The 57,671-nt window shown below is 46.4% G+C and carries 55 protein-coding genes and 1 tRNA gene (2 of these 56 running past the window's edge); 26 read left to right on the forward strand and 30 right to left on the reverse strand.

The genetic code is table 11. The annotated features are described in order from the left end of the window. Together BKB51_RS08820 and BKB51_RS08825 are read right to left on the reverse strand one after the other, a co-directional pair. Positions 1–178, reverse strand: the 5' portion of a protein-coding gene (locus BKB51_RS08820; protein ID WP_085900716.1) for an outer membrane protein assembly factor BamB family protein. Its footprint begins 1,151 nt before the window's first position; 178 of the gene's 1,329 nt are visible here — the first part of the coding sequence; its start codon is at positions 176–178; its stop codon lies off the left edge, out of view. Between the two features lie 5 nt (positions 179–183). Beyond that, positions 184–825 carry a tetratricopeptide repeat protein gene (locus tag BKB51_RS08825; protein WP_085900717.1) on the reverse strand — a complete coding sequence of 214 codons (642 nt, stop codon included), beginning with the start codon at positions 823–825 and terminating at the stop codon, positions 184–186. 263 nt (positions 826–1,088) lie between these two features. Here BKB51_RS08825 and BKB51_RS08830 point away from each other — a divergent pair, with 263 nt between their 5' ends. From BKB51_RS08830 to BKB51_RS08845, 4 genes are all read left to right on the forward strand, one after another. Further along, positions 1,089–1,466, forward strand: coding sequence for a hypothetical protein (locus BKB51_RS08830; RefSeq protein WP_085900718.1), 378 nt, complete (start codon positions 1,089–1,091; stop codon positions 1,464–1,466). Positions 1,467–1,584: 118 nt separating this feature from the next. Further along, complete coding sequence (locus BKB51_RS08835) at positions 1,585–1,923, forward strand: DUF2794 domain-containing protein (RefSeq protein ID WP_085900719.1); 339 nt, start codon at positions 1,585–1,587, stop codon at positions 1,921–1,923. Positions 1,924–2,075: 152 nt separating this feature from the next. Then, on the forward strand, positions 2,076–3,107 hold the full coding sequence (locus BKB51_RS08840; protein WP_085900720.1) for a GGDEF domain-containing protein: 1,032 nt from the start codon (positions 2,076–2,078) through the stop codon (positions 3,105–3,107). A 38-nt stretch (positions 3,108–3,145) separates the two neighbouring features. Next, a complete protein-coding gene (locus tag BKB51_RS08845) occupies positions 3,146–3,601 on the forward strand; it encodes a GNAT family N-acetyltransferase (protein ID WP_085900721.1) in 456 nt (151 codons plus the stop codon). Between the two features lie 42 nt (positions 3,602–3,643). Here the strand turns inward: BKB51_RS08845 and BKB51_RS08850 are convergent, their stop codons facing one another. Continuing rightward, the gene (locus BKB51_RS08850) at positions 3,644–3,850 is read right to left on the reverse strand and encodes a SlyX family protein (RefSeq protein ID WP_085900870.1); all 207 of its coding nucleotides are present in this window, start codon (positions 3,848–3,850) and stop codon (positions 3,644–3,646) included. A gap of 157 nt (positions 3,851–4,007) precedes the next feature. On the opposite strand from BKB51_RS08850, the gene BKB51_RS08855 reads away from it, so the two are divergent. Further along, positions 4,008–4,343, forward strand: a complete 336-nt coding sequence (locus BKB51_RS08855) for an ArsR/SmtB family transcription factor (RefSeq protein ID WP_085900722.1) — start codon at positions 4,008–4,010, stop codon at positions 4,341–4,343. A gap of 60 nt (positions 4,344–4,403) precedes the next feature. After that, positions 4,404–4,571: a hypothetical protein gene (locus BKB51_RS20740; RefSeq protein WP_158090185.1), complete on the forward strand. Its 168-nt coding sequence runs from the start codon at positions 4,404–4,406 to the stop codon at positions 4,569–4,571. 124 nt (positions 4,572–4,695) lie between these two features. Here the strand turns inward: BKB51_RS20740 and guaA are convergent, their stop codons facing one another. The 6 genes from guaA to BKB51_RS08885 form a co-directional block, all read right to left on the reverse strand. After that, positions 4,696–6,249 (reverse strand): glutamine-hydrolyzing GMP synthase, encoded by a 1,554-nt coding sequence (gene guaA, locus BKB51_RS08860; protein ID WP_085900723.1) that lies wholly within the window; start codon positions 6,247–6,249, stop codon positions 4,696–4,698. Between the two features lie 206 nt (positions 6,250–6,455). After that, positions 6,456–7,265 carry a TSUP family transporter gene (locus tag BKB51_RS08865; protein WP_085900724.1) on the reverse strand — a complete coding sequence of 270 codons (810 nt, stop codon included), beginning with the start codon at positions 7,263–7,265 and terminating at the stop codon, positions 6,456–6,458. 178 nt (positions 7,266–7,443) lie between these two features. Further along, positions 7,444–8,757 carry an RsmB/NOP family class I SAM-dependent RNA methyltransferase gene (locus BKB51_RS08870; RefSeq protein WP_085900725.1) on the reverse strand — a complete coding sequence of 438 codons (1,314 nt, stop codon included), beginning with the start codon at positions 8,755–8,757 and terminating at the stop codon, positions 7,444–7,446. A gap of 128 nt (positions 8,758–8,885) precedes the next feature. Further along, entirely contained in the window at positions 8,886–10,349 is a 1,464-nt protein-coding gene (guaB, locus tag BKB51_RS08875) for an IMP dehydrogenase (protein ID WP_085900726.1), read from the reverse strand. Positions 10,350–10,589: 240 nt separating this feature from the next. Next, a complete protein-coding gene (locus BKB51_RS08880) occupies positions 10,590–11,300 on the reverse strand; it encodes an RlmE family RNA methyltransferase (RefSeq protein ID WP_047764780.1) in 711 nt (236 codons plus the stop codon). A 366-nt stretch (positions 11,301–11,666) separates the two neighbouring features. Beyond that, complete coding sequence (locus BKB51_RS08885) at positions 11,667–13,322, reverse strand: BCCT family transporter (RefSeq protein WP_085900727.1); 1,656 nt, start codon at positions 13,320–13,322, stop codon at positions 11,667–11,669. 181 nt (positions 13,323–13,503) lie between these two features. On the opposite strand from BKB51_RS08885, the gene BKB51_RS08890 reads away from it, so the two are divergent. Beyond that, on the forward strand, positions 13,504–14,439 hold the full coding sequence (locus BKB51_RS08890) for a LysR family transcriptional regulator (RefSeq protein ID WP_085900728.1): 936 nt from the start codon (positions 13,504–13,506) through the stop codon (positions 14,437–14,439). Here the strand turns inward: BKB51_RS08890 and BKB51_RS08895 are convergent. Further along, positions 14,426–15,532: a Ppx/GppA phosphatase family protein gene (locus tag BKB51_RS08895; RefSeq protein WP_085900729.1), complete on the reverse strand. Its 1,107-nt coding sequence runs from the start codon at positions 15,530–15,532 to the stop codon at positions 14,426–14,428. The two genes, BKB51_RS08890 and BKB51_RS08895, sit on opposite strands and share 14 nt — an antisense overlap. A 266-nt stretch (positions 15,533–15,798) precedes the next feature. On the opposite strand from BKB51_RS08895, the gene BKB51_RS08900 reads away from it, so the two are divergent. The 3 genes from BKB51_RS08900 to BKB51_RS08910 all read left to right on the forward strand — a co-directional run bounded on the left by BKB51_RS08900 (position 15,799) and on the right by BKB51_RS08910 (position 17,184). Then, positions 15,799–15,872: transfer RNA gene (locus BKB51_RS08900), tRNA-Gln, on the forward strand. Between the two features lie 169 nt (positions 15,873–16,041). Continuing rightward, complete coding sequence (locus tag BKB51_RS08905) at positions 16,042–16,629, forward strand: YceI family protein (RefSeq protein WP_085900730.1); 588 nt, start codon at positions 16,042–16,044, stop codon at positions 16,627–16,629. Between the two features lie 18 nt (positions 16,630–16,647). Continuing rightward, the gene (locus BKB51_RS08910) at positions 16,648–17,184 is read left to right on the forward strand and encodes a cytochrome b (RefSeq protein WP_085900731.1); all 537 of its coding nucleotides are present in this window, start codon (positions 16,648–16,650) and stop codon (positions 17,182–17,184) included. 129 nt (positions 17,185–17,313) lie between these two features. Here BKB51_RS08910 and BKB51_RS08915 read toward each other — a convergent pair whose 3' ends face one another. Further along, positions 17,314–18,372: a phospholipase D-like domain-containing protein gene (locus BKB51_RS08915; protein WP_085900732.1), complete on the reverse strand. Its 1,059-nt coding sequence runs from the start codon at positions 18,370–18,372 to the stop codon at positions 17,314–17,316. 225 nt (positions 18,373–18,597) lie between these two features. On the opposite strand from BKB51_RS08915, the gene BKB51_RS08920 reads away from it, so the two are divergent. After that, positions 18,598–19,416 (forward strand): tellurite resistance TerB family protein, encoded by an 819-nt coding sequence (locus tag BKB51_RS08920; RefSeq protein WP_085900733.1) that lies wholly within the window; start codon positions 18,598–18,600, stop codon positions 19,414–19,416. An 88-nt stretch (positions 19,417–19,504) separates the two neighbouring features. Here BKB51_RS08920 and BKB51_RS08925 read toward each other — a convergent pair whose 3' ends face one another. From BKB51_RS08925 to argE, 6 genes are all read right to left on the reverse strand, one after another. Then, positions 19,505–21,235 carry a dipeptide ABC transporter ATP-binding protein gene (locus BKB51_RS08925; protein WP_085900734.1) on the reverse strand — a complete coding sequence of 577 codons (1,731 nt, stop codon included), beginning with the start codon at positions 21,233–21,235 and terminating at the stop codon, positions 19,505–19,507. Positions 21,236–21,249: 14 nt separating this feature from the next. Next, positions 21,250–22,185, reverse strand: coding sequence for an ABC transporter permease (locus BKB51_RS08930; RefSeq protein WP_085900735.1), 936 nt, complete (start codon positions 22,183–22,185; stop codon positions 21,250–21,252). Further along, positions 22,185–23,153, reverse strand: coding sequence for an ABC transporter permease (locus tag BKB51_RS08935; protein WP_085900736.1), 969 nt, complete (start codon positions 23,151–23,153; stop codon positions 22,185–22,187). Before BKB51_RS08935 ends, BKB51_RS08930 begins: the two co-directional genes overlap by 1 nt. Positions 23,154–23,248: 95 nt before the next feature. Beyond that, positions 23,249–24,844, reverse strand: a complete 1,596-nt coding sequence (locus tag BKB51_RS08940; protein ID WP_085900737.1) for an ABC transporter substrate-binding protein — start codon at positions 24,842–24,844, stop codon at positions 23,249–23,251. A gap of 66 nt (positions 24,845–24,910) precedes the next feature. Beyond that, positions 24,911–26,083, reverse strand: a complete 1,173-nt coding sequence (locus BKB51_RS08945; RefSeq protein ID WP_085900738.1) for a M20 aminoacylase family protein — start codon at positions 26,081–26,083, stop codon at positions 24,911–24,913. Between the two features lie 65 nt (positions 26,084–26,148). After that, a complete protein-coding gene (argE, locus tag BKB51_RS08950; RefSeq protein WP_085900739.1) occupies positions 26,149–27,312 on the reverse strand; it encodes an acetylornithine deacetylase in 1,164 nt (387 codons plus the stop codon). A 280-nt stretch (positions 27,313–27,592) separates the two neighbouring features. On the opposite strand from argE, the gene BKB51_RS08955 reads away from it, so the two are divergent. Next, entirely contained in the window at positions 27,593–28,501 is a 909-nt protein-coding gene (locus BKB51_RS08955; RefSeq protein ID WP_158090186.1) for a LysR family transcriptional regulator, read from the forward strand. 48 nt (positions 28,502–28,549) lie between these two features. Here BKB51_RS08955 and BKB51_RS08960 read toward each other — a convergent pair whose 3' ends face one another. Continuing rightward, entirely contained in the window at positions 28,550–29,779 is a 1,230-nt protein-coding gene (locus BKB51_RS08960) for an ROK family transcriptional regulator (protein ID WP_085900741.1), read from the reverse strand. Between the two features lie 141 nt (positions 29,780–29,920). Between BKB51_RS08960 and BKB51_RS08965 the strand changes: the two genes are divergently transcribed. Genes BKB51_RS08965 through BKB51_RS08985 form a run of 5 tightly spaced genes read left to right on the forward strand, consistent with a single transcriptional unit; the run spans position 29,921 to position 35,013 of the window. Continuing rightward, positions 29,921–31,165 carry an extracellular solute-binding protein gene (locus tag BKB51_RS08965; RefSeq protein WP_085900742.1) on the forward strand — a complete coding sequence of 415 codons (1,245 nt, stop codon included), beginning with the start codon at positions 29,921–29,923 and terminating at the stop codon, positions 31,163–31,165. A 14-nt stretch (positions 31,166–31,179) separates the two neighbouring features. Further along, a complete protein-coding gene (locus BKB51_RS08970; RefSeq protein WP_218043988.1) occupies positions 31,180–32,067 on the forward strand; it encodes a carbohydrate ABC transporter permease in 888 nt (295 codons plus the stop codon). After that, positions 32,064–32,915, forward strand: a complete 852-nt coding sequence (locus tag BKB51_RS08975) for a carbohydrate ABC transporter permease (protein ID WP_085900743.1) — start codon at positions 32,064–32,066, stop codon at positions 32,913–32,915. The genes BKB51_RS08970 and BKB51_RS08975 overlap by 4 nt, the downstream gene beginning before the upstream one ends. Then, positions 32,912–33,946: a carbohydrate kinase family protein gene (locus BKB51_RS08980; RefSeq protein ID WP_085900744.1), complete on the forward strand. Its 1,035-nt coding sequence runs from the start codon at positions 32,912–32,914 to the stop codon at positions 33,944–33,946. The genes BKB51_RS08975 and BKB51_RS08980 overlap by 4 nt, the downstream gene beginning before the upstream one ends. After that, entirely contained in the window at positions 33,943–35,013 is a 1,071-nt protein-coding gene (locus BKB51_RS08985; protein WP_085900745.1) for an ABC transporter ATP-binding protein, read from the forward strand. Before BKB51_RS08980 ends, BKB51_RS08985 begins: the two co-directional genes overlap by 4 nt. 25 nt (positions 35,014–35,038) lie before the next feature. On the opposite strand, the gene BKB51_RS08990 is transcribed toward BKB51_RS08985, so the two are convergent. The 8 genes from BKB51_RS08990 to BKB51_RS09025 form a co-directional block, all read right to left on the reverse strand. After that, positions 35,039–35,638 (reverse strand): PAS domain-containing protein, encoded by a 600-nt coding sequence (locus BKB51_RS08990; protein ID WP_085900746.1) that lies wholly within the window; start codon positions 35,636–35,638, stop codon positions 35,039–35,041. Positions 35,639–35,832: 194 nt separating this feature from the next. Continuing rightward, a complete protein-coding gene (locus BKB51_RS08995; protein WP_085900747.1) occupies positions 35,833–36,813 on the reverse strand; it encodes a dipeptide ABC transporter ATP-binding protein in 981 nt (326 codons plus the stop codon). Then, positions 36,813–37,826: an ABC transporter ATP-binding protein gene (locus BKB51_RS09000; protein WP_085900748.1), complete on the reverse strand. Its 1,014-nt coding sequence runs from the start codon at positions 37,824–37,826 to the stop codon at positions 36,813–36,815. The genes BKB51_RS08995 and BKB51_RS09000 overlap by 1 nt, the downstream gene beginning before the upstream one ends. Before the next feature lie 4 nt (positions 37,827–37,830). Then, the gene (locus BKB51_RS09005) at positions 37,831–38,751 is read right to left on the reverse strand and encodes an ABC transporter permease subunit (RefSeq protein ID WP_085900749.1); all 921 of its coding nucleotides are present in this window, start codon (positions 38,749–38,751) and stop codon (positions 37,831–37,833) included. A gap of 2 nt (positions 38,752–38,753) precedes the next feature. Next, positions 38,754–39,770, reverse strand: a complete 1,017-nt coding sequence (locus BKB51_RS09010; protein WP_085900750.1) for an ABC transporter permease subunit — start codon at positions 39,768–39,770, stop codon at positions 38,754–38,756. Between the two features lie 81 nt (positions 39,771–39,851). Next, positions 39,852–41,408: an ABC transporter substrate-binding protein gene (locus BKB51_RS09015; RefSeq protein ID WP_179188001.1), complete on the reverse strand. Its 1,557-nt coding sequence runs from the start codon at positions 41,406–41,408 to the stop codon at positions 39,852–39,854. A 619-nt stretch (positions 41,409–42,027) separates the two neighbouring features. Next, a complete protein-coding gene (locus tag BKB51_RS09020; protein WP_085900751.1) occupies positions 42,028–42,387 on the reverse strand; it encodes a PilZ domain-containing protein in 360 nt (119 codons plus the stop codon). Positions 42,388–42,623: 236 nt separating this feature from the next. Then, a complete protein-coding gene (locus BKB51_RS09025; protein ID WP_085900752.1) occupies positions 42,624–43,001 on the reverse strand; it encodes a flagellar basal body rod protein FlgC in 378 nt (125 codons plus the stop codon). Between the two features lie 275 nt (positions 43,002–43,276). Between BKB51_RS09025 and BKB51_RS09030 the strand changes: the two genes are divergently transcribed. The 3 genes from BKB51_RS09030 to BKB51_RS09040 are packed head-to-tail and all read left to right on the forward strand — an operon-like array spanning position 43,277 to position 48,242. Then, entirely contained in the window at positions 43,277–43,885 is a 609-nt protein-coding gene (locus BKB51_RS09030; protein ID WP_085900753.1) for a PadR family transcriptional regulator, read from the forward strand. Further along, the gene (locus BKB51_RS09035; protein WP_085900754.1) at positions 43,882–45,039 is read left to right on the forward strand and encodes an efflux RND transporter periplasmic adaptor subunit; all 1,158 of its coding nucleotides are present in this window, start codon (positions 43,882–43,884) and stop codon (positions 45,037–45,039) included. Before BKB51_RS09030 ends, BKB51_RS09035 begins: the two co-directional genes overlap by 4 nt. Then, complete coding sequence (locus tag BKB51_RS09040) at positions 45,036–48,242, forward strand: efflux RND transporter permease subunit (protein WP_085900755.1); 3,207 nt, start codon at positions 45,036–45,038, stop codon at positions 48,240–48,242. Before BKB51_RS09035 ends, BKB51_RS09040 begins: the two co-directional genes overlap by 4 nt. Before the next feature lie 55 nt (positions 48,243–48,297). Here BKB51_RS09040 and BKB51_RS09045 read toward each other — a convergent pair whose 3' ends face one another. The 4 genes from BKB51_RS09045 to BKB51_RS09060 form a co-directional block, all read right to left on the reverse strand. Beyond that, a complete protein-coding gene (locus BKB51_RS09045) occupies positions 48,298–48,906 on the reverse strand; it encodes a CDP-alcohol phosphatidyltransferase family protein (protein WP_085900756.1) in 609 nt (202 codons plus the stop codon). A 14-nt stretch (positions 48,907–48,920) separates the two neighbouring features. Further along, positions 48,921–49,745: a CDP-alcohol phosphatidyltransferase family protein gene (locus BKB51_RS09050; RefSeq protein ID WP_085900757.1), complete on the reverse strand. Its 825-nt coding sequence runs from the start codon at positions 49,743–49,745 to the stop codon at positions 48,921–48,923. Further along, a complete protein-coding gene (locus tag BKB51_RS09055; RefSeq protein ID WP_085900758.1) occupies positions 49,746–50,444 on the reverse strand; it encodes a phosphatidylserine decarboxylase in 699 nt (232 codons plus the stop codon). A 138-nt stretch (positions 50,445–50,582) separates the two neighbouring features. Then, positions 50,583–51,779, reverse strand: coding sequence for a LysM peptidoglycan-binding domain-containing protein (locus BKB51_RS09060; RefSeq protein ID WP_085900759.1), 1,197 nt, complete (start codon positions 51,777–51,779; stop codon positions 50,583–50,585). Between the two features lie 313 nt (positions 51,780–52,092). Here BKB51_RS09060 and BKB51_RS09065 point away from each other — a divergent pair, with 313 nt between their 5' ends. The 6 genes from BKB51_RS09065 to BKB51_RS09090 form a co-directional block, all read left to right on the forward strand. Then, the gene (locus BKB51_RS09065; protein WP_085900760.1) at positions 52,093–52,677 is read left to right on the forward strand and encodes an LOG family protein; all 585 of its coding nucleotides are present in this window, start codon (positions 52,093–52,095) and stop codon (positions 52,675–52,677) included. A 106-nt stretch (positions 52,678–52,783) separates the two neighbouring features. Continuing rightward, positions 52,784–53,998, forward strand: coding sequence for an NADP-dependent isocitrate dehydrogenase (locus tag BKB51_RS09070; protein WP_085900761.1), 1,215 nt, complete (start codon positions 52,784–52,786; stop codon positions 53,996–53,998). Positions 53,999–54,003: 5 nt separating this feature from the next. Beyond that, complete coding sequence (locus BKB51_RS09075) at positions 54,004–54,549, forward strand: peptidylprolyl isomerase (protein ID WP_198946681.1); 546 nt, start codon at positions 54,004–54,006, stop codon at positions 54,547–54,549. 192 nt (positions 54,550–54,741) lie between these two features. Beyond that, positions 54,742–55,233: a peptidylprolyl isomerase gene (locus BKB51_RS09080; protein ID WP_085900762.1), complete on the forward strand. Its 492-nt coding sequence runs from the start codon at positions 54,742–54,744 to the stop codon at positions 55,231–55,233. 159 nt (positions 55,234–55,392) lie between these two features. Next, on the forward strand, positions 55,393–56,235 hold the full coding sequence (locus BKB51_RS09085; protein ID WP_218043990.1) for a mechanosensitive ion channel family protein: 843 nt from the start codon (positions 55,393–55,395) through the stop codon (positions 56,233–56,235). Positions 56,236–56,459: 224 nt separating this feature from the next. Beyond that, positions 56,460–57,671, forward strand: partial view of an MFS transporter gene (locus BKB51_RS09090; RefSeq protein ID WP_085900763.1) — the 5' portion only. It continues 3 nt past the right edge of the window; only the first 1,212 of its 1,215 coding nucleotides appear in the window; it begins with the start codon at positions 56,460–56,462; the stop codon falls past the right edge of the window.

A 57,671-nucleotide genomic window follows, 5' to 3' on the forward strand; every position in this document is an offset into this window, starting at 1 on the left:
CAATGCGTTGATCACTGATTGAAGGATCAGCTTGCAACCCCTTATCAACAGACTGAATGGAAATACGTGCACCAGGCAAAGGAGGAGCTTCGTCATCCCCCCACCATTCATCGGCTAAACTACAGCCGGAAAGAACAAAGCCAAGCCCCAGTATCAACAGGCCTTTACGCATCCCCATGTAACTTACTCCGCCAAGCTTTCTAGTATTTGACTGGATCTACTTTTAATCCCATTAGGTGTATCTGCCTCATCAACAAGCTGCTGAAAAAGTGTCTTAGCCGCTGTGATATCTCCTTCGCGTAAAGCCACCATTGCCTGTAATTCAATCGCACTATATCGGAACGCACCATTCGCAACAGCCAAGCCTGCCAAACGTTGTTTTACATCAGTGATATCACCGTTCTCGACGAGATGCATCGCAGCTAATAAAGCAGCAACATCTTTCAACGCTGTCAACGGAGGATTGCTTGCAGCAACTTCATCCCAAATTTCAACAGCGGCAGCAGTCTCACCAGATTCTGCAAGTAAACGTGCCCGTTCAAAACGGGCAAGCGTACCATAACCATCATCTTCTTGTGCCAATGACGTCAATTTTTCTGTCGCTTCATCTGCTTTACCAGCTTGGGTTAGTTCCAAAGCCGATGCAAATGTTGCTGATTTTTCAGCTTGAACAGTGCTTTTGTAGCTTTCCCATCCTTGAAAACCAGCGGTTGCAGCAACCACTAGAACAGCAGCACCTATTGCCCACTTACCATACTTTTTCCAAAGAACTTCAACGCGTTCACGTTTCAGATCTTCTTCAACTTCCTGAAAAATATCAGCCACGAATTAGTTATCCCTCGTTTTGGTGAACCACCATTTGAAAATGCAGCGGCCTTATTAAGCTTACGATCAAATGATCATCACTCGAAATTCGTTGAACTTTATATAGAAACTTTACCCCGACAACAATCGCCAATCATCAAATAAGGAGATCCCGCTCAAAAGATGATCGTAAAATTTACTAATAATTTATTTACTAAAATACCTTAAGCTTTATGCAGAGACATTTCACCGATCTAATAATCGGTATTAATCTAGGCAAAATTATGAAGCGTTTTTTAAGTGCATTACTAATAAGTTTTACGGCTTTAACATCTTTGGGTGGATGTAGCTTGACTGACCCTGTGACTGCAGCGGCCAGCGTGGGAACGCTTGTTCATACAGATAAAACCATAACAGACCATTTCGTAAGCTGGGCAATGGCCAAAGACTGCTCTATTGTTTACACGTCAAAAGGTGAAGCCTATTGCCGAGATGAACAGCTGGAAAATGGATTAGCAAATTCAGGCTATGAAAACCTCTATTGTTATCGGAATATAGGTGGTGTGACTTGTTATGAAAGCCCTTACGATGAAGCCAGTTCACAAACCACTATCTACCACAGCACACAATTTCCACCATCAAATGTTGCTTCTGGGAATTAATCACTAAGAACATTGGCTTACAGCAACTATTTTCTAACAAAATTTCAAGAATAAGTGGACCTTTGTCGAAAAATCAGCCACCCTGTATGCATGGATATTCATTGCGTAAAGGTGCTGAATGACCGCTGTTTATTACCTGAATAAGAGGAAGAAAACCTCTCACCAAATAACGTTCAACAAACAAGAACTTGGGCAGTTGCTCTCCGTTTACAGTCAACGGGTCGCCAAAGGAGAGTGGCGAGATTATGCCATTGATATGTTGGGGGACTGTGCGATTTTTTCCATCTTCCGCCATGCCCACGAAAACCCTTTGTTTGCAGTCGTAAAATCAATGGGACACAAAAATCGATACGAAGAATACACCGTTTTTAATGGCCAAAAGAAGCTCAAGCGAACGCGTAATCTATCCGAAGCTCTCGAAGTTTTTAATAATATTCTTCACCCTGTTAGCCACTGATTAACGCCTGGGATTCTATAAATACTACAAGACATAAAAAATAATTCTGTAATCAAGACATGTCACATGAATGAAAAGAAGCTGGATCAGCTATATGTCAGGTCTGTAAATAATATTTAATCAATATCTTAAGCTTTAAGGAAACACCGCAAATGTTGGTTGCCGATAGTTTCACAAATGCTCAGGCTTATGCAGAGCAAGCTATCACTATCATGGGGCAAAGAGGAATCCCCTCGACACCGCCGAATTACACAATCTGGTACGATTACGTCAGCGGGAAAAATACAGATCTCAAAATCGCCATAGATAAAATTATTCAAGACGATAAGCCCTTTACCCTAGAAACCTGTAATGAGCTCTATAAGCAATTTTATTTAACCGACGCCACCCATGGCGATCACTTACAGGAAGCCGGCGCAAGAATCCAAGAAACTCTGCAACAGGTCATTCAACAAATCAGCGAAGCTGGTAGTGACAATGCAAATTATGGCGAGAAGATTACCAGTATTGCAGATGATATGGCCGGAGAAGACAATTCATCATCTCTCCAGCATTTTGTGCAAGAAATTGTGCGGGAAACCGCTGCCATTACAGAAAAGAACAAAGTCCTTCAAAGCAAGTTACAAAAATCATCCAGCGAAATTGATACACTACAGGAAAACCTAGAAAAGGTGAGGACAGAATCTTTAACCGATGCCCTTACTCAGATTGGAAACAGAAAGCTCTTTGATACAAATCTAATCAAAGAAGCAGAAAAGTCCGAAGAAGAAAAAACTGACCTTTGCCTTCTTTTGATGGATATTGATCACTTTAAAAAATTTAACGATACCTACGGCCACAGAGTTGGCGACGAAGTTCTCAGGGTTGTGGCCGGTCAATTAAAAAGAGCTGTAAAAGGTCAGGATACACCAGCACGATATGGCGGAGAGGAATTCACCTGTATCCTGCCCAATACCAGTCTCCACGATGCGACCAGTCTTGCAAATCAGATCCGAGAGAAAATCGCCAAACAGGTATTACGCAATAAAAAGACCGGGCAAGAATTTGGAAGAATTACCCTTTCAATCGGTGTTTCAAGATATGTAAAAGGTGAATCCCTCGAAGGTTTTATTCAACGAGCTGATGAAGCACTCTACAGAGCAAAAGATCAGGGTCGTAACCGTGTAATACAAGAAATTTCTTAGAACGCCATCACACCTGATCACTTAACATAAAAGATATTATGATGACGCTCTCTTTCAAAACAGCGGCCGCTACAGATTTGGAAAAACTAATCTCAATTCGTATCGCTGCGATGAAAGAGAGCTTAGAAAACATCGGGCGCTTCAACCCTGAACGCGCCCGAGAACGCTTTGCCAGTAACTTCACCCCGGAAAAAACAACGCTTATTTTGAAAGAGAACGAGATTATAGGTTTTTACGTTCTGTTTGCCAAAGATGATTATCTTTGGCTTGACCACCTCTATATAGATCCCACCGTGCAAAGCTGCGGTGTTGGGGCAAAAGCTATGATGCAAATAGTTGCTAAATCCAGCGAAAAGAAACGACCTGTAAAGCTTTGCGCCCTAAAGGAAAGTAGAGCTAACAATTTTTACAAAAAACACGGGTTTAAGCTTACTCACTCAGAGGAATGGGATAACTACTATACACGCCCCTATTTGGAAGAAAGTTTTCCCTGAGAAATCACACCTAAGATTTTTCACTGAATTAGATTGCTGCCGTCAAGGCAAGTGGATGCTTGCTCCGCCACTGTCATCCTGGCCAATTATAATTTCTTCAAGAACCCGCTCTGAACGCTCAAGCCGCTTGCTAAGCTTTTCGATAATCTGCCATTGATCTGCCAGAACATCGCTAAGCTCTTGGATGGTTTTATCCTGTTCTGCGATATAGCCTTCGAGAACATTGATACGTTCACTTAACTCTTCCATTTTGTTTTCTTTCAACTGCAAACCTCGAGATTTCCCCTTCGCCTCGCCTTTGTAACGGTTTTGTGCACCTACGTACAAATAGAATATAAAAGTTTATTTTGATAATTCTAGAAATACAGTTTAATATATACAAAATTCAATCAAAAAGAGTCCCAAGATGAACGTAGAAACTGCCGCATTACAGATGGAAGCTTTGGGTAAACCTAAAAGGCTGGATATTTACCGGGCGCTCATTCGTGCCGGGAAAGAAGGACTGTCCGTCGGCGCGCTACAAGACAAACTGGAAATACCGGGATCAACCCTATCGCACCACCTGAAAACGCTGATGATTGCAGATTTGATCACACAGGAAAGACAGGCAACAACACTGATTTGTCGCGCTAACTACACATCAGTACAGCAGTTGGTCGATTACCTCGTTTGCGAATGCTGTATCGACGCATCCCAAGATAGTGATGGCTGCGAAATCGATGCTTCACTTACATGCCGTTAAGCAAACTTAATTGCCTAACGACACAATTATTCAACACAAAACCCACGAAGGGAAAAGCACATGAAAAGAAAAAAAGAAACATCAAAAGCAACAACACCTGAAAATCAGCAATGCTGCGGTGGAACACCCACTCACAATACTGACGCCTGTTGCAAAGCCGATGAGATTGCCAAAGAAGAAGGGCAAAAAGGGTGTGGCTGTTCGTGTAGCTCCCCCGAAAGTGCTTAACTCACACCTCGCTGATCATCCCATCATAGATCCTCACGATAAAAACGGACACACAAATGAAAAAGGCGAAACACTTGGTTTCGCCCTTAACATAAACTTGTATCGCAATATTATACTTACAGAATTATTCCCACTCGATGGTTCCTGGTGGCTTTGATGTGCAATCATAGACCACCCGGTTAATTCCACGGACTTCATTGATAATCCGGTTGGAAACACGGCCTAAGAATTCGTGATCAAAGTGATAATAATCAGCGGTCATTCCATCGGTTGAAGTAACAGCACGCAGAGCACAGACAAAATCGTAGGTTCTCGCATCACCCATGACACCAACGGTTCTGACGGGAAGCAGAACGGCAAAAGCCTGCCAGATTTCATCGTAAAGTCCTGCCTTGCGGATTTCATCCAGATAGATTGCATCCGCTTTGCGCAGGATATCGCACTTCTCTGGCGTGAGTGGCTGTCCCGGAATACGGATCGCAAGACCAGGCCCCGGGAAGGGATGACGATCAACAAAGGTATCAGGTAGACCCAGTTCACGTCCGAGATCACGAACCTCATCTTTGAACAGTTCTCTTAATGGCTCAACCAGCTTCATGTTCATGCGCGCTGGCAACCCGCCCACGTTGTGATGCGATTTGATCGTTACACTCGGGCCGCCCGTGAAAGAAACGGATTCAATCACATCAGGATATAGCGTTCCCTGTGCGAGGAAGTCTGCGCCGCCAACTTTGTTTGCTTCTTCTTCGAAGATGTCGATAAAGAGGCCGCCAATCGTTTTACGCTTTTTCTCGGGATCAAACTCATCCCCAAGAGCTCCAAAAAACTTCTCCGCAGCATCAACATGGATCAGTTCGATGTTGTAGTGATCCCGGAATAAAGTAACGACCTGTTCAGCTTCGCCCATACGCATAAAGCCGGTATCAACAAACACGCAAGTGAGCTGTTCGCCGATAGCTTCGTGGAGCAGAACAGCAACAACAGAGCTGTCGACACCACCGGAAAGGCCACAGATTACTTTGCCGTCACCAACCTGTTCACGGATCTTGGCAATTTCCTGATCCTTAAAGGCGGCCATGGTCCAGTCACCGGAACAACCGGCAACACCATGGGTAAAGTTCTTTAACAGCTGGGCGCCGTGCGGTGTGTGCACCACTTCGGGATGGAATTGAACAGCATAGAAACGCTTTTCATCGTTTGCCACAGCCGCATAAGGCGCGCCTTCGGACGTTGCCACCACGCGAAAGCCCGGTGCCAGTTTGCCAACGCGGTCGCCGTGGCTCATCCAGACCTGTTCTTGTGTGCCGACATTCCAAACACCGTGGAACAAAGCACAGTCTTCTTTGATATCGACGATGGCGCGACCAAATTCCTGATGATCAGACGTTTCAACTTTACCGCCGAGCTGTTCCATCATGGTCTGCTGCCCATAGCAAATGCCAAGAACCGGAATACCCATTTCAAACACCTTCTTCGGTGCAGACGGGGCATCATCCCAGGTTACAGAGGCCGGACCGCCAGAGAGGATAATACCTTTTGGTGCATAGCTTTCCAAAAGCGCGTCATCAACGGCGTTAAAGGGATGAATTTCGGAATAGACACCGCTTTCACGCACACGACGTGCAATCAGCTGGGTAACCTGAGACCCGAAATCAATAATGAGAATACGATCAGTCATGGATGGAACTCATGCTCCGCTATAAGCCCGACACCATTTTTGGCAAATCCAACCAACGGTATCCAGGGCGCGTTCAGTTTCACGCCCCTTACCTGCCGTAAAGCGTGACAAATGTCAAAGACAGAAACAGCCCTTTTGCCTGTTTTACACTCTTTTTATAACAAGTCATAAAGATGGCGTTTCTCTTTTTGCCGTCATTTTTTGAGCTACGAAAGAAAAACATCCAAAAACGAAACTATCCAGCGCCCGAGAATATGATCCGGGTTTGAGTAGATCAGTTTTACGGTCATAAGAATCGACGTCACGACCAAAAGCGGCCGAATAATCCGCGCCCCGTGTTTCATGGTCATCTGTGCGCCAAGGTAGCCACCGATCACAGACCCGCAGGCCATGATCAGGCCAACGGACCACACCAGACTGTCGCCAAGGATGAAAAACAGCAGCGAAGCAAAATTACTGGTGAAGTTCAACAGCTTCGCATGAGCCGTGGCTTTCAAGATGTTGTACCCAAGCAAGGTCACAATTGCCAAAGTGAAGAACGACCCTGTTCCGGGACCGAAAAACCCATCGTAAAACCCAATGCCAGTTCCAAAAAAGAACGCAAAGACATTACGGCTGATCCGTTGGTGACGATCTTCATCCCCCAGCTTGCGCTGAAACAGGAAATAGACGGCGATTGCAATCAACAAAAAGGGAATGGCATTGACCAGAAAGCTACTATCAACTGACCGTAAAACAAGTACGCCAGCCCCCGCCCCGACAAAAGTCAGGACAATCGGCAGTATCCATGCCTTGATATCCAAATGACCTTTGCGGATAAAATTTAGCGTTGCTGAAAAAGTTCCAAACGATCCCTGTAGCTTGTTTGTTGCAATTGCCTGAACCGGCGACAGCCCAACAGTCAACAAGACAGGTAGCGTAATCAAGCCCCCGCCCCCGGCGATTGCATCAACAAAACCTGCGAAAAGACCCGCAGCAAACATCAGCGCAAGAAGCTCGGGAGAAAAGAAATCCATTCTGGTGACCTGTCGGAAGAAGAAAGCCGAAAAACAAAATCGGGAAAACAGGATTTAGTCCTAGCAAGCTTTTCTTAGCTTTGCATCAAAAGATATTATCCCATCAGGATTGTCAGCGCACAAATTGTCCCGATTACAATCCCAGAGCAATCTTCATCATAATATCCCAGTGCTATACTTACGACTGTCTTTCCAGTACCGCACAAAAGAAGCCGTCAAGGCCGTGTTGCGCGGGGGATACCTTCATTGTTTCGTCGATAAAGGTACAGGGTTCCATGCCCTGCTCGCCCCAAATCTTACTGGCAGGTACGCGTACATAGTTTGGATGCTTTGCAAGGAAGGTATCAATCTGGCCCGTGTTTTCCTCATCAAGAACCGAGCAGGTCGCATAGATCAGTCGGCCACCAATCTTTACACAGGACGCCCCCTGTTCCAGTACTTTAGTCTGCATTTCCTTGTAGTTTGCGAATTTGTCTGACGTAATCCGCAAACGTGCATCCGGTTGCCGCCGCCAAGTGCCGCTTCCTGAACAGGGGGCATCGATCAAGACGCGGTCGAAGCCTTTGCCAACGTCTTTTGCAGACATCTTCTTCAGATTATCCTTGTTCAGCGTCGCATAGCGGATGTTTTCAATCCCGGCCTTTTCAACCCGGGGCTCGGCCCGTTGAAGTCGGCGGGGATCAATATCCATTGCCACCAATTCACCATCGTTTTGCAGCAACGCGCCCAAGGCAAGAGACTTGCCCCCGGCACCCGCGCAGAGATCAAGCACAGACTGACCCGGTGTCACGCCACACAAGAGAGCGATAAGTTGTGATCCTTCGTCCTGAACTTCGACCAGACCATCGCGAAAGGCTTTGCAGTTTCCGAGGGCTGTGCGCCCCTGAACCCGAATACCCCAAGGCGAAAATTCTGTCACGGCCCCTTCGACATTATCTTTGCTGAGTAGCGCAATTGCCTGATCCCGTTCGCCCTTTAGCAGGTTCGCACGCAGATCAAGACTGGCCTGATGTTGTAAACCAGCAGCTTCCGTCTTGGCACCTTCGATACCAAACTGTTTTTCAAACAAAGCGTAGAGCCAGTCTTGTAGTTCCCCCTGAACCGCTGCGGGCATATCCGGATGATTTAGATCCTGTCCCTGTAGTGTTGCCAAAGCTTCGTTTTCAAACTCGCTGAGGGCACGGGGGCTGTAATCCCCACCGTCGCAAATTTCATCCAGTTCAGAAGCTTTCAAACCCTCGATCAAAGTTGCGTAAGATAGAACCAGTGATCGGCACCCGTCCCCAAGGCCTGATTTGATCGTCCACCAATCAAGTCGACACTTTGATCGGATTACGCCATAGACTCGTGCAGAGATATCCTTGCGATCTTTTGAGCCAATAAAGCGCCGCGCCCGCAGGTAGCTGTTGACCACCCGATCCATGGGCAGGGATGAGTCCATAACTTCGGTCAGAAGTTCGATTGAAGTTTGAATACGTCCAGAAGGTCTCACAACAGATCTCGCGTCTAAAGCTGGGAATAAAAAGGGCGACACCCGTTACAGGGGGCCGCCCTTTCTAAATAGTCGATTAGGAAGCAGAAACCAAACCTTGATTACTTACGATCTAATCTTTTGAGTTCTTAACCACCGCTGCGATAGTTCGGGGCTTCGCGGGTGATTGTCACATCGTGAACGTGACTTTCTCGCAGGCCAGCGTTTGTAATTTTACAGAAAACGCAATTCTCACGCATGTGATCAATTGTCGGAGATCCGGTATATCCCATGGATGCTTTCAGACCGCCAACCAACTGGTGAACGATGGCACTTGCCTGGCCTTTGTATGGCACACGACCTTCGATGCCTTCAGGAACCAGTTTCAGGTTGTCTTTGACATCATCCTGGAAATAACGATCAGCAGATCCGCGCGCCATGGCACCAACAGATCCCATACCGCGATAAGATTTATAGGAACGCCCTTGGTAAAGGAAAACTTCCCCCGGGCTTTCGTCAGTACCGCCAAGAAGCGAGCCAACCATAACCGCACGTGCCCCGGCGGCAATTGCCTTGGCAATATCACCAGAGTTCTTGATACCGCCATCGGCAATAATGCCGACATTGCTTTTGTTCGCAACTTCAACCGCATCCATAATCGCGGTTAACTGTGGGACACCCACACCGGCCACAATACGGGTTGTGCAGATAGATCCTGGCCCGATGCCAACCTTCACCGCATCTGCCCCTGCGCCGATCAGGGCGCGCGTTGCTTCGGCTGTGGCAACGTTACCCGCCACGATCTGTGTTGTCGGATAGGCTTTCTTGATCAGCTCAACTGCGTTAATCACGCCACGGGAATGACCGTGAGCCGTATCAACAACCAAAAGATCTACGCCAGCGTCAATCAGAGCTTCCGCACGGGCGAAACCTTCCTCGCCAACGCCCGTTGCCGCCGCCGCACGCAACCGACCATGTTCATCTTTACAGGCAATCGGGTGTTTGGCCGCTTTATCAATATCTTTAACGGTAATCAGACCGATACAGCGATAGTTATCATCAACAACCAACAGTTTTTCGATGCGGTGTTGATGCAGTAAACGTTTCGCTTCGTCCCCGGTAATGCCCTCTTTAACCGTGATAAGGTTTTCGCTGGTCATCAATTCTGAAATCGGCTGGTTCGGGTCTTGGGCAAAGCGCATGTCACGGTTGGTAATAATACCGACCAGTTTACCCGTTTTATCTTCGACAACCGGGAAGCAGGAAAAGCTGACGCTTTCCTGAAGACGGAGGATATCAGCCAATGTCGCACTGGGCGGGAATGTCAGTGGATCGGCAACCATACCGGATTCAAACTTTTTGACCTTGCGAACTTCACTGGCCTGTTCTTCGATAGAGAGGTTCTTGTGAATAACGCCGATCCCACCAAACTGGGCCATTGCAATCGCCAGACGGCTTTCGGTGACCGTATCCATTGCAGAAGAAAGCAGCGGGATATTCAGTTCGAGAGAGGCAGTCAGCTTTGTGCGCGTATCTGCCTGTGCGGGAAGAACAGATGATTCTGCAGGCTGGAGCAGAACGTCATCAAATGTGAGAGCTTCGCGGATGTGCATGTCAATCTATCCCTTAGACGCGAGGAAACCTGGTTTCCCGTATGGGTGCCACACCATAGTGGCTAAATCCGATTGACGCCGCATTCTACACAGAAGCGACCCAAAGCCAAGTGATTAAAAGATGACGTTTCAATTATTTTATATGCAGGTCAGGTTGCGCATAAAACAGAATGACAAAAAGCCCTGAATTTTCAAATATTCAGGACTTTTTCACACTTTATTTGTGCCGCTATAGCGACCTTAATTTTCCTTGAAACCTGTCGCGACAAGGAACATTTCAGAAGAATCCTTGCGACTGGAATCTGGTTTGAAATGGCGCACGCTTTTAAATTTAGTTTTCACTAACTTCAACAACTCGGCCTGCGCCCCGCCCTGTAGGACCTTGCCGATAAAACTTCCGCCGGGAACCAGAACTTCCTCAGCAAACATCAGGGCGGTTTCCATCAGGCCCATAATCCGCAGGTGATCCGTCTGAGGATGCCCCGTTGCCGCCGCCGCCATATCCGACAGAACAATATCGGCAGGCCCGTTCAGTTCAGCCTTAAGACGCGCAGGAGCATCGTCATCCATAAAGTCGCCCTGCAGCAGAACAACCCCGGCAATCGGTTCGACCTCTTGGAGATCCATGCCCACGATATGCGCTCCGGGTCCACAGCGTTCAACAGCGATCTGACACCAGCCCCCTGGGGCGCATCCTAAATCGACAATGCGGGAATTCTTTTTGAAAATTTTAAACTTGTCGTCGATCTGAGCAATCTTAAAGGCTGCCCGTCCCCGATAGCCGCGCTTTTTGGCCTCCTGGACATAGGGATCGTTGAGTTGACGGTTCAGCCAGCGCGCAGAAGAGTTCGAGCGCCGAGCCGCAGTTTTCACACGGACTTTCAGTCCACGCCCCGAAGGATTACTGCTGGGGCGAGAGCCGCCTTTTTTGGATTTACCTGAAGAGCTCATTCTTCCACTTTCTAACTGCCGCTTTCTGACGCGTGATCACAAGATCAAAGACATAGTATAATATACACCAAGCTTTATTGGCATAGTGTTTCATAGCAGGGCTATACATCAGGATTGATAAAATCTCAAATATCTAAATATCAACCCTAAGCTTATTGCCATAAGAACACAGAACAGAAAGAACAGAAAATTCACAATACGTTCGAGGTCTGTGCAAATATGAAGATAGCCTCAGGAGGTAAAATATAAGCTAAAGAAATATCCCCAATAAAAAAAGCACCCACCCTTTAAACGAAGGTAGGTGCTTTCTAATTAAACAAAGGCAGGTGCTTTCTAACATCTTACGATAACAGTAAAATCGACGTTTTAATCGATAATATTGGGCACCGTTGTTTCCATACCGGCGCTTTCTCGTTTTCCGTCATTGTAAATGGCTTTTACAAGAGCAAAACACTGTAACACCATCACGACAGAGAATGGTAAAGCCCCGATCACCATCGCCGTTTGAATGGCCTTCAAACCACCAACCAGTAACAGTGCAGCGACAACCGCACCTAAAGTTACGCCCCAGAAAATGATATGCGGACGTGCTTTTGGACCTTCGTCGCCTGCGGCATTAATGGTGTTCACGATCAGTACAGCGGAATCTGCGGTTGTAACCAGATAGGTCATCAACAGAACAACAATCATGACTGACATCAACCACCCAAGTGTGGGAGACAGCATGTATTGAACCATCGCAAAGATCTTGTCCCCATCAGGCACGCTAAAGATTGTATCACCAGCATCACCATTGAGTGTCAGATCGATGGCTGTGCCACCCGCCCAGGTAAACCAGACAAAACACATGATCGAGGGAACAATCATGGCCCCCAACACAAATTCTCTGATTGTCCGGCCTTTGGAAATTCGGGCAAGGAACAGACCAACAAAGGGTGCAAAGGCAATCCACCAGGCCCAATAGAACACAGACCAACTGCCCTGCCAGCCTTCTAGTTTGGTTGCCACGCTTCCTTCGACACCATCAGTGGTCCAGACCCGGAAAAGCATATCGGGCAAGGCAATCAAATAGTCCCACATACCGACAAATAAAGCCTGCAAACCAAAGAAGGTTGACCCAAAGATCAAGAAGAAGGCCAATAGGGCAATACTCAGACCCATGTTAATGTTCGACAGCCACTTGATACCTTTGCCAACACCCGAAAGAGCGGATGCCGTTGAGGCAGCCATAATCACAACAATCGCCACAATAATGCCGGCTGTGTTCGCTGTTCCTGCTTCGTTGGTTAACCCGCTAATGCCAATGCGCTCCAGACCTGAAACGAACTGCTCGACACCAAAGCCGAGAGTCTGAGCCACGCCTAAAACCGTTGCGACAACAGCAACAATATCAACAGTATGTCCGATAGCCCCTGAAAGTTTGGATCCAAATAACGGCGTTAAGGATGATCGCATCGTCAACGGCAACCCGCGACGATAACTAAAGAAACCCAGGGCAAGACCCGCTATTGCATAACAAGCCCACGCGCTTATGCCCCAATGCAGGAATGACCATTTATACGCCATTCGAATATTGTCGGCCGACGCACTGTTTGTAATCCCCTGAATGACCTCGGGATTATTGTTAAAGTGGTAGATCGGTTCAGCAACAGCCCAGGTTAACATGCCCACGCCGATCCCCGCACCAAACATCATGGAAAACCACGAGAAGTTTGAGAACTCTGGCATATCATGGCTTTGACCCAACTTTAACCGACCCGCAGCAGGCCAAAGTGCCAAAGCAATACACATGATGATAAAAAGGGCCACAGTCCAAATATACCACATGCCGAATGACGCAAGAATGAAGGTATTAATACTGTTCAGGACTGCACCAGATTGCTCTGGAAAGGCAATTGCCCAAACCACTAATCCACCGATGAGAAACTTGGACGAGATTGTAACCATCTGACTAAAGCCTCGATAGAAGCCGCTTTCAGACGTCTTGATTGGTAGCTCTGTAAGAGCTGGTTGTATCGACATTTTTACTCCCCGCGTTCTAATGCCCGGGAACACTGGCATTAGATTTTTTAATATCATTGAAGTAAAGGCACAGATTAATTTGAAGTGTTGAACCTAGATCAGATTAATATTTGCCTTAACGTTTCTTTGTGTGTGAATATTTTTGTAATAATCGGGCTAAATTTAAAGTGGGTAATTAATAATGGCTGACATAAACCAAGCTTATAGGAAAATTAATCACAACCTTGTCGGACTTTATGCATTTGAGATCGTTGCCCAGCACGGAAACTTCACCAGTGCAGCAGAGGTTTTGGGCCTAACCCAGCCAGCAATTTCCCAACGCATCAAAGGGTTAGAGGCCGAACTCGGGGTTGTTTTATTCAAACGGCAACATCGCGGTGTTGTCCTAACCAATGAGGGTTTTCGCCTTTTAAACGCGATTAGCCCTGCGATGAAGCAAATTGGTAGCTCGGTTACGACCCTGCTGGAACGAAAACTGAAGCCAAGAGTTCGCCTATCCGCTGACTTTGCCTTTTCAACCTTTTGGCTTTTACCCCGGTTACCACATTTACGGTCAGAACTGGGGGATGAAATAGAGATACAGCTTCTGGCATCGCAAATCCCGCCTGAAGAAGACGAAGAAGAATTTGATATCAATATCCATGTCCGTTCATGGGAGAACAGCACCGATACCGAGGCTCTGCTTATTCAGGAAAAAGTCGTTGCCGTTTGCAGCCCGGATTTTCTGGAAGCCAACGGCCCCATATCTTCATCCGAAGAATTGTTGGACAGCCAATTGCTCAGCCTTTCAAAACCACCATCTGCCGAATGGATAACGTGGTGGGGATGGTTTGAAAACCTGGGCATCGAAGGCGAAAGACTTTGTAATTACAACAGCTTTAACAACTACGATATGATTATTCAGGCCGCGGTCTCTGGGCAAGGTATCGCCTTGGGATGGCTCGGGCTAATTGATCACTTAATTCAGGACGGTCAATTGGTACAGGTCACAGAGGATGTTGTAACCAGTAACGCCGGGTACGTTATGTCCAGAAACCCCAATACAATAACAAAAGGGCCGGATCATGTTTTTGATTGGGTCATGAACCAGCTCCCCGACGCGATCAACCCTCGTTGATCAACTTGTAAAGGATACCTTCGCGCAGCCCCCTGTCGGCGACCCGCAGTTGCGCTACAGGCCAGAGCTTGGCCAAGGCTTCGAAGATCGCACAGCCCGCAACGACAAGATCGGCGCGTTGACTGCCGATACAGGGGTTCGCCACCCGTTGGGCATAGGTCATGCCCGCAATCTTGTGACAAAGACCGATGGCGGTATCGCAATTGATCAACGTGCCATCAACCCGGTTGCGATCATAGCGAGGCAGCTTTTTATACACCCCGACCAGCGTCGTTACCGTGCCGGATGTTCCCAACAACTGTAACGTGCCATCGTGAACCCGTTGGGCAAAGCCGTGTTTTTGTTCAAAAATCAGAAAGTCATCATAGATTTCCTGAACCATCTGTTGATAGGTTTCCGGCGTAATATCACGCCCGCCGTATTTCTCGGCCAGGGTCACAACGCCTTTGGAAACGGAATACCAGTCTTCCATAATCGGGTTTGGCATCACGGGCTTGGACATCGTCGTCTTATTGGAAACCGTTTTAGATGCCGTCGTTTCGGATGTCGCCGCTTTCTCATCACCCGATGAAGAATCTTTGTCTCCCAGACGAATCCAGCTTACTTCGGTACTGCCCCCGCCAATATCAAAAATCAGGGCTTCGGGCAGGTCGGGGTTCAGCAAGGGCGCACAGCCCATAATGGCTAGGGATGCTTCTTCCGAGTTGTCGATAATTTCCAGATCCAGCCCGGTTTCCCGCTTAACACGTTTGATAAAATCATCCCCGTTTGCCGCCCGGCGACAAGCCTCGGTCGCGACACAACGCAGTTTTGTCACACCACGGCGTTTGAGTTTGCTAGTACAGATCTTAAGCGCAGAAAGCGTTCGGCGCATGGCCTCTTCCGACAGGTTGCCTGTCTGACTTAACCCCTCGCCCAAACGGACAATACGAGAAAAGGTATCAAGAACGCGAAAGTTTTTGCGGCTGGAACGCGCGACTAACAGGCGACAGTTATTTGTCCCCAAATCTATCGCGGCGTAAACATTGCTATCCGCCCGTTTTGCCGCCTTTTTTGCAAAGGCTTTTTTACGGGCCTGTGAAGTAACCGTCAAAAATTCTGCTCCTGATACACCCGGACAACAATCCGGTACTCCCTTCTTACGAATTCAAAGGGGGAGAAATCAACATCTATTCACCACCAAAGCCCTAAAAGTGCCCCAAAAGCAAAAAAACATCACAGGATGCAAAAATGTGTTGTAAGATCTGAGCCAAGGGACTATATGAAGCCCCGCAAGTCACCGTTATCAGCAAATCTGGCCCGCAGCAAACGCTCAATGATCATCATGATCTTCCAGAATTTTTAAGCGCTGAACCCTGATCCGGGATAGTTTAACGGTAGAACTAAGGACTCTGACTCCTTCAGTCCAGGTTCGAATCCTGGTCCCGGATCCATTAATTTTCTGAAAAGATACAAGAAAATTAGGTCGTTTATTGGCCACTCTCTGTTTCCCCCCATCTTGAAGACCGCTCACACAATAGTTACATCCAGATTTATGGATTGGATGATATGGTTCAATTCACCATTTAATTTAGAAAGAATCTTTTTCACGGGGAATGTTACATGTCTTTCAAACTATCTTTTAAAGCTCTTCCAGCCGGTCTTGCTGCGCTGGCGATGTCGCTGTCTGTTTCAATAGCAAATGCCGCCGAGTACGATATTGACCCAACGCACTCTTTTATCAATTTCAAAACCAAACATCTTGGCTTTAGCTGGCTGTCCGGTACTTTCAACAAGATTTCCGGCACCATGGACTATGATCCCGAAGGTGGCGCAGATCAAAAGGTCAACATCGTGATTGATACGGCCAGTCTTGATACCAATCACGCCGAGCGTGACAAGCATCTGCGCAGCCCGGATTTCTTTGATGTGGAAAAATTCCCGACGGCAACATTTGTCAGCACAGGGTACAGTGGCGATGCCAACGGGGGCACGCTTTCCGGTGATTTGACCCTGCACGGCGTAACTAAAAACGTTTCCTTTGATGTCACCAAGATCGGTGAAGGCGAAGACCCATGGGGCGGGTATCGCGCTGGATTTGAGGGTAGCTACACCCTGAAACGGAGTGATTTCGGCATGGACTTTAACCTTGGCCCTGCGGCGGAAGACGTTCAGGTTGATCTCTTTATCGAAGCCATCAAAAAGAAATAATAAAAGCGTCTATCAGTCATGATACGCAATTCAACAGAAAGCTATGGGCTGGTCAGCAAGTTGCTGCACTCGCTCATAGCCTTTTCCATTATCGGCCTGATCGGTCTTGGCTGGTGGATGGTCGGGCTCAGCTATTATGATGCCTGGTATCACACTGGTCTGGAACTGCACCGCGCCATTGGCATCTGTGTTCTGTTGCTGGCATCTATCTTTGTCATATGGAAAGTGATTTCCCCCTCGCCCGGACTTCAAAAATCGCTCAAGCCGATGGAAAAGGTCGGGGCAAAGGTGGTGCATATCATCTTGCTGCTTTCCATGTTTGTCGTTCCCCTGACCGGGTATGCCATTTCCACCTCATCGGGCAGTGGCTTTACCTTCTTCGGGCTTTTCGACATTCCGTCGATCATGGCAATAACCGATGCAACCCGTGATCTCGCCATCAGCCTGCACTACTACATTGCCTATGGCCTGATCGCCGTGGTTCTGTTGCACGCCGGAGCCGCCTTCAAGCATCAGTTCATCGACAAAAAAGGTACGCTTAAGCGTATGTTTTAAGGATGATGTACTGTCGCTAAGTCTGTGCAGGTAAAATAGTTGAGAGGGAGCGCAAGCTCCCTTTTTCTTTAATCTCAAAGGACGGGATTATATAACAGATCTCATATAATCGGCCTCATGTCACAGGCTTCATGTAACGGGTCGGGCATGATCCCGAATTATCCGTTCAATCTCCGCAAGGGCAAAGCTGGCGATCTTCTTCTGGGCCTCTTTCTGGACGGGTGATGTGGCGTCCAGATCTCCCAGAATAATAATGTTCTCATCATTCAGATGGTTCGCAGGTCCCGTATAGTTAAAAGAACCGCCAATCACCACCTGTTTGTCCAGTACCATCAGCTTGTGATGCAGCTTGCCGAGCTGTCCGCGCTTGTGCACAAAGAACAGATCAGCGCCCTTTGCCTTGAGGTCATCCACAGGCGCCCAGTCCTGACTGCCCTGCCCACCATCAAAAACACCCTGTATCGGCATATTGAGATCAAGCAGGCGCAGCATGGTGTCATCTATCCCCGATGACTTTGAGAAGGTAAAGATCGCAAAATCAATCCGCTCGCGTGCCTTGAGCATCTGTTTCATGATCTCCATTTCCGGGCTGTGATCCGGCGCAAACAGCACGCGGATCGGCACATCGGAAACCACTGTATCCGTTGGGGTTTTATCGTGACCTTCGTTCCGCTTGCCAAAATGTCCACGTTGAATTTCTGCAAACTCACGGCTAAAGATCTTCGCGACCTTTTTATCATGAATAATAATCACATGGTTCAGGTTGTTGTGGGTGCCTGTCGGGGTAAAGTTTGTCGAGCCAGAGAGAACAGAAACCCCGTCGCGAATGATAAATTTCTGATGAAAGATCTTTGAGTTGTAATCAACCTTCACATCTATCTTGGCCCGCAAAATGGCATCGTGAACCCGTCTATTTGCCTCGTGCTTGCCCCCGGAAACCCAAGGATCAACCCGTGCCGTCGCGGCCTTGAGATAACTTTGCTCAATCACCATCCTGACCCTGACTTTGCGTTGTCGGGCGCGAATAATCGCCTTGGCAATGGTTTCGTTTTCCAATTCCTGAACCGCGATATCAAGACGTTTTTGCGCGCCGTCAATAAAGCCAACGATCACAGCCTCCAGCTCATCCGGTGCACCCAAATCTTCCGGCCCCGCATGAAACTCTACATTTCCAACACGAACACCCATTGCTTTTCTCCCCATCACGCTTATGACACACGCAATGTACCACAAAAGTGCAACAGGATCATGACAGATCAACCCAAGCGCGTGATATTACATCTAACACTTCAAGTAATGCCCCTTTCATTTTCCGCTATCCGAAGAATTGAAACCCGTAAAAGATCCCCCATATGAGATAGGAACAGAAAATACGTGATCTGAAGAAAACTCTAATTTCTATGATGGGACAGCATGTTTAACGCATCGAAACTAATCAATGAAGTACTTGGCGCTGCTGGAGGTGCCACTGGGGGTGCCGCTGGGGGAACAGGTAGTAGTTCTGCCATGCAAAAGGGCAAGGAATACCTTTCCAACAATGCTGGTGGTTTGGCTGGTGGTGCGGTCGCGGGTGGCCTCGCGGGCTATATGATGGGGTCCAAGAAGGGTCGCAAAATGGCCAAGAAAACCGTCCAGTACGGTGGCCTCGCCCTTGTTGCCGGTCTCGCGTACAAGGCTTATAGCGATTGGCAAGGCAACAAGAATGCTGCCCCTCAACAAAGTATGGGCCAAGGACAAGTGCCCGGACATACACAAGGTCCTGCCCAGAGTCACACTCAGCCCCACAGTACGCATACGCCCCCACAACAGGCCGCTATTGTACCGCCCGTCCCCGAAGATTCAGCCTTTGCTGTAGAATCTGAAACAGAAACCGCAAACAGCTTTGGAGCCGCGCTGGTCTCAGCCATGATTGCAGCCGCAAAAGCCGATGGTCAGATTGACAGCGCGGAACAGGATGCCATCTTTGCCAAGATTGATGAACTTGGTTTGTCAAATGACGAAAAAGCCTTCCTTATGGATCAGCTCCGCAGACCACTGGACATCGACAGTCTGGTTGCCTTGGCTCAAAACAAAGAACAGGCCGTCGAGCTTTACGTGGCTTCCCTGATGGCAATTGAAGTGGATGATCCCGCCGAACAGGGGTATTTGAGCATGCTCGCTGCACGCCTGAAACTGGAGCCGGAACTTGTTTCACATATCCACAGTTCTGTATCTCAGGCTGTTTACGCTTAGACCCCAGTTTTAGCTTAATCTATTCCCGAAAAGAAAAAGGGCTTTGGAAATATCCAAAGCCCTTTTTTAGATTAGATTTCAGTAAGTTTTAACTTGCTTCGGCTTGGCCTGCATCACGATCCATAAGACCCGAATAACTTGGCATCAAACTGATCAGGTGCTTGCTGTATTCATGCTGTGGCGCTTTAAAAAGCTCTTCCGTATCAGCAATCTCAACCATCTTTCCTTTGGACATGACACCAACACGATCACACATCTGACGGATCACCGGTAGATCGTGACTAATGAACATCATGGTCAGTCCCAGTTCTTCCTGCAGATCTTTCAGCAGATTTAGGATCTGGGCCTGAATAGACACATCCAAGGCGGATGTTGGCTCGTCACAGATCAGGAAGCGCGGACGCGTTGCCAACGCACGGGCGATGGAAATACGCTGTCGCTGCCCACCGGAAAATTCATGCGGGAATTTTACGGCTGCCTTTGCCCCAAGACCAACGTGATCAAGAAGATCATCAACAATTTGACGCGTCTCGGCTTCGGAACTTGTCAGCTTATGAAAGCGGATGGGTTCTGCAATAATGTCCCGGACCTTCATCCGCGAATTCACGGATGAAAAGGGATCCTGGAAAATCATCTGCATCTGACGCCGGTGTACATTAAGCTCGCGACGTTTTTTGATTTTGGTCAGATCAGTGCCAGCGAAATTAATAGAACCACCAGCAACCTTGTAAATAGACGTCACCAAACGCGCGATCGTCGATTTACCAGATCCAGACTCCCCGACGATCCCAAAGCACTCACCATCACGGATATCAAAACTGACGTTATCAACGGCGCGGACTTCGCTTTTACCACCACCGAACATACCACCGGATTTAAAAATCATCTCAAGATTATCTACCTTGAGCAATGGTCCGTCGCTTTTGCCAAAGTCGCGCGCTTTACCTAGCCAGTGTGTGTTCAGATCAAGTTCTTTACACTCACCTGCCGCCTCAATGCTTTCAACAACAGGGAAACGATGCAAGCGCACATCTGGACGTGGAACAGCAGAAATCAAACTGCGGGAATAAGGGTGGTCCGGATTACCAAGAATTTTGGCTGTCGGCCCGGTTTCCACCACGACACCACGATACATCACAGCAACACGGTCAGCGACTTCGGCAATCACCCCCATATCGTGGGTAATAATGATCATGCCAACGCCTTTTTCCCGCACCAGCTTCTTAAGCAAGTCAAGAATCTGAGCCTGAATGGAAACATCAAGCGCGGTTGTTGGTTCATCCGCCAGGATAACATCCGGCTCCGCACACAAAGCCAAAGCAATAACAACACGTTGACGCATACCGCCAGAGAACTGATGGGGATAGTGATCAACCCGCGCAGATGGATCAGGAATACCAACTTGATCAAGGAGAGAAATCGCCCGTTCCCTTGCGTCAGCATCAGACAGATCCAGATGGGTTTGAATGGTACCGATCAACTGAGACGCAATGGTTTCGAGCGGGTTCAGAGACGTCAGTGGATCTTGAAAGATCATGCCGATCCGCTTGCCACGGATCTTGCGCAGCTCCGCCTGGGATTTGCCAATGATCTGCTCCCCTTCGAGAAACACTTCCCCGCCGCCAACACGACCGGGGCGTTCCAATAAGCCAACCACAGCATTCCCAATGGTCGACTTACCCGCACCGGACTCGCCGACAACACCAAGGATTTCCCCTGCTGAAACGGTTAAATTTACATCCTTAGCGGCAGTAACATCACCATGGCGAGAGGGAAACTCTACAACGAGATCTTTGATATCCAGTAATTCTTTACTCATGACATCACTCCCAATCAGCGCAGTTTCGGGTTCAAGGCATCACGAAGCCAGTCACCCAGAATATTAACGGAAAGAACAAGAACCACCAGGGCAACACCCGGGAAGATCGTTATCCACCACTCACCAGAGAAGAGATAATCATTCCCGATACGAATAAGCGTTCCCAAAGACGGAGATGTCGGCGGAACCCCCACACCAAGGAAAGAAAGCGTTGCTTCGGTAATAACTGCAAGCGCCAACTGAATAGTTGCAATAACCAGAACAGGACCCATAACATTTGGGAGAATATGACGGATCAGAATAATCCAGTCAGGCAAGCCAATAACCTGCCCTGCCTGAACATATTCCTTGTTGCGTTCAACCATAACAGAGCTACGGACCGTGCGTGCATATTGCACCCAGAAACTCAGGCCAATTGCAACGACCAGAACATAAACCGCGAGTTCATCATGAACGTCACGAGGCATAACACCACGGGCAATACCGTCAATAAGAAGTGCGATCAAAATAGCTGGGAATGAGAGTTGAACATCGGCTACACGCATCAGGAAAGAATCAACTATGCCGCCCGCATAACCGGAGATCAATCCAACAGCAATACCAAGAACAGCCGCGAAACCAACAGACGCAAATCCGACAATAAGAGAGATCCGTGATCCGTAAAGAATGGTAGAGAAAACATCTCTGCCCTGATCATCAGTCCCCAGAAGATAGGTTGCTTTACCGTCAGCTTCCCATGCAGGAGGTAACAGGCCGTCGAAAAGATCAACAGTTGCAAGATCAAAAGGATTATGCGGGGCCACAAAGTTGGCAAAGACCGCGCCAAAGACAATCACAAAAGTCAAAAAGGCGGCGATCATTGCGCCCGGTGATCTCTTGAAATTGTACCAGAGATCACTTTCACGGAAGCGCGTGATAAATGATGGTGCTTCGCTTGAAATATCACTCATTAGCTCTGTACTCGCAAACGGGGATCAACAACAAAATAGAGAATATCGACAATCAAGTTGATCACAACAAAAACAAAGGCAATCAACAGAAGGTATGCCGCCATAACCGGGATATCCACTTCGGATACAGCCTGAATAAACAACAGTCCCATACCCGGCCACTGGAACACGCTCTCGGTAATAATAGCAAAAGCAATGATTGATCCTACCTGTAAACCAATAATCGTAATAACAGGCACAAGGGTATTGCGAAGAGCAATAGAGAAGTTAATCAGTCTAGGGCTTAGGCCGCGAGCATGGGCAAACTTGATATAATCAGTACGCAAAACTTCAAGCATTTCAGCGCGAACCAAACGTACAATCAAAGTCATCTGGAAGACCGCCAGTGTAATAGCTGGCAAGATGATGGACTTCAAACCACTGGACGTCAGGAAGCCTGTGCTCCACCAGCCCAGTTCAACAACTTCGCCACGTCCGAAAGTTGGTAACCATCGCAAGGTCACGCCAAAGAATAGAATTAACAAAATACCAATAAGGAAAGTCGGCAACGATACACCCATTAGGGATATCGTCATAAAACTTCGACTAAAAAATGATTTTGGCTTCAGTGCAGTATAGATCCCCATGGGAACGCCCAATACCAAGGCCAGTACTGCAGAAACGAGGGAAAGTTCCAAGGTTGCAGGAAAACGTTCCGCAATCAATCCGCTCACGGGCTGACGCAGACGATATGACATGCCAAAATCACCCTGGACAGCATTTGCTACAAAACGTCCATACTGAACAATAAACGGGTCATTCAACCCCAGTGATTCAGTCAAGGCTTCCCGCTCTTCGAGCGTTGTATCCTGACCAACCATATTATTAATGGGATCTCCGACAAAACGGAATAGAGCGAAGGCAATCAAGCCAACGACCAACATCACGACAATCGACTGTAACAGTCGCATCGATACAAACTTGAACATAACGTCCCCTGCTTAACTTGGTTCAGAATAATTTGAACCAGTAAAAACGGGGGCCTCTTATTATTGAGGCCCCCTTATACAATTAACCCTGTGGATTATTTGCCGATCACAACATAACGGATATCAAGAACGTTATCCGCACGCTGAGAAAGCGTTACGCCATCACGAACACCCCATGAAAGAGGCTGTTGGTGAAGAGGAAGATAACCAACGTCTTCTTTCAGGATAGAGAAAGCTTCTGCGACCATTTCCTGACGCTTGGCTTGATCTGTCTCTTTTTCTACGTTACTTGCGATTTCATCGATACGCGGATTGGAATAGCGACCGTAGTTGAACTGGCCAGTTTTCTTTTCAGTATCGAAAGAAGACATCAAGTTATAAAGAACGTTATGAACGTCCATTGAACTTGGTGTCCAACCAAGAAGATAGAAGGACGTGTCGTTACCATTTTGCGGGCTTACTTTGGCAAAGTACTTAGACTTTGGCTGAGCATTCAAATCAACCTTGATACCAACACGCGCCAAAAGACCAACAACAGCCTGACAGATTTTTTCGTCATTTACATAACGGTTATTCGGGCAATCCATACCAAGCTCAAAGCCATCCGGGTAACCGGCTTCGGTCAATAGTGATTTGGATTTTTCCGGATCATATTTAAACGGGTTGTTCAAGTCAGAATCATGACCATTGATCTGTGGTGCAATCAAGAGGCCAGATGGAACAGCAGCACCACGCATGATCTTTTTATCAATTGCATTCAAGTCAATCGCATGGGCCATTGCGGCACGAACGCGCTTGTCTTTCAGAGGATTTTTGCCTTTGATGTTGGAATAAAGTAGCTCATCACGCCACTGATCCATCCCCAAAAAGATTGTACGTGCTTCCGGGCCAGTCAGAGGACGAACACCTTCAGCTTCTTCAAGACGATTCCAGTCCTGTACAGGAACTGGATAAACCAAATCAAGCTCGCCAGAAATCAAAGCTGCTACACGTGTAGCACCTTGGGAAATCGGTGTGAAGTTCACTTCTGTAACGTTTGTTGGAATATCTTTCCAATAACCGTCAAAGCGTTTGAATGTTGAACGGACATCCGGTTGGCGTTCGGACAGGATAAACGGACCAGTACCATTAGCGTTCTGAGCAGCATAAGTCGCCGTTGAATCAGCAGCTTTTGGACTTGTCGCTTCCTGTGCTCCATGCTTCTCAGACCACTCTTTGTCCATCATGTAATAGAACACGAGTTCACGAGGAAGAATTGGATTTGGAGCTGGGGTTTCAACTTCGATCGTATAGTCATCAATCTTCTTGATGCCTTTCATACGACCGCCATAGCCCTTCATATCAGACCCATCAGTCAACGTACGCTTCCATGAGAAGATCACATCATCTGCATTGAAATCGCCACCATCATGGAATTTCACACCTTCACGAAGCTTGAAAATCCATGTTGTCGGACCTGTGTTTTCCCAACTTACAGCAAGACCTGGCTGTAGTTCCAGGTTGTTGTCATAGTAGGTCAAACCTTCATAGACATTTCCCAAGAAACCAAGGGTAAAAGTTTCATTCAACCCATGGGGATCAAGAGACTGAACATCACCTTGAAATGACCACTTGAAAGTTTCGGCATTTACTGCCCCCGCACCAAGCGCAAGTGCACATGCACTTGCTGCGAGTATTGCTTTAATCTTCATATTGATACTCCCTGTATTTTTTACTCTACTAGTTTTTATAACTCTACTTCTGATCTTTTTTTATTCTTAACGATTTATCGGCATCGCTGTTTCAACAAGTTTAGCCCAATAAGAACATCCTATGGGAATTATTTCGTCGTTAAAGTTGTATTTTGGATGATGGACCGGGGCCGTATCGCCATTGCCCAGGAAAATAAAGGATCCCGGACGCGCATTGAGCATAAAGGCAAAATCTTCACCACCCATGGTCGGATTTGCATCGGTATCCACTTTGTCTTCACCAGAAATGCCGGATGCAATATCCACAGCAAAAGCAGTTTCCTTTTCGTGGTTCATCACGACAGGATAATTGCGCTTATAATCAAGAACAGCCGTCGCACCATGCGCCTTTGCTGTGTGCTCAACTATTTCCTGAATGCGTTTTTCAGTCAGATCACGGACAGACTCGCTCAAGGTACGAACAGTACCATTCAAACTTGCCGTATCCGGGATAACGTTAAAAGCCGTTCCTGCATTGCAGGTTGTTACTGAAACAACCACGGATTCAATCGGATCAATATTACGCGAAGCAATAGACTGCAAAGCCAGAATGATGTGGCTGGCGATTACAATAGGATCAATGGTTTCGTGAGGTTTCGCCGCATGTCCACCAGATGCCTGAATATCAATGGTAAAGATATCAGTTGCCGCCATTAACGCGCCCGGGCGCGTACCAAAACTGCCCACAGGAACGCCGGGCCAGTTGTGCAGACCATAAACTTCCTGAATATCGAAACGATCCATCATGCCGTCATCAACCATTTCGCGACCACCGCCGCCACCTTCTTCTGCGGGCTGGAAAATCACCGCAACAGATCCATCAAAATTTCTAGTCTCGGAAAGGTATTTAGCAGCCCCCAGTAACATCGCCGTGTGTCCATCATGACCACAGGCATGCATTTTACCATCTACTTTGGACGCATATTCAACGCCAGTTTCTTCATGAATTGGCAAGGCGTCCATATCCGCGCGCAAACCAATAACCTTACCAGAACTCGTCTGATTTCCCTTGATGATACCCACAACACCCGTACGGCCAATACCGGTAACAACTTCATCCAGTCCAAATTCTTTAAGTTTTTCAGTTACAAAACTTGCAGTCTCTTCAACATCAAACAAAAGTTCTGGGTTCGAGTGGATCTCACGACGCCATCCTGTAATTTCATCATGAAGCTCTGCAAACCTGTTTATAATTGGCATTGTTATTCCTTAATTGGGTATATCTACTGTACGTATTTTAAATTATTCTAATTCACTTCAATATCTTAACTGGCTAAACGGTCAATTAAACGACGTTGAAAATCAACCCCGGCATTTAATTGCTCAACGGACAGATATTCATTGGCAGCATGCGCTTGGGCAATATCACCGGGACCACAGACAATCGTTGAATAACCACCATCCTGAAACTGCCCGGCTTCGGTTCCATATGACACAACATGTTCAGCATTATCGCCTGTTATCTGGCGAACCAATCTCTCAGCTGAACCATCCGTTTCACGACGACATCCCGGCACATTACCTGTCACTTCGATCTCGATGCATGCTGATGGAGCAACACGCTTCATCTCTGCTTCCAACTCTTCGGCATAAGCACGATAAGCATCCAGATACCGCATCGGGTCTTCTTGTGGCAAAGTCCTGATATCCGTTGTAAAAGAGCAATCTTTCGCCGTTATATTACTGGCAGTTCCCCCTTCGATTACACCACAGTGCAAAGAGGTATAAGGTGGATCAAATAGAGCGTTCTCGGGTAAATTTTCTGTCCGTGCTTTGTTCTCCAGCATTTGCTTCTCGTGCCAGACCACAAGCTTTGCGGCAACAAGTACAGCCGACACACCCGTGTGGACCAGGCTGGAATGAACTTCAAATCCTCTTACCCGGGTAATCAACCCCAAAGCACCTTTATGGCCTGACACCACCTTCATCATTGTTGGCTCCCCAACAATCACAGCTTCTGCCTTAACCTTTGGTGCCATATCCTCAATCATTGACGGCGCCCCCAGACACCCGACTTCTTCGTCATAAGAAAGAGCAAGATGTATCGGGCGCTTCATTTTGGCTTTGATCATATCGGGAACCAGCGACAGAGCTATGGCAGAAAAAGCTTTCATATCAGCAGTACCACGACCATAGAGAAGGCCGTCAGCTTCAATGACATCAAAAGGATCAGTATCCCAAGGCTGTCCTTCAACAGGGACAACATCTGTATGTCCGGATAAAATCACACCGCCATCTGTATCGGGGCCAATAGTTGCCCATAGATTGGTCTTGGAACCATCACCATTTGGAACACGCTTAGAAGTAACACCGTGAGAGCTTAAATACTCTTCTACAAATTCTATGAGAGGAATATTACTATTTCGCGACACAGTATCGAACGAAACCAACTTGGTAAGCATTTCTTTTGCCGAGTAATATTCAGCCACAGGCAACTCCCTCAAGCCACTTATTCGAATGATTCCAAAATAAGTCGCAAATAAAAAACATATTTATTTCTCTTCCCGGCAATAAGGCTGAGATTGAAATCTCCATTCCGGGGCAATATGACTTGTATGCACAGAAAAATTACTGAGACATCAACGTCGGCACATGACGTCTTCAAGTAACTTGACTGTGCAGATGAATAAGAAGGCCACGATCCAGGAATTGAATCAATGCATAATGATGTATATAGATATACAAAAAAAGCATAATGGATATTTACTCATGCGAATGCGACAACTCGAGGCTTTCCGGGCGACAATTCTGAACGGCACTATCTCTTCTGCCGCAAAAAGTCTAAAGACAACACAGCCGACAATCAGTAGGCTCCTGGCTGATTTGGAATATTCCCTCCAGCTAAATCTATTACACCGTCGGAAAGGGCGTGTTGTTCCTACACCAGAAGGAATGGCTTTTTATCGTAAACTTGATGAAGTATTTGATGCTTTTTCAAAACTCAAAACAGCTGCGGAAGATATTTCGCGGGATAAACAACAGGAAGTGCGAATTATATCGCTTGGCGCTATCTCTATCAGTGTTGTGCCAGAAATCATCGAAGAGTTCACCGCCAATCATCCGGACATCAATGTCACGCTCAACACGACCGATGTTAAAAGTTATTTTAACATGCTTATGGATGAAGACCTCGACATTGCCTTTGGCAACCAGATGGGGGAACAACCCGGTGTGGAACAAGTTATTTTGGCCAAGGTCGATTACATTTGCGCACTCCCCCCCCAACACCCTCTATGTGAAAAGAAGGTTATTCATGAAGAGGATCTAATTGGTGAAAAACTTATCGCTCTGGACAGTGATGATGTTCTCGCATTTCATCAACATACAGATCTCTACAAACGAATAAACCCTGTCACACAGTTCAGCACACAGCACTCTGCCAATGCCTATTCCCTGGTAAACAAAGGCCTGTGCAGTGGCGTCTTGGAACCCTTCTCTGCCCCGATCTGGGCCGCAATGGGGGTAAATATCAGGCCTTTCAAACCGACAATATCCTATAAATATTCCGCTTATTTCAAAGAAGACAAGAAACAAAGCTGGGTTATCAGAGAGCTTCTGGATATCGCCGGACGCAAGTTTAAAAAATACGAAACACCGCCTCAGCAAGGCACGCTTTAGAGTGCACATAACGGATGCTGGTACAAATATACGCCATGTGCATGCCCGCTACTTCATAGATGCTTTCGACTGACTATAGAGTTCGGCATTAAACTCGTAAAAAATGGGAACACTTGCCGCACCATGGGCCGGCGCCGACGGGGCACTTATCCCTAATAACACACGTTGTTCCAATGGTTTTAACTGGGTGGCAACAGACGGTAACAAAGGCATCATTTCATCGAGTAAAGCCTCCGCTATTTTGGGAGGTAATAACCCACCGATAAAAATCACTTCAGGATCAAATGAACTCTCTAGCGCCAAGATCCCCACACGTAGCTTTTCCGCCGCCTTTTTAAGCCAACTCATAAAGATGGGGTCCTGTTGATCTAGAAGATTTTCAAGATGTTCAGGAGCACGATGATCAGTATCCCCTTCGCCCAGAGCCTCATAGGCAGCGCGCAAAGAAACATACCGCTCAAAGCATCCGCTGTTCCCACATTCACATTGTTTCCCACCGGTCTCGACAAGGATGTGACCTATTTCCCCCGCTGCCCCTCTTGCGCCATGATAAACCTGTCCGTTTAAAAACAGACCAGCGCCGAGCCCCATCCCGATAAAGACATAGACAAAATTATCAAATCGCTTCCCTGCTCCATGCAAGCGTTCAGCAATTGCCGCAGCATTCGCATCATTTTCGACAATCACTGGTAATGCCAAACGTGTTGATAACTTCTCTTCCAGTGGAAAGTTCACCCACCCGGGGCCAACACCGGTTGGGCCACTTACATCAAATGGCCCCGGGATAGCCACCCCGACACCAAAGACTCGTTCTTTTTCAATACCTGCCGTTTCGATAACCTGATCAACAAGCTTGGCTAAAATCTCAACCCCCTCCTCTGGAGATGGCCGTGATACTTCCTGTTGTATCTTGGCAATTTCTTCACCGGCTAAATTTACCAGTATTGTCAAAGCAAACTGGTGATCCATCTGGATACCGACGGAAAACCCACCTTGTGAATTCAGTCGATAGGGGCGTGCAGGTTGCCCCCTTTTCGCTTTTTGCGGCTCACCCGCAATCAACAAACCACGTTGTTCCAGTTCGGCAACAAGATTCGAAATTGTCTGTACGGAAAGGGCCGTTGTCCGGGTAATTTCTGCACGTGTTAGTTCCCCATGCCGACGCACAGCATCTATCACTGCCCTAAGATTATGCTCTTTGGCATGTTCCAGATTCGTCCCTAAAACGCCGGACTTAACAGCATGATTTTCACCACTTTTATTTTTTTCCGTTGCCATATGACAATTCCATGCTAGATTAATTAAATCAAATTGAGTTAATAAATAACACTATCCACTCAAACTGCCACAGACAAATAAAAACTACAAACTTTAGCGAACCCGCTTTTGTGGCAACAACCTTGAAACAGGGAGGTTACTATGAAGAAAAGTAAATTACTTATGGCAGCAGCTCTTGGTGCTCTTGTAACGGCATCACCGGCTAATGCAGAAAAAACCCAGCTCAGTGCCCTTTTTATGGCGCAAGCAGCGTATAGCGAACAAGACATTGAAAACATGACGGAAGCCTTTGAAAAGGCAAACCCAAGTGTTGATGTTAAAATGGAATTTGTGCCCTACGAAGCACTCCACGATAAAATTGTTCTCTCTCATAATGCTACCGAAGGCTATGACGTTGTTCTCTTTGATGTCATCTGGCCCGCTGAATTTGCACAATACGGTCTACTGACTGATGTCAGCGATAAAATTGACTCAGCCACAAAAGAAGAAATTCTCGAAGGCGCCTGGACCACGGTTGAATACGGTGGAAAATATTACGGTATGCCTTGGATCGTTGATACCAAGTACCTTTTTTACAATGAAAAAATGCTAAAGGAAGCTGGCATATCAAAACCGCCAGTTAGCTGGTCCGAACTCACTACTCAGGCACAATTGATCAAAGACAAGGGTATCGTGGACTATCCCTTGGTCTGGAGCTGGTCGCAATCAGAAGCAGTAATCTGCGATTACGCAACTTTCCTTTCTGCAATGGGCGGCGAGTTCTTGGATGCAGATGGTAAGCCTGTCTTCCAACAAGGTGGTGGTCTCAAAGCTTTGGAATACATGGTCGATACAATCAAACTTGGCCTGACAAACCCAAACTCACGTGAATATTCAGAAGAAGATGTTCGCCGCACTTTTTCTAGCGGACAAGCGGCCTTCGCGGTGAATTGGACTTATATGTATAACCTTGCAAATGATCCAAAAGAATCATCTGTCGCAGGTCATGTGGGTATTGCGCCAGCACCAGGTGCAAAAGGCATTAGTTCTGCATCTGCGGTGAACGGATCTATGGGCCTCGGTATTACATCAAAGAGTAAACACAAAGAACTGGCATGGAAATATATTCAACACCTGTCATCCAAACCAGTTCAGGAAGACTTTGCAAAATTAAGCCTGCCTGTATGGAAATCTTCCTACGAGAACCCAGCAGTCACAAAAGGGCAGGAAGAACTATTAAAAGCCGCTAAAGTTGGCTTGGCCGCAATGTATCCACGCCCGACAAAAGCGTCCTATCAGGAAATGTCATCTGCCCTGCAGGTTGCAATCCAGGAAGCACTACTTGGTTCCAAAACACCAGCAGATGCTTTGAACGAAGCTGCTGATGTCGCTGCAGATCTCGACTAGAGTAGTTAAGTTCTATGGTGCGTTTTCCCAAAGCCACAACTGCGTGGCTCCTACTGACCCCGATGATGACAATCATCATCGGGGTAGTCGGATACCCCCTGATAAAAACGGTTTATTACAGCTTTACTGCTGCTCATCTTGCATCCCCGGCAACAACGGACAGATGGGTTGGTTTTAAAAATTATCTGAAAGCACTCGGTAATACGAAATTTTTGGATTCAATAGAAAACACCGCTTATTTTGTATCAGTTTCCGTCTCTGCTGAAATTGTCATCGGCGTGCTCGTCGCCTTATTATTAAACCAGACATTCAAAGGGCGAACTCTGTTACGAGCACTTTTGATCCTTCCATTGGCCCTTCCGACTGTGGTCAATGCAATGATGTGGCGACTGATTTACGGACCTGACTTTGGGGCGCTTAACGCCCTTCTCACCCAGATTGGCCTCATGGCAGAATATCAAAGCTGGTTAGGCGATCCCGATCTCGCGCTTTGGATGGTTGCGGTTGCAGATATCTGGAAGAACTTTCCACTGGTCGCGCTCATCACGCTTGCTGCCCTGCAAACAATTTCAAAAGACTTGATCGAAGCCGCTACTCTTGATGGGGCAAATGCTTGGCAGCGCTTTTGGACTGTTGTCTTTCCAGCAATTATCGCCCCCGTCTCTGTTGCGCTCGTCCTACGCACAATCGAAGCATTTAAAGTGTTCGATATCATCTATGTCATGACCCGCGGTGGCCCGGCAAACAGTACCAAAACAGTTAGTTTTCACGTCTATCAAGAAGCCTTCGCTTACATGCGTATTGGTTCCGGTGCCTCCTATGCACTCATCGTTGTTCTGATAAGTGCCGTTCTGATAGCCACCTATCTATGGCTTATCAAAAAACAGGGAAATACAGCATGATCCAACCAAGCAAAACACAAACCATCATCGTTTATAGTTCAGCGATTACGCTCGGACTTATTCTTCTCTGCCCTGTATTATGGCTGTTTATCATGAGCGTCAGCTCCACAAAAGACCTGACCACACTCCCTTTACAATGGATACCCGAAGACATTTCTTTTGAAAACTACATCAAGCTGATTGGTGACGTTGACAGTACTAGCGCAGAATCTTTCCTCTATGCCCTTCGTAACAGTTTGATTGTCGCCCTGTCCGCAACCTTCCTGTCCCTTTGCGTCGCGATTCCAGCAGCATATAGTCTTTCCAGACTTCCCGGTAAACGCAGGAAGAGTCTGTTATTTGTTGCCATCGCGACCTTCATGATGCCGCCTGTCGCCCTTGTCTTACCCCTCTATTCCGCCATGGCATCTCTCGGACTTCTCAATACCCATATTGCCCTGATTGCTGTTTATTGCGGCATTCTGGTTCCTTTCACCACATGGCTGTTGAAAAGTAATTTTGATGCCATCCCAATAGATCTGGATGAAGCCCCTCTCATAGATGGTGCTAACCGCCTTCAGATTATCTGGCATATTACGCTTCCCATTGCGAAGCCGGCACTTGGCGCTGCTGCATTAATGGCTGTTCTGATGGCCTGGGACGAATTTTTCTACGCCCTATTGTTTACAAACGATATCCGGGCCAAGACCCTTCCGGTTGCCATCGCAGACTTTGCTGCCGGACGCGTAGCCGACTATGGCCTTATTTCTGCCGCAGGCATTCTGGCCACTATCCCGCCAGTATCAATGGCATATTTCTTACAAAAATCACTCGTATCCGGGTTGATGAGCGGGAGCGTTAAGGGATGATAGAAGCACCTAACCCCAAAAATAACTTAAAAAACCCAGAGATTGTTACAGTCGGAACAGTAAATGTTGACCTGATCATGGGGCCACAGGCTCCTTGGCCCATACCAGGAACCGAAGTCATACTCCCCGATGCAAACCTTCGTGAAGGTGGTGGCGCAGGCATCACTGCAAAAGCGCTAACGGCATTAGGCATTCGCCATCGCATGGTCGTCAACATCGGTAACGACCTCTTTGGCGATTGGCTTATGAAGCAATACCCTGATCTGGTTGATGACTGGATCATTGATTCTGTCGACACTGCTTTAACTGTTGGCATCACCCATCCGGATGGCGAACGTACCTTTTTTAGTACACCCGGCCATGTCGCCCAGTTTCAGCCGCTAGAGCTACAGAACAAACTCGCCGGAATGGATCTCAATAATGTTATTGTTTTATTTGTTGGTACATCCCTTATGCCAACAATCCGCCCCGCGCTGATTAAAATATTTGAGTTTGTTAAATCCAAGGGCGGGTTAATAGCATTAGATACGGCATGGCCAACAGATGGTTGGACTAAAAGCATGCGGGCAGAAGTTCTAAGCTGGATCCCCTATACAGATATTGTTTTGCTCAATGAAGCAGAAGCCCAGGGTCTTTTATCTGGAGAAAGGTCTCTATCGTCTGAAACAACTTCACTTGATTATCAATTTATCCTGAAAAAAATGTCCCCAAATTCCTTGTTTGTCACCAAACTGGGAAAGGATGGCGCAAGAGTTGACAGACTTGGTTCTCCTCCTCTGATTAAAAAATCAGATGAAACTATCGTCAAGGATACAATCGGAGCCGGGGATTCCTTTAACGCAGGGTTCCTTGCGGCTTATGCAAGATCACAATCAATAGAAACATGCCTCCAAGTCGCTGTTGATACGGCAAGACACGCGATTTCTTCACATCCGAGATGTTATCCCGGCAGTCAGGATGTCGGTTTAAAAGACTATCCCGACCAAAGATCTGCACAAAAGATTTTCAAAAAAAGGAAACAAGCAGTATGACCGCGCTATCTCTTAAAAATATTAATAAAAGTTTCGGTGAGATCCAGGTTATTCGCGATATAAATCTGGACATCAAACCCGGTGAATTTGTTGTTTTTGTCGGACCTTCTGGTTGCGGGAAATCTACCCTGCTACGTATGATCGCAGGCTTGGAAGAAATAAGTTCGGGTGAGTTTTGGATCCAAGATCGGCGTGCAGATCAACTCCCAGCATCCGAACGTGATATCGCAATGGTTTTTCAATCATATGCGCTTTATCCACACATGACACTCGCTGAAAACATTGGCTTTCCTCTTCGGTTGGGAAACCAACCAAAAGAAATAATCGAGAAGAAGGTACAGGAAATTGCTTCAATCCTTCGTCTTGAAAAATTCCTTGATAGGAAGCCCGGTCAAATTTCCGGCGGACAACGTCAACGTGTTGCCATAGGACGTGCACTTGCACGGGATCCAAAGGTTATTTTACTTGATGAACCCCTCTCCAATCTGGATGCAGCTTTACGATTAGAAATGCGCATAGAACTTGCGAAGTTACACAAGCAACTCGAAGCCACAATGATTTATGTCACCCATGATCAGGTCGAAGCAATGACCCTGGCGGACCGAATTGTGATTCTCAATAACGGGGAAATTGCACAAGTTGGTTCACCTCTCGACCTTTACACAAAACCGGCAAATACTTTTGTCGCAGAGTTTATTGGTTCGCCGAAAATGAACCTGTTTCCAGCATCAATTACCGAGGGCCACCCAGGCGAGACCAAGATTAACCTAATCGGCTCATCCAGTAACTTGATGGTCAATAAAGATATTGAACCTAACAACGAATTACATCTTGGCATTCGCCCTGAACATATGACACCGTCTGATGAAGGCGCAATCAAAGGCATTGTCACAAGTACCGAGCAACTTGGGTCAGACACCTATATCTATTTTGATTCAGAAACCAAAGAACAAGCCGTCGCCAGGCTCAATGGGATAACTGCCATTCGAACGGGTGAAAAAATCTCTTTCGACGCCTCGCAAGAACACTATCATCTATTTTCACCGGGAGGGGACCGGATAAATTGAACATAGATGCCTGTGCATTAAGGATTTAATGATCATCCTTAGTAGAAGCATCGTCAGAAAAATTAGGTACGATTGCGACAATCAGGCGTTCTACTTCATCATGTTGATTACTTAGGGGTAAGATCAATCGATCCCACGTCTGCATCTTAAGAGAATGATGAGGTATATGCTGTGTATAAAGAGGCTCTTTTCGCAGGACAACTGCCCGATAAGTGACCGCAAAAAAAGCTCTGAGTGGTGTCCATATGTCTGAAAGCAACAACCCGGTCAGGTCTTTACCCGGTTCATTCATGATGGCAGATCCGTACAAACGATATTTGAAGTCTTCGCCACCATCAATAATATCCAAGACAGCCAGGTAGCCCAATACTGAGCGTAATTCCAAGGGATCAACAGCATCCGGTGAAGCCGCAAAATTCTGCCCCCGAGACTGATGCCACCACTTGAAAAAATATTCTAACTGTTCCCCTGGTAGATTTTCAGGAGATTGATTCCAGATAAGAACAGGCTTGGGGCTACCAAGCTTTTGCATTAGCACACCCAGTTCGAAATAATCTTCCCGGACAACCTCTTCGGCACGTTTCCATAACGATTCTGTCGAACAATAGCTATCTTCAGCGAGCATACTTCACTCCCAACCAAACTCTGTGAGTTAAGCTAGTAGCACAAACAAAGCACTATTTAAACGAAATTCAGTTAATGATTTTCAATCAAAAAGAGAATATATTAATTAAAATATCTAAAATAAGAAGCCAAAATAAAAAAATGCGCCCAACAGAGTTGAGCGCATTTTCTATAACGTGAAGACTTGAGCGATATTTAACTACGCCCCTCCTCCACAGCATGGCAAGATACAAGAGCACTGCTGGTTGATGCCAAAACAGGGCGCTCTGCCTCGCAGCGGTCATTCGCAAGCGGACAGCGCGGGTGGAAAGAACAGCCTGATGGCGGGTTCAAAGGAGAAGGAAGCTCCCCGACCAACTTGATACGGTCTTTCTTTCTGTTCGGATCAGCGACAGGTGTCGCAGACAGCAAGGCCCGTGTATATGGATGTTGAGGATTACTGAAGATTTCATCCCGTGTTCCATGTTCCACAGGTTGCCCAAGATACATCACCAGAACATCATCAGCGATATGCTTAACAACAGACAGATCATGCGAGATGAAGAGATAGGCAAGATCCATTTCTTCCTGCAGATCAGTCAGCAAATTCAACACCTGTGCCTGAATAGAAACATCCAACGCAGAAACGGGCTCATCCAAGATCACAATCTTGGGACGTAGCATCAAGGCACGAGCAACCGCAATACGCTGTCGCTGACCACCAGAGAACATATGGGGATAGCGATCAGCCTGTTCAGGACGAAGACCAACACGTGACATCATTGAAAGCACTTCTTCCCGTCTTTCAGAAGCTGACATCTTGGTATTGATTTTCAAAGGCTCGGCCAGAATATCGCTGATCTTCTGACGCGGGTTCAAAGAACCGTAAGGATCTTGAAAGACAATCTGCACCATCTGGCGCAGCGTAATCATGTCTTCTTTGCTGTGGGCTGAAGCAATGTCCATTCCACCGAGAACCAACTCACCCTGCGTTGGTTTTTCAATCAATGTAACCAAACGCGCCAGTGTGGATTTACCACAACCGGATTCACCAACAACGGCAAGTGTTTTACCGGCCTCAAGCTTAAAGGTTGCTCCATCAAGTGCTTTAACGGTACCGCCCTTGGAGAACATACCACCTTTAACCTCGTAATAACGTTTGAGGTTATCGGCTTTCAATACAGTTTCAGCACCCATTATACAGCTCCCCCTGAAACAGAGACATCCGAAGCAGAAACACCGGGATGATTATTGGTTGGTTTACCATCAACCAATGGATAATGGCACAGAACCTTACTGGCGTGATCAGGTGCTTCTTTTCTGCATTTATCCGTTGCAAACTGACACCGCGGATTGAAAAGACATCCCGTTGGCCTGTCTAATAGACCAGGAACAACGCCTGGAATTGATGGTAAACGCTTACTTGTCGCACGTTCTGGCAAAGCATTAAGCAAAGCATAGGTATAAGGGTGCTGTGGTTTATCAAACAAACCAACGACATCCTGGCGTTCCACCTGTTGGCCTGCATACTGAACATTCACAACTTCAGCAGTTTCAGCGACAACCCCCATATCGTGGGTAATCAGAACCAAGGCCATGCCTTTTTCTTTTTGCAATTCACCCAGTAGCTCAAGGATCTGAGCCTGAATTGTCACATCCAAAGCCGTTGTTGGCTCATCAGCAATCAACAAACGTGGGTTACAGGCAATCATCATTGCGATCATCACACGCTGGTTCATACCACCAGACATCTGATGGGGAAAAGCCCGCAATCTGGTTTCCGGTGCCGGAATACCAACCAAGCCCAAAAGTTCAATAGCTCTTTTTTCCAGCTCTTTCTTGGTACCGCCCAAATGCTCCTTGATCACTTCCATGATCTGATAACCAACGGTAAAACAAGGGTTAAGGCTGGTCATTGGCTCCTGAAAAATCATGGAAATATCTTTTCCAATGATTTGGCGGCGCTCTTTTTTGGAAATTGATAACAAATCAATTCCATCGAAGAGCATGCGATCAGCTGTAATGTTCGCCGTCCACGGCAACAGGCCCATCAAAGCAAGCATGGAAACGGATTTACCCGATCCGGACTCACCAACAATCGCGACCATTTCCCCCTGATCAATTTCAAGATCAACACCATCAACAGCTCGAAACAAACCATGTGCAGTCTGAAATTCGACAGAGAGATTTTTAATATCCAATAAACTCATGGGATCAAGACCTCTTCATCTTAGGATCAAGGGCATCACGCAGACCATCACCCATCAGGTTAATAGCCAGGACGGTCAACAAAATTGCAATACCAGGGAAGGTAACAACCCACCATGCACTGAGAATAAATTCACGCGCTTCGGCAAGCATTGTCCCCCACTCGGATGCAGGTGGTTGCGCACCCATACCCAAGAAGCCTAGTGCTGCCGTATCAAGAATAGCAGTCGAGAAACTCAACGAAGCCTGAACAATCAATGGTGCCATACAGTTTGGCAGAATTGTTACAAGCATCAATCGCATCGTACCTGCACCCGCAACTTTACTTGCGGTCACATAATCCCGAGCAGATTCAGCCACAGCAGAAGCACGCGCGAGACGAACATAATGCGGCAAATAAGTAATCGAAATCGCAATCATCGCATTTCTAAGGCCAGGGCCAAGCATAGCGACAAGAACCAACGCCATCAGCAAGCTTGGGATAGACAAGATCACATCCATAACCCGCATAACAATGACTTCGTAGAAGCCTCTGAAATATCCGGCGGACAAACCAAGCAAAACACCGAATGTCAGGCTGATAACAATCACAATACATCCGGCAAACAGTGAGAAGCGAGATCCGTGCATCAGACGCGAGAGTAGATCACGCCCAACCGCATCCGTTCCCAACAGGAACTCAATACTTCCACCATCCTGCCAAAACGGCGGGATCAGAATGAAATCGCGATTTTGCTGATCCGGCGAATGTGGTGCGATCAGATCAGCGAAAAGAGCAATAAAAACGATAAACAGGAAGAAAAACAGGCCAACAACGGCACCTTTGTTTTCCGAAAAATAGAACCAGAACTCTCTGAACTGTTGACGCAGAGGGCTGATCTGTTCAGGTACCGAGGACTGCTCGGCTGTATTTTGAACTTCGCTCATCATTACCTCCGATGCAGAATTCTTGGATTGATTAGACCATACATGAAGTCAACCAACAGGTTCACCGTCATGACAATCGATGCTATAAGCACAATACCGCCCTGAACCGCGAAATAATCGCGTCGAGAGATAGAATCAATCATCCATTTACCAATTCCAGGCCAAGAGAAAATTGTTTCCGTCAGAATAGCACCAGCCAATAGAACCCCGACCTGCAAGCCGATCACGGTAATAACAGTGATCAATGCATTTCGAAGGGCGTGAACGCCAACAATACGCAATGGCGACAGACCTTTAGCTTTGGCTGTACGCACATAATCTTCGCCCAGAACTTCCAGCATCGCAGACCGTGTTTGACGTGCAATGATCGCCATCGGTATCGTACCCAGAACAATGGTCGGCAAAATAAGATGTGAGACCGCTGACTTAAAGGCCCCCTTTTCATCACTGACAAAGGCATCAATAAGCATGAAACCTGTATCCTGATCAATCCAGAATAATGCTGACAGACGACCTGACACCGGTGTTAATCCCAGCATATCCGGGCTGGAGAACAGAATAATAAGTAAAAGTCCCCACCAGAAAATAGGCATGGAATACCCGGCCAGGGAAATCCCCATCAAGGTATGATCAAAAGCTGATCCACGTTTTACAGCAGCAATGATACCGGCTGGTAGGCCGATCAAAGCAGCAAAGATGATTGCGCACCCAGCGAGCTCAACCGTCGCGGGGAACCGCGTCAGGAACTCTTCGAGAACTGGTGTACGACTGGTAAAGGAGACACCGAAGTCTCCCTGTAGAATTCCCCAAAGGAATGAAAAATACTGTTCCCAAATCGGGCGATCAAATCCGAGATCGGCCATAAGCTGGGCATGCCGTTCTGGCGAAACGCCACGTTCACCGGCAAGGAGCTCGATTGGGTCACCTGGTAACATCCTGATGAAACTGAATGCAATCAGAGTAACACCAAGAAACGTTGGGATAAGAACACCCAACTTTGATATAATAAAGCGTAACATCGCGATCCTGACTTCGCTTATAAGAAAAGCGGGGAAGGTTTACACCCCCCCCGTTTCATATTTAGCTATAAGATTTTTCTCTTATTCTTCTAAATCAACGCCGTAGAATACATGACCACCAAGTGGATCAATACGGAAATCAACAACTTTGTTGCTCATAGCTTTGTGAACAACAGAGTGAGCAACAGTTACCCAAGGAGCTTCTTCTTTGAAGACAGCCTGAGCCTGCTCATAAAGTTGAGTACGTTTTTCCGGGTCAGATACTTTCACAGCTTCCTGGAAAAGATCGTCAAATTCTTTGTGACACCAGCGCGCACGGTTACCACCGGACTTAGCAGATGCACAGTTTAGAAGTGACAGGAAGTTATCCGGATCTGGATAATCCGCAGTCCAACCTAGAAGTACTGTATCGTGATCGCCTTTCTGTGAACGGGAAAGGTACTCACCCCATTCCATGGAAACGATCTCAGCATTGACACCAACATTTGCCCAGTCAGCCTGAATAAGCTCAGCCATACGACGAGCATTCGGGTTGTAAGGACGTTTCACAGGCATAGCCCAGATGTTTGTGCTTAGTTCTGTTACACCAGCTTCAGCCAAGAGAGCTTTCGCTTTTGCAGGATCATAAGGATAATCCTGGATCTCTTCGTTGTAGCCCCAAAGTGTTGGTGGAAGCGGGTTCTTAGCCGCATTACCAGCGCCTTGGAAAACAGCTTTGATGATGGACTCTTTGTTCATGGCATAGTTAAGAGCCTGACGAACACGCTTGTCATCAAATGGTTTTTTCTCAGTATTGAACGCAAGATAACCAACGTTCATGCCTTCCTGGCTATCCACAGTTAGATCTTTGTTTGCTTCGATAGCAGCAAGATCAGCCTGGTTTGGATAAGGAACAAGATGACACTCGCCAGCAGCTAGTTTCTGATACGCAACCTGCGCGTCAGGTGTAATTGCAAATACGAGTTTGTCTAGTGGTGCACGACCTGACCAGTAGTTTTCATTCGCTTGATAGCGGATGAAAGCATCTTTCTGATAAGATACGAACTGGAAAGGACCTGTACCGATTGGCTCTTGGTCAAATTTCTCAGGTGAACCTGCATCCATCATCTGCTGAGCATATTCTGCAGAGTGAATAGAAGCAAAATCGATAGCGATTTTGGAAATGAAAGCAGCATCTGGCTTCTGCAGAGTAAACTTGACAGTTAGATCGTCAACTTTCTCGATTGTTTGCAGAATATCAGGGAAACTTACATATCCAGAGAAATATTCGTAAGTACCACCAGATACTTTGTGATACGGGTGGTCCGCTTTCCACTGACGGTTAAAGCTGAAGAGTACGTCATCAGCATTCAATTCACGTGACGGTGTGAAGTATTTTGTTGTGTGGAACTTTACACCTGGACGTAGTTTAAAGGTGTAAGAAAGACCATCTTCTGAAACTTCCCAGGATTCAGCCAAACCTGGTTGCATGATGGTTGAGCCTCTTTCGAACTCTACAAGGCGATTGTAGATGTTACGAGAGCTGGCATCAAATGAAGTACCTGATGTGTATAGAGCAGGTGTGAAACCTTCCGGGCTACCTTCAGAACAATAGACAAATGTTTTTGCCTCTGCTGTAACAGCACCCATTGTAAGCATACTAGCGAGAGCCGCAGTAGCCAAAAGTCCTCTTTTAATCACGATATCCTCCCAAATGTCGCAAATAAGCGCAGGATGCGCCTCTTTATTATTAATTAGTGTTGTAGTTACCTAATCAAATAAGGATGGTTTTAAGCTATCCATCTGGAGTTGCATAGTCAATTTACAGTTGGTCAGCACAATAAAATTGTATACAAAATCCACACCTTATAAAAGATAAGAATCATACATGAACATTGCAGAATTATGTATTTAAATTCAATTAGATAAAATTATTCCCTTTTTCATTTCAGCACCACTGAAGAAACATTATAAAACACTAAAGCACACAAAAAAGCAATAAAATTTCACAGCTTTTCCCAAAAAGTAATAGCATAAAGCACATGTCCTACCCTTCTAAACAACTCAAAGATGAGAACAATTCAAGATTCGGTCTCCTGAAAATTCAAAAATGAAAACACAAGATAGTCATTAAAGAAGTCAGTTCCCCGATCACTATTGCAGAATTACGCCCGCTTATTCAAAAATGAGACAATAAAAAAGGTGCTCCGAAGTTTAAGCACCTTTGTTGAACTGTTTATGAAGCTGAAATATTATGAGCATTGCCGATGCGGTTCCCCTAAACAAACTCCAGGCATTTTCTGGGGAGAACGCCAGCCATAATGCTCGCTAACTTATCCGGGTTATCATTAAATCGCAGTCCAACAGTTTGGCCTTTGGACCAGACAACTTCTGTCATTAACTGAACGCCGCCAGCAATTTTTAAAACAAATTGTGTGCCAATTGCGAGTGCCTGATCAAACTTCGCCCGGACACCATTGACAGAAATATCAAAAATAACACACTGCTGGTCTGCCCCCTGGTCATCTGCATATTCACCCGACCAAAGTACTGATACCCGTTGGAACCGACGTTTATCATCACTTATCTCGGTCTTATTGGTACGACCACTCTTTGTGTTGTGTTTTTTTACAGACATGGGATTTCAGAGCACTCAATCATCAAACGGAAAAAAAATAAAAATTTCCGTATTTAGTTCATAGAAAACTGGCAACAAATACTAAGAATGAAGAACAAATCTTACTAAATTATAAATAAAATTTGACCGAAACGGCAATCAAAAAACACCTGACTTATTAACGATCTACAATCGTTAGTCTTTTTATGGTTAATTGCTTTAAGACTGATACAGCTTAATAAATTCTCAGTACTACCTTAGTCCTTGATACTATCAAGAAGCGTCTCATCCAGCTCAGAAAAGGTTTTAATTACTGCTACATTTGCCTTGTAAGCAATAGAGGCCAGTTTTTGATCAACCAGTTCTCTCTCTACATTTACGCCGGTAGCAGAAAAAACTTCTGCAAAACCCGCGCTTTGCCCAGGCTCTGACAAAGGGGCATTGGGACCAAGCTGCTGCAAGCTTCCGGAAACACCAGGTGCACGACTAACCGGATCCAGCCTGCTTGGAGCAAAAGGAACACGCTCTGGCAGGCGCGAAGAATCAAGCGATCCCGCGTTAACAATATTATTTGCAGACACAGAAAGACGCTGTGCCTGATATTGTAGTCCCGATAGAGGTATAGAATAGTCCATATACACAAATCCTTTTCTCTATACTACTTCATCTGAAATCCGATTACAATTTCGAGTATTTTAGATAAATCCCACTCAGATCCCTCTAAAGCACTCTTTTTACAGCTCTTCTGTTTCACAGCACATCTATGTCAAAAATAAATAACATATATCAGCTTGATATATGTTGAACTGGAGTATATCTGACCTACATAAGTCAGCGACTCTCTTTAGCTACAAAAGATCGAGTCTTTTTGACCTCTGAAAAGAAAAACAAGTTCAGGTAATTATTCAGTATGGATGTAAGAACACTATGCCTTGCGGTCCTGTATCAAGGGGAAGCAAGTGGATATGAAATCAAGAAAGCGTTTAAAGAAGGAGCCTTCAGCCACTTCCAGGACGCCAGTTTTGGTTCCATCTATCCCGCTCTTGGACGTCTTTCCACAGAGGGCCTCGTGGAGTGTACCCAGATGGCACAGGAAAAAAGACCAGATAAGAAAGTGTATAAACTGACGCAAAGCGGCGAAGACACACTTATTACAAGTCTTTTAGCCCCACCAACACCAGACAGATTTACCTCCGATTTTTTCTTTGTTCTATATTTTGCCGAGCTTCTGCCCTTACCACAGGTCATCAAGCTACTGGATCAAAGAATTTCTTTTTATAAAGAAACCATAGAACGCATGACCCAATGCGACCCGGCATCCTTGCCCACCGGGCGTCGGCTTTGTCACGGTTTAGGTCTAACGGTTTACCAGAACTCACTCACATATTTAGAAGAAAACAAAGAACGTTTCATTACTGAACTCCGGTCTCAACATGAAACACCACGCACTTCGTCTCCCGATACAAAGACCAAAGACATAAATCTCAAGCAGATAGATACTAACAGGCACGCATCATGAAAGTTTCCTATTTACTCGCATTCGTACTCGCCGTCGGAACAGCTGGCTGGGTAATATCTGGACAATTGTCAGATGGCTCTGAAGCAGGTGAGGCAGGAAAGCCAGAGATTAAAAAGCCCCCGGTAAACCTCTCTCGTGAAACCCAAACCCCCTCGGTGCGCGTGCAAACACAAACGGCTGTTCCCTATACGCGCTACCTGACTGTACGGGGCAGAACAGAAGCTTTACGGACCGTGGAAATAAAAAGCGAAGCCAGCGGCAAGATCATTGATCTCGCAATTGACAAAGGCGATACAATTGAAGCGGGTAAGCTCATTGCCAAGCTCGACGTCAATGAGCGTTCTGCCAAAGTACAAGAGTTTAAAGCCCTGAAAGAGCAACGCGCTATTGAATATAAGGCAGCAAAACGCCTTTCGCAAAAAGGCTTTAAAGCTGAAACAAAGCTTGCAGCCAGCAAAGCAGCTCTTGAATCAGCACAAGCTGAATTAAGACGCGCACAAGTTGCCCTCTCGAATACGCTTATCCCTGCCCCCTTTACAGGTGTACTGAACAGTCGCGCTGTTGAAATTGGTGAATATGTTGATGTTGGCGACAAGATCGGCACCATCGTTGATCTGTCGACAATGCTTGTTGTTTCAGACGTAAGTGAAAGGCTGGTTCCCTTCATATCTGTAGGACACACAGCCAAAGTACGTTTAATTACCGGACAAACAGTTGAAGGTAAGGTCAAATATATCGCTTCAATGGCTGATGCAAATACCCGTACCTTCCGTATTGAGGTTGCAGTTCCCAACCCTGATCTGAAAATTTCGGATGGTATTACGGCAGAAACCGTACTTACACTTAACGATATGCAAGCCCATAAAGTGTCCCCCGGAATTCTCACGATTAATGCTAATGGCGCTATCGGGGTGAAGACTTTGGGCGAAAACAACAAGATTGAGTTCAAAGAAGCCAGTATTCTTGAAAACACAACCGACGGCTTGTGGCTTGGTGGTCTGCCGAAAGAGGTAACTTTTGTTGTTATCGGACAAGAGTTGATCAAAGATGGGCAAGAGGTGAAGGCAATTGATGCCGATACCCTTAAAGAATTAAATCCTGAAATACCTTCTGAGCAGACACAAGAAACTGCATCCGGAGCAGCTCAGTCATGACAAATATCATCTCAGGCGCCTTAGGACGGTCACGTACCGTAATACTTGGACTCATCCTTATTCTTATTGCCGGGGCAGTGTCTTACGTCACCATTCCGAAAGAAGATAACCCAGACATCACCATTCCGATCATCTACGTCAGCATGCACCACGAAGGTATTTCGCCTGTTGATGCTGAGCGCCTGTTGCTGAAACCAATGGAAAAAGAGCTTCGCAGTATCGAGGGTGTGAAGGAGATGCGCTCAAGCTCATTTCTGGGTGGTGGAAACGTCGTTATGGAATTCGAGGCTGGCTCCGATATTGACCTCGCATTGACAGATGTCAGGGAAAAAGTCGATATCGCCAAAGCCGAACTGCCTGATGATGCAGATGAACCCACCGTACATGAGGTTAATCTCAGTCTGTTCCCTATTCTTGTAGTTAATCTGTCCGGGGATGTACCTGAAAGAGCTTTGCTTGCCATTGCCAAGGACTTACAAAACAAGTTGGAAGCCATTCCTAATGTACTGGAAGCCAAGTTGGTTGGGGATCGGGATGAATTGATCGAGATTGTCGTCGATCCTCTTATCCTTGAAAGCTACAACCTTGATGCCAACGATATTATCACTGCTGTTGGCAAATCAAACCTTGTTGTTGCCGCCGGATCACTGGATACCGGCCAAGGACGTTTTGCTATTCAGGTTCCCGGTCTGTTTGAAGACACAACAGATATTTTGAATATGCCCGTAAAGGTCAATGGCGATGCCGTTGTCCGGGTAAAAGATATCGGAATTTTGCGTAAAACGTTCAAAGACACAACAGAATATGCCCGCGTAAATAACAAACCCGCTTTGACCATGGAAATATCAAAACGGACGGGTACCAATATTATTGAAACGATCGAGCAGGTACGTGCGGTTGTAAGCCAGCAGCAGGTGCTATGGCCGGATGCAATTGACGTTTCTTACAGCCAGGATCAATCTACTGGCATTCGTACCATGTTACAGGACCTGCAAAATAACGTCTTGTCTGCCATCATCTTGGTGATGATTGTCGTTGTTGCCGCCCTGGGTTTCAGATCTTCCATTCTCGTGGGTATCGCAATACCCGGATCTTTCCTTGCATCTATTATGATCCTGCACGCCGCAGGCTTAACCGTAAACGTTGTTGTTCTCTTTAGCTTGATCCTATCAGTCGGTATGCTCGTGGATGGGGCGATCGTTGTCACTGAGTTTGCCGATAGAAAGATGAGCGAAGGCCTGCACAGAAGAGAAGCTTACAAACAAGCAAGTCTTCGTATGGCATGGCCGATCATAGCCTCTACTGCGACGACACTCGCCGCTTTTGCCCCTCTCATATTCTGGCCCGGCATTATGGGTGAATTTATGAAATTCATGCCTATTACCCTCATTGCAACGCTGAGTGCTTCTTTGGTCATGGCTTTGATTGTAGTTCCAACAATTGGTGGCTTAATCGGCAAAGCTGGTGGTGCTGCTGATAAAAAATCCATGGAAAATTTGGCCGCATCTGAAGCTGGGGACTTAACCGCTGTAACAGGCTTTACCGGTCTTTATATCAAGCTGATGCATCTGGTCTTAAAAATTCCGGGAACTATTGCAACCCTGACTTTTGCGTCTCTTATTGGCGTCATCATGCTTTACAGCAATTTTGGTAAAGGTGTCGAGTTTTTCCCGGACATTGAGCCAGACAATGCCGTTTTGCAGGTACGTGCGCAGGGCAACATGTCGATTGATGAGCGAGACCACCTCGTAAAACAGGTCGAACAAATTGTCCTGGACCTCCAAAATGAAAAGCATGAACTGCATAATATCTATGTCAGCACAAATGCAGAAAGTACGACAAACAAAGATCAGCCTGAAGACGTAATCGGCAACATCCAGATGGAGTTTACCGATTGGTTCAATCGTCGCCCAGCTGATGAAATTCTTGCGGATATTCGCACCAGGACAGCTGTCTTGGGTGGTATTTCTGTTGAGCCCCGAAAAGAAGACAAAGGTCCGTCATCGGGCAAGCCAATTCAAATCGAGATTGCATCCGTTGAACCAAGCCTTGTGTATCCTTGGGCAACAATAGTTGCCAATCATCTAAGAGAAGCAAACGGTTTTGTCGATATTGAAGATGGTTTACCCGTCCCCGGCATTGAATGGCGTATTGACGTTGACCGTGCCCAAGCGGCTAAATTCGGGGCGGACATTGCCCTGATCGGTAGTTACATCCGAATGGTCACCAATGGGATGAAGCTGGGCAGCTACCGCCCAGATGATAGCGATGAAGAAATTGATCTTGTTGTGCGCCTCCCCCGGAACAACCGGAATATTGAGCACTTGGATCAAATCAAAATTCAAACCAATGTTGGCTTGATCCCCATATCCAACTTCATCACGCGTACAGCCGCCCCGAAAGTCGGCGTGATCAACCGCGTAGATGGTCAACGGGTAGCAACAGTAAAATCAGATATCGCACCAGGGATACTCGCGGATGATAAAGTCAAAGAGCTAACAGAATGGATGTTATCTCAGGAACTTGACCCGAGAGTAACGATCCAATTCAAGGGAGAAAACCAAGACCAAAAAGAGTCTCAGGACTTCCTGGTAAAAGCTTTTGGTGTCGCCCTCTTTATGATCGCGATTATCCTTGTTACTCAATTCAACAGTTTTTATAGCGCCTTCCTTATCCTATCCGCTGTAATCATGTCGACCATCGGGGTCTTGATTGGTCTGCTGATTACGGATCAGCCCTTTGGTATTGTTATGTCAGGGATCGGTGTGATTGCGCTGGCGGGTATTGTTGTGAACAACAATATCGTTCTGATTGATACCTTTGATTATGTCTCGACAAAATTCAAAGATCAAAAAGAGGCAATCATTCGTACAGGTGCACAACGCCTAAGGCCGGTGATGCTGACAACAATCACAACCATCCTTGGCTTAATGCCAATGGTTCTGGCAACCAATATTGATCTGATCAACAGAACAATCCAGGTTGGTGCCCCTTCTACCCAATGGTGGACACAGCTTGCCACAGCGATTGCATTTGGCCTTTGCTTTGCGACCATCCTCACACTTGTGATCACCCCCTGCTCTTTGATGGTAAGGGTGAACAGTCGCAATCTTGTAAAGAGGATTAAAGCAAAATTTAAGAAGGATAATGCACCATCTGACCCACCGATATCAGATGATGAAAAGGCTATGCCAGCCGAATAAAATGAATAGCTATTTATCTTAAGAAGAAAGCCGGCACTTATTGCCGGCTTTTTTTCTAATCATCAAAAAGACTTAAGGCTGCGTGTATTCTGAAACTTGTCGTAAGCCAGCACAGACCACCAAAAGTCCATGCCATTAAAGCAAACTTATCCGGCCAAAGACATAGAGCAAGAAAAAGCACAATAGTCTCGGTACCCTCGGTCAAACCTCCAAGGTAGTAAATACTTTTTTTACCGCGTATATCAGTGGATATATTTTTTTTGGCGGCAACAATTGCAAAAGATAAAAAGGACGCCCCTGTCCCCATAAAGGAAAAAATAAGAAAAGCCGCCGCCAGGCTATTTTCTTCAGGCATTGCCAAGGCAAAGCCAAAAACAACTGCAGAATAGAAAATAAAGTCCAGCGTGATATCAAGATACCCCCCCAGATCGGTGATACCCTGTTTTCTTGCAACAGCTCCATCCAAGCCGTCACACAAACGATTAAAAGCAATGGCTGCTATGGCCAAATAATATGATTGGGTGGCGAGTGCGGGAATGACAATCATTCCGCCAATAAACCCTATCCATGTTATTTGATTAGCACCAAGCCCGGAACGCGAAAGAACCTCCCCTACTTTATCAAGGGGAGGATCAATTTTTGCTCTCATCCAGGCATCAAACATAACGTGCCTGAAACTTATTCTTTTTTAGAAGTCGTATCGCCACTTGATGTGTTTGTGTCTTCTGGCTCTTTACCTTCTTGGGCCAGCATCTTCTTGCGTGTTGCCTGATAAGAAAATTGCGCCAGAATGATAGAAACCAAATATCCAACACCAGCAACACTTAGGAACACCCATGGCGTGCTGTATAGGAACATTATGCAAACAGCAAAGCCTAGTAATACAAGACCAACATATCGCCTTGGAATACGAATGCGTTTGGATGAATAGGTCGGAATCGTACTGACAAAAAGTGCGCCCACAGCAACCAAAACCACGCCATTCAAAATAGAAGAACGAAGAATATCGTCGCCCAATTCAAACGACAGAACAACCGGGATAAGCACAAGTCCCGCGCCGCAGGGTGCAGGAATACCAGTGAAAAACTTGGACGCCCACGGTGGCGGATTTTCATCCAGCAAACTGGTATTAAATCGGGCCAACCGCATACCGCAACAAACAGCAAAGAATAGAGATACAGCCCAGGCAAGCCCGCCCGTACCATCCATTGCCCAGAGATAAATAACCAACGAAGGAACAACACCGAAGTTTACAAAGTCGGCAAGTGAATCAAGTTGTGCACCAAACTCACTTGTTCCCTTCATCAAGCGGGCCACAGGACCATCCAAGCCATCAAGGATCATTGCTACAACGATACCGATAACAGCCAGCTTCCAGTTACTTTCAAGCGCCGCACGGATTGCAGATAAACCTGAACAAAGTGCCATCAACGTAATGGCGTTTGGTATCAGACGATTTACAGAAAATCCATGAAGTCGACGACGGCGCTTGAGACCAGACATTTAGCGTACCTCTGTTTCGCGTTGTGCTTCATCGGACAGAAGATCGGCGATCACAGTTTCGCCACCAATCATTTGCTGCCCAACAGAAACAAGAGGAGCAACCCCGTCCGGGAGGTAGATATCGGTACGGCTACCAAAGCGGATAAGACCAAAACGCTCACCAGTTTTTACTTCCTGATCCAACGTCAGATTACAAATAATCCGACGGGCGATCAGGCCTGCGATCTGCACAAAAGCAATCTCTTTGCCATCACTTGTTTCCATTTTGACCGACATCCGCTCGTTCAACTCGGAAGCTTTATCAAGAGCCGCATTTAGAAACGCGCCGTGATGATAAGCCAATTCAGTGATTTTACCCGCTGTAGGAACACGGTTTACGTGAACATCAAAGACACTCAAAAATACGGAAACCCGCATCATAGGCTCTGTTCCCATGTTTAATTCAGCAGGGGGAACAGCGGTCTCAACTGCGCTGACATGCCCATCAGCAGGACTGACAACAAGTCCTTCACGCACAGGTGTTTGTCTTTCCGGATCGCGGAAGAAGTAAGTACAGAATGCTGCAATGATTAGCCCAACAATGGCCAGAGGCTTCCATATCAGAGCAAATCCAACACTCAGCGCAAGAGCGCCACCAACAAAAGGCCAACCAGCTTTATTAATAGGCACTAGAATGTGCTTCAGCACTGCCGTCTCCATTCAATAATTCAACAATTTGTGGCACAAACCTGCACTTAAGACATGCGCCGTATATAACATGTGGGCTGTAATACTGTATTACGAAGACCAATGTAAGGTATTTTCCACAAAACTCTTAATTTTACATCAAACCGTTGCTTAATTATCCTTAGGCAAGACAAAGATTTGCCCGGGATAAATCAGATCCGGGTTTCTGATTTGGTCTTGATTACGATCAAAAATGACCGCATAACGCGCACCTTCACCATAGATAGCACGAGAAATCCGCCACAGACTATTCCCTGGCTGGACAGTTACAACGCGCTCATCAGGTCGGGATTCAACTTTACCAGATCGAGAAAAAGGGATTTCGACACGGGCTATTACTTTTCCTTCACCATCAACCTGATCAATTCTTAACTGGTGAAGACCTTCCTGCACTTTTTTCTCTGCCTCGACAACCCAACGGCCTTCTTCATCAGTTACGCCCTGACCAACAAACTCGTTATTCAAATAGCCAACAACTTTTTGTCCCGGCTGTGATGTGCCCCCAATAACAGTTTGTCCCACATCGTCATAATCCACACTATCCAGCGCCAAGTCTCCATCCTTGATACCTTCATCTTCAACCTTTTCAGGAAGCTGGATCACTTTTGATACGCCTCCCTTTTCCTCGGGAACCAGAACGGCAAGCGCGGATTTATCTCCAACAGGGACATCTACAATTGCGACATCCGAAGATTTTAGTTTAACGCCCTCTTCTTCCTTATTCACCTGCAGGCCGAGTTCATGAGTCCCCGGAGCCAGTGGTGTTTCCAATACGTATGCCCACTGTCCATTCTCATCAGCCTCTACACTTCCCAGTAGCGTTGTGCCATCCACAATACGGACATCACTACCCGCCGGGGCTCTGCCCGCAAGCACAGTATCACCTGTTTTTTCTACCCTGATCACATCAAAAGAAAGAGATGAATCAACAATAACAGCAGCCTTTTGTTCGCCATTGGCGTCTGTCTCTTCAGAAGCCTCTGATTCATTTTCAACAGTTGGTTCTGGAGAGCTTTGACTTTCACTTGAAGCAACAGAAGCAGAAGGATCGACCTCACTAGCTTGCTCTGATTCACTTGACGTTACGGCCTCGCTTGAGGAAGCTTCTGCTTCAGAAGCATCTCCCCCAGTGTCTGGAGTTTTCCCATTAAGCTTTTTTACAACCTTCTTAGGTGCATCTGTCGAAGTGCTTGTATTATCGCTCACAACAGTAGGTTCAGGGTCATCATCCAAGGCATACCAAACCGAGACGCTTCCCCCAATCAGGATGAATGCAGTTACAAGAGAAACAACGAGGGTACGGCTCAAAAATGCCTCCTTAGGGCTTTTATAATAACAACAAAATCTCTACCGCCAAAAGCAGGTGGGAAATAATTCCCGCAGACTAACATTCTTATGACTCTAGGTTAAGTCCTTATGGGAAAAGAACAAGAGTTATGACAAATTTTAGGCGATAAAAATTTCCAAGATTACCAGCATAACTCTGTTTTTCCCTGATCATTGCCATTACTCAAACTAAAGATATAATGAAACCGTCGGCACGTTGGATAGGGATTAAATCTCGCTATCTACGTGCCGTTTTGCAAATTTGCACAAAAATAATAATAAAAGGAATTCAACGATGACTAAAATCAAATCCATTTGTGTTTACTGTGGCTCTTCCAATGCGGTGAGTGAAGAGCATCTGGCAAGCGCGAATCAGCTCGGAAAACTAGCCGCAGAAAACAACATCGAAGTTATCTATGGTGGTGGCCGGGTTGGATCCATGGGTCGTGTAGCCGATGGCGCGTTGGCACATAGCGGAAAGGTAACGGGTATTATACCCGAATATCTGGATAAATTTGAAGTCGGCCATAAAGAAGTGAATGAGCTTATTGTTGTTGGTTCCATGCACACGCGAAAAATGGCGATGTTTGAGCGTTCAGACGCATTCTGCATTCTTCCCGGTGGTCTTGGAACACTGGACGAATTTTTCGAAATCGCGACTTGGAAACAACTGGGCATGCACGACAAACCCATTATCATTATCAATCTTGAAAATTTTTGGACCCCACTTCTAGAGCTGATAAACCATCAAATATCAGCTGGGTACTTAAGGCAAAATCCTGCTGATATATATAGTGTTGTCAACAACATAGACGAAGTTTTCGCGCAAATTCAAAGCATGCCAGAATCCCAAATCAAAGCAGATATCAAACTGCTTTGATATCAATTGTTATACCGAGTTATCTTGCACTGCAGCGAAAGACTGTTATTTTCCTCTGTGAGTTCCCCAAATTATATGAAACAAGCCGACAAACAAGGAGGCGAACATGTCCAAAATTAAGGTTAAAAATCCAATCGTCGAGCTCGATGGCGATGAGATGACACGGATCATCTGGGAAAAAATCAAACAAAAATTCATTCTTCCCTATCTTGATGTTGATCTGAAATATTTCGATCTTTCCATCGAAAGTCGCGATGAAACAGACGATCAGATCACAGTTGATGCCGCCAATGCCATCAAAGAACATCGCGTTGGTGTTAAGTGTGCAACAATCACACCTGATGAAGCACGTGTTGAAGAATTCGACCTGAAAAAAATGTGGCGTTCGCCAAACGGGACTATTCGTAACATTCTTGGTGGTACAGTTTTCCGTCAGCCAATTATCATGGAAAATGTGCCACGTCTTGTTCCTGGCTGGACACAACCAATTGTTATTGGTCGTCACGCTTTTGGTGATCAATATAAAGCGACTGACTTCCTTGTCCCTGGTGCTGGTAAACTAACTATGACTTTCCAACCAGAAGACGGTGGCGAGCCAATTACCCGTGAAATTTTCGAATTCCCAGAAGCTGGTGTCGCAATGGGCATGTACAATCTGGACGAATCAATTCGTGGATTTGCCCGTGCATGCATGAACTACGGCCTTGATCTTGGCTGGCCTGTATACCTGTCTACAAAGAACACTATCCTGAAAGCTTACGATGGCCGCTTTAAAGATCTGTTCGAAGAAGTCTACCAGACAGAGTTCGCCAACAAATTTGCAGCCAAAGGCATTTCATATGAGCACCGTCTGATTGATGACATGGTTGCTGCAGCCATGAAATGGTCAGGTGGTTTTGTATGGGCTTGTAAAAACTATGACGGCGATGTTCAGTCTGATACCGTTGCACAGGGCTTTGGTTCGCTTGGTCTGATGACATCTGTTCTCATGACACCAGATGGACAGACTGTAGAAGCAGAAGCAGCACACGGTACTGTGACACGTCACTATCGCTTACACCAACAAGGCAAAGACACATCAACAAACCCAATCGCTTCTATTTTCGCATGGTCACGCGGCCTCAAATTCCGCGGACAGTTTGACGAAACGCCAGAAGTTGTTGAGTTTGCCGAAACGCTTGAAAAAGTGTGTATTGATACAGTCGAATCCGGAAAGATGACAAAAGATCTGGCGCTTCTGATCAGCCCTAATCAGGACTGGTTGACCACAGATCAATTCCTGGATGCAATTGATGCCAATCTACAGAAAGCAATGAGCTAACAAAGATGCCAAAGATCCTACGTAATTTACTCGCTGGCCTACTTGCCCTGACCTTCGCGTCAACCAGTTCACAGGCTGCTGACCCTGAAAATACACTGGTGATTGAGCTTAAAACCGGTAAAGTCTTCATTGAGATGCTTCCCAATCTTGCCCCTAACCACGTGGCAAGAATCAAAGAGCTGACCCGCGATGGCTTTTATGATGGAATAGTATTTCATCGGGTAATCGCAGGATTTATGGCACAGACCGGTGACCCCAAAGGTCTTGGTACTGGCGGGTCAGGTAAAAAATTAAAGGCTGAGTTCTCTCGCGAACCTTATGTACGCGGTACCGTTGGCATGGCACGTTCCCAGAATGTAAATTCCGGGGACAGCCAGTTTTTTATCATGTTCAAAAGAACCCCGTCGCTTGATGGTCAATACACTGTATGGGGTAAAGTCATACAAGGTATGGAACATGTCGATGCCATTAAAAAGGGGCAACCTGGTAGCGGCAAAGTTAGCGATCCGGATAAAATGATTTCTGTACGTGTTCTTACTGATATTCAGTAAATATCACACAAGAAAAAATACATAGAAAAGCGCTGTACTCTTTATGAGATACAGCGCTTTTTCTTTTTAAACAAAATAACCACGTCGTAAAGCCTACCTAAATTTTCAATCCCATACAGATGTCGCCTTGCAAAAACACACTCCGATACTTATTTTGCTGGTAGTTTATCACACTTACTTAAGGCCGAAGCCATGACAGAAGAAACCACACCCGATCTGGAAAACACCCTCGTTATCGAACTGGAAACCGGAAAAGTAACGATTGAAATGCTACCAGATTTAGCCCCGACTCACGTTGCACGCATCAAAGAACTTGCACGTGAAGGCTTTTACGATGGCATCGTATTCCATCGTGTTATCGACGGCTTCATGGCTCAGACTGGTGACCCAACCGGAACAGGTACAAGTGGCTCGGGTAAAAAACTACGTGCTGAATTCACACAGGAACCATTTGTTCGCGGTGTCGTAGGTATGGCACGCGCTCAGAACCCGCATTCCGGTGATAGTCAGTTCTTCATCATGTTTGAAAGCGCACCATCTCTCAACGGCCAGTATACAGTTTGGGGTCGCGTTACTGATGGCATGGATCTTGTCGATGGCATCAAAAAAGGTGCTCCCGGCAGTGGTGCTGTTGATGATCCTGATCGAATGGTATCAGTCAAAGTTCTCGCTGACGCCGAGTAATTCTTACGATTTAATAAGCTGCCATCCCCAATAAAACAGGTTGGTATTTTTACTAGGTGATTTTTCAAAGCCCTCGCTGTAGTATCTGCAGCGGGGGTTTTGTCCAATGAGGGTTTATCCGGGGGACAGCCTGTAATCTTAAAAAGAGGAACTTTGGTTGTGACAATCACCGAAGAATACAAAGAGCTTGTAGAACAACTAACACAGACAGCACTGGATTTCTCATTAGAAATTCTGGCTGCACTCGCCATTCTTATTGTTGGTATTTTTATCGCAGGGCGTATTGCAAAATATACCGATAAGCTACTTGGTAAATCTGGCAAAATAGATTCAACCCTGAAACCAGTCATCGTCAAGATCGTTCGCTATACGATTATGGTTTTCGTTCTCATCGCCGTTCTGGCACGTTTCGGTGTGGAGACCACAAGTATCATAGCCGTTCTTGGTGCAGCTGGCTTGGCTATTGGTCTAGCATTGCAAGGAACAATGCAAAACATTGCTGCCGGTTTCATGCTTCTGTTTCTCCGCCCCTTGAAAGTCGGCGAGTTTGTTGATGCAGACGGTATTTCAGGAACGGTTGAAGAAATCAGCCTGTTTATCACGCACATGACCACAGTAGATGGCCTTTACCTTTCCGTACCAAACTCCAAGCTTTGGTCAGCAACTGTCACAAACTACAGTAGAAACAGCACACGACGGACAGACCTGGCAATTGGCATTGGCTATGGGGATGACATCGCCAAAGCAGAGAAGGTTGCACTCGCAGTCCTTTCAGGTGACGCACGCATTCATAAAGATCCTGCCGCGCAGGTAATTACAACCGGACTGGGTGAGAGTTCCGTGGACCTGAATGTCCGCTACTGGACAGACAGTGGTGATTACTGGCCTGCCCTGAGTGATAATCGTCGTGCAATTAAAGAAGCCTTTGACAAAGAAGGTATCTCTATCCCGTTCCCACAACGCGATTTGCACATTATCTCTGACGTTAAAGCCAAAGCTTGATATCAGTAAACGCGATACAGCATGAAAGAGGCCGCTAACTGCGGCCTTTTTTTATATCCAGAGATTATTAAAGTACATGAACTCATAAGCAACTAACCTTATCTCTTCCTGATCCATATTTGATCCACACACGAGATCGTGACTTCCCGATCAAATTCTTATTCGACAAATCATGATCTGCTCAATACTTTAAAAGCCTCATTCCTTTATCCTGCCAGAGTAATATGACACCTATTTCTGATAAATGGCTTTCTTTAAGCATATTGGCACTTTGTCAGGTAGCAGCCATGGCTCTCTGGTTCTCTGCATCAGCAGTTCTTCCTTCTCTGATAACAGACTATAATCTTAGTTCTTTCCAACAAGCCCTGTTCACCTCAAGCGTTCAAGTTGGCTTTGTTGCGGGGAGCCTGTCTTCTGCCATGTTTGGATTAGCAGATCGCTTACCGCCGAAATTATTTTTCTTAAGCTCAGCCATAATTGCCGCCATTGCCAATGCCATATTATTAATCGTTGAGCCAACCGATGCCATTGTGCCGTTGCTTCGGTTTATCACCGGGATCTGTATGGCTGGTATTTATCCAGTCGGAATGCGCATGGCTGCAACCTGGGCAAAAGGGGATATGGGGCTTCTTGTTGGTATTCTCGTCGGTGCTTTAACCTTGGGGTCGGCCTCTCCCCACCTTTTTAATGCAATTGGCGGCATTGACTGGCGCTTTACAATTGCAGCAGCATCAGCCTGTGCAATCTTCTCGGCTATTGGTATTCTTTTTTTTAAAATGGGCCCCGCGTACACTAAGGCTCCAAAGTTTCACCCTCTTCACATTCTCTCTGCCTGGAAAATAAAGTCTGTCCGTCTGGCAAACCTTGGTTACCTAGGTCATATGTGGGAATTATACGCAATGTGGGCCTGGATTGGCATATTCCTGACAGCCAGTTTTTCATTGTCGATGAGCAATGACAGAGCAAACGAACTCGCCAAGCTAGCAACCTTCGGAACAATGGCGGCAGGAGCCATCGGCTGTTTTGCTGCTGGCTACATGGCGGATAAACTCGGCCGTACCACGCTAACCATTATCGCTATGTTGATTAGTGGCAGCTGCGCCCTGTCAGTTGGTTTTTTATTCGGGGCATCCCCTCTTTGGCTGACATTACTCTGTATTCTGTGGGGCATCAGTATCATTGCGGACTCAGCTCAATTTTCAGCATCAGTTGCTGAATTATCCCCACCTGAAATCGTAGGGACTATGCTAACGCTCCAAACATCGATAGGCTTCACACTCACCCTGATCACCATTCATTTGATGCCCTACGCTGTTGATCTTCTGAGCTGGCACTATGCCTTTGCCCCCTTAGCCATAGGACCGTTCTTTGGTGTTTGGGCGATGATAAAGTTACGTCAACATCCTGACGCCCAAAAACTCGCCAATGGTAAAAAA

The sequence above is a fragment of the Kiloniella majae genome (assembly GCF_002118315.1).
In the GTDB taxonomy this organism is placed as follows: domain Bacteria; phylum Pseudomonadota; class Alphaproteobacteria; order Kiloniellales; family Kiloniellaceae; genus Kiloniella; species Kiloniella majae.

Coding starts and splice junctions, on each gene's coding strand:
- BKB51_RS08830 (WP_085900718.1), top strand. CDS start 1,089: ATGAAGCGTTTTTTAAGTGCATTACTAATAAGTTTTACGGCTTTAACA.
- BKB51_RS08835 (WP_085900719.1), top strand. CDS start 1,585: ATGACCGCTGTTTATTACCTGAATAAGAGGAAGAAAACCTCTCACCAA.
- BKB51_RS08840 (WP_085900720.1), top strand. CDS start 2,076: ATGTTGGTTGCCGATAGTTTCACAAATGCTCAGGCTTATGCAGAGCAA.
- BKB51_RS08845 (WP_085900721.1), top strand. CDS start 3,146: ATGATGACGCTCTCTTTCAAAACAGCGGCCGCTACAGATTTGGAAAAA.
- BKB51_RS08850 (WP_085900870.1), bottom strand. CDS start 3,850: ATGGAAGAGTTAAGTGAACGTATCAATGTTCTCGAAGGCTATATCGCA.
- BKB51_RS08855 (WP_085900722.1), top strand. CDS start 4,008: ATGAACGTAGAAACTGCCGCATTACAGATGGAAGCTTTGGGTAAACCT.
- BKB51_RS20740 (WP_158090185.1), top strand. CDS start 4,404: ATGAAAAGAAAAAAAGAAACATCAAAAGCAACAACACCTGAAAATCAG.
- guaA (WP_085900723.1), bottom strand. CDS start 6,249: ATGACTGATCGTATTCTCATTATTGATTTCGGGTCTCAGGTTACCCAG.
- BKB51_RS08865 (WP_085900724.1), bottom strand. CDS start 7,265: ATGGATTTCTTTTCTCCCGAGCTTCTTGCGCTGATGTTTGCTGCGGGT.
- guaB (WP_085900726.1), bottom strand. CDS start 10,349: ATGCACATCCGCGAAGCTCTCACATTTGATGACGTTCTGCTCCAGCCT.
- BKB51_RS08880 (WP_047764780.1), bottom strand. CDS start 11,300: ATGAGCTCTTCAGGTAAATCCAAAAAAGGCGGCTCTCGCCCCAGCAGT.
- BKB51_RS08885 (WP_085900727.1), bottom strand. CDS start 13,322: ATGTCGATACAACCAGCTCTTACAGAGCTACCAATCAAGACGTCTGAA.
- BKB51_RS08890 (WP_085900728.1), top strand. CDS start 13,504: ATGGCTGACATAAACCAAGCTTATAGGAAAATTAATCACAACCTTGTC.
- BKB51_RS08905 (WP_085900730.1), top strand. CDS start 16,042: ATGTCTTTCAAACTATCTTTTAAAGCTCTTCCAGCCGGTCTTGCTGCG.
- BKB51_RS08910 (WP_085900731.1), top strand. CDS start 16,648: ATGATACGCAATTCAACAGAAAGCTATGGGCTGGTCAGCAAGTTGCTG.
- BKB51_RS08915 (WP_085900732.1), bottom strand. CDS start 18,372: ATGGGTGTTCGTGTTGGAAATGTAGAGTTTCATGCGGGGCCGGAAGAT.
- BKB51_RS08920 (WP_085900733.1), top strand. CDS start 18,598: ATGTTTAACGCATCGAAACTAATCAATGAAGTACTTGGCGCTGCTGGA.
- BKB51_RS08925 (WP_085900734.1), bottom strand. CDS start 21,235: ATGAGTAAAGAATTACTGGATATCAAAGATCTCGTTGTAGAGTTTCCC.
- BKB51_RS08930 (WP_085900735.1), bottom strand. CDS start 22,185: ATGAGTGATATTTCAAGCGAAGCACCATCATTTATCACGCGCTTCCGT.
- BKB51_RS08935 (WP_085900736.1), bottom strand. CDS start 23,153: ATGTTCAAGTTTGTATCGATGCGACTGTTACAGTCGATTGTCGTGATG.
- BKB51_RS08940 (WP_085900737.1), bottom strand. CDS start 24,844: ATGAAGATTAAAGCAATACTCGCAGCAAGTGCATGTGCACTTGCGCTT.
- BKB51_RS08945 (WP_085900738.1), bottom strand. CDS start 26,083: ATGCCAATTATAAACAGGTTTGCAGAGCTTCATGATGAAATTACAGGA.
- BKB51_RS08955 (WP_158090186.1), top strand. CDS start 27,593: ATGCGAATGCGACAACTCGAGGCTTTCCGGGCGACAATTCTGAACGGC.
- BKB51_RS08960 (WP_085900741.1), bottom strand. CDS start 29,779: ATGGCAACGGAAAAAAATAAAAGTGGTGAAAATCATGCTGTTAAGTCC.
- BKB51_RS08965 (WP_085900742.1), top strand. CDS start 29,921: ATGAAGAAAAGTAAATTACTTATGGCAGCAGCTCTTGGTGCTCTTGTA.
- BKB51_RS08970 (WP_218043988.1), top strand. CDS start 31,180: ATGGTGCGTTTTCCCAAAGCCACAACTGCGTGGCTCCTACTGACCCCG.
- BKB51_RS08975 (WP_085900743.1), top strand. CDS start 32,064: ATGATCCAACCAAGCAAAACACAAACCATCATCGTTTATAGTTCAGCG.
- BKB51_RS08980 (WP_085900744.1), top strand. CDS start 32,912: ATGATAGAAGCACCTAACCCCAAAAATAACTTAAAAAACCCAGAGATT.
- BKB51_RS08985 (WP_085900745.1), top strand. CDS start 33,943: ATGACCGCGCTATCTCTTAAAAATATTAATAAAAGTTTCGGTGAGATC.
- BKB51_RS08990 (WP_085900746.1), bottom strand. CDS start 35,638: ATGCTCGCTGAAGATAGCTATTGTTCGACAGAATCGTTATGGAAACGT.
- BKB51_RS08995 (WP_085900747.1), bottom strand. CDS start 36,813: ATGGGTGCTGAAACTGTATTGAAAGCCGATAACCTCAAACGTTATTAC.
- BKB51_RS09000 (WP_085900748.1), bottom strand. CDS start 37,826: ATGAGTTTATTGGATATTAAAAATCTCTCTGTCGAATTTCAGACTGCA.
- BKB51_RS09005 (WP_085900749.1), bottom strand. CDS start 38,751: ATGAGCGAAGTTCAAAATACAGCCGAGCAGTCCTCGGTACCTGAACAG.
- BKB51_RS09010 (WP_085900750.1), bottom strand. CDS start 39,770: ATGTTACGCTTTATTATATCAAAGTTGGGTGTTCTTATCCCAACGTTT.
- BKB51_RS09015 (WP_179188001.1), bottom strand. CDS start 41,408: ATGCTTACAATGGGTGCTGTTACAGCAGAGGCAAAAACATTTGTCTAT.
- BKB51_RS09020 (WP_085900751.1), bottom strand. CDS start 42,387: ATGTCTGTAAAAAAACACAACACAAAGAGTGGTCGTACCAATAAGACC.
- BKB51_RS09025 (WP_085900752.1), bottom strand. CDS start 43,001: ATGGACTATTCTATACCTCTATCGGGACTACAATATCAGGCACAGCGT.
- BKB51_RS09030 (WP_085900753.1), top strand. CDS start 43,277: ATGGATGTAAGAACACTATGCCTTGCGGTCCTGTATCAAGGGGAAGCA.
- BKB51_RS09035 (WP_085900754.1), top strand. CDS start 43,882: ATGAAAGTTTCCTATTTACTCGCATTCGTACTCGCCGTCGGAACAGCT.
- BKB51_RS09040 (WP_085900755.1), top strand. CDS start 45,036: ATGACAAATATCATCTCAGGCGCCTTAGGACGGTCACGTACCGTAATA.
- BKB51_RS09045 (WP_085900756.1), bottom strand. CDS start 48,906: ATGTTTGATGCCTGGATGAGAGCAAAAATTGATCCTCCCCTTGATAAA.
- BKB51_RS09050 (WP_085900757.1), bottom strand. CDS start 49,745: ATGTCTGGTCTCAAGCGCCGTCGTCGACTTCATGGATTTTCTGTAAAT.
- BKB51_RS09055 (WP_085900758.1), bottom strand. CDS start 50,444: ATGGAGACGGCAGTGCTGAAGCACATTCTAGTGCCTATTAATAAAGCT.
- BKB51_RS09065 (WP_085900760.1), top strand. CDS start 52,093: ATGACTAAAATCAAATCCATTTGTGTTTACTGTGGCTCTTCCAATGCG.
- BKB51_RS09070 (WP_085900761.1), top strand. CDS start 52,784: ATGTCCAAAATTAAGGTTAAAAATCCAATCGTCGAGCTCGATGGCGAT.
- BKB51_RS09075 (WP_198946681.1), top strand. CDS start 54,004: ATGCCAAAGATCCTACGTAATTTACTCGCTGGCCTACTTGCCCTGACC.
- BKB51_RS09080 (WP_085900762.1), top strand. CDS start 54,742: ATGACAGAAGAAACCACACCCGATCTGGAAAACACCCTCGTTATCGAA.